Source organism: Micromonospora sp. DH14 (assembly GCF_029809455.1).
Lineage (GTDB): Bacteria > Actinomycetota > Actinomycetes > Mycobacteriales > Micromonosporaceae > Micromonospora > Micromonospora parva.
The window spans coordinates 56,513-113,616 of sequence record NZ_JARVKT010000002.1; the positions used below are offsets into that span (position 1 = coordinate 56,513).

The following is a 57,104-nucleotide window of genomic DNA, read 5'->3' on the forward strand; positions in this document are numbered from 1 at the left end:
CGGTGAGCTCGCTCAACTGCTCCACCGCGTTGCCGCCGTCACTCGGCGGCGGGGTGGCCGGCTCATCCGGCGGGACGCAACCGGCCACGCCGAGCGCCAGCGCCGCGGCAAGCGCAGCCACCGCCGCTCGCGGTCCTGATCTGGTACGCACAGACGACACCTCTCCAGCTTGGGGGCTCCCGGCGATTGCGCACAGTACCCGGGAACGGTTTCGGCGTTTCGTGGCGTCTCCCACATGATGCAAGGCAGATTGGTGGGATGACCGCACCCGTGCCGGCCGCAGCCCTCCGGATGGGCACCACCGCCGGCCGGGGCACGCTGCTCGCCGCCGTACTCGCCTCTGGCATGGTCTTCCTCGACAGCACCGTCGTCAACGTGGCGCTGCCGAGGCTCGGGCAGGATCTCGGCGCGAACGTCGCCGATCTCCAGTGGACCGTCAACGGCTATCTGCTGATGCTGGCGGCGTTCGTGTTGCTCGGTGGTGCGCTGGGGGACCGCTTCGGCCGGCGACGCATCTTCCTCATCGGCGTGGTCTGGTTCACCGCCGCCTCCGTGCTCTGTGGGCTCGCCCAGGACACCGGTTGGCTGATCGGAGCGCGGTTCCTCCAGGGCGCCGGCGGCGCGCTGCTCACGCCCGGGTCGCTGTCGGTGCTCCAGGCGAGCTTCCACCCCGACGACCGGGGCCGCGCGATCGGCGCCTGGGCCGGACTGTCCGGCGTGTCCACCGCGCTGGGCCCGTTCATCGGCGGCTGGCTTATCGACGCGCTCTCCTGGCGCTGGATCTTCTTCCTCAACCTGCCGATCGCCGTGCTGGTGCTGCTGGCCGCGCTGCGCTGGGTGCCGGAGAGCCGGGACGAGAGCGCCTCCCGGACCGAGGGACGGGACCGGACCCGGCGTCGGTTCGACGTCGCCGGAGCCGTCCTCGGAGCGCTCGCGCTCGCCGGCGTCACCTACGCCCTGATCGACGCGCCGGCTCGCGGGTTCGACTCCGCCGAGGTGCTGATCGCGGCGGCGGTCGGTGTGCTCGCCGCGGTGGCCTTCGTGCTGCTCGAGCGGCGGCGTGGCGACGCCGCGATGCTGCCCACCGGGCTGTTCAGCAGCCGACTCTTCTCGGTGCTGAACCTCTTCACGGTGGTCGTCTACGCGGCGCTCGGCGGCTTCACCTTCTTCTTCGCCGTCTACCTGCAGAACGTCGTCGAGTGGTCGGCCTTCCGCACCGGCATCGCGTTGCTGCCGATGACGCTGCTGCTGTTGGTCGGGTCGGCGCGGGCCGGCGCACTGTCGGCGCGGATCGGCCCGCGCCTGCCACTCGCCGTCGGACCGGTGATCGCCGCGGTCGGTCTGCTGCTGCTGCGCGGCGTCGGACCGGGCGCGTCGTACTGGCGCGACGTGCTGCCCGGCGTGCTGCTCTTCGGCATCGGGCTGACCCTGGTGGTGGCACCGCTGACCGCGTCGGTGCTGGCGGCCGTGCAGGACCGGTTCTCCGGGGTCGCCAGCGGCTTCAACAACGCCGCGTCCCGTGCCGGCGGCCTGCTCGCGGTGGCGGCGCTGCCGCTGCTGGTCGGTCTCTCCGGCGCCGGCTACGAGCAGAAGGCCGACCTGACCGACGCGTACCGCGCGGCGTTGGCCTGGTGCGCGGGGCTGCTGCTGGCCGGCGCGGTGCTGGCCCTCGTGCTGGTCCACCGACCGCCCCGGGAAGCCCCGCCGTCGCAGCCCTGCCACTCGCTGCCCGCCGCCACGCCCCCGAGGTAGCGGACCACCTCGGGGACGCGACGCCTGGGATCAGCGACGGGCGCGGTTGACGGCGCTGGTGACCGCCTTGATCGACGCGGTGACGATGTTGGCGTCGGTGCCGACACCCCAGACCGTCTTCCCGTCCACCTCACACTCCACGTACGCGGCCGCCTGCGCGTCACCGCCGGAGGAGAGCGCGTGCTCGTGGTAGTCGAGCACCCGCACGCCCACGTCGACCGACTGCAGCGCGTTGACGTACGCGTCGATCGGGCCGTTGCCGACCGCGGCGAGGGACCGCTGCTCGCCGCCCACCCCGACCTGGGCCTCGATCTCGACCTTGCCGTCCGCCGTGCCGATCGTGTAGCCGGCCAGCCGGACGGCCGGGTCGGGCTGGTGGTCGAGCAGGTAGTGCGTCGCGAAGATCTCCCACATGGCGGCCGGGTCGACCTCGCCGCCGTCGTGATCGGTGACCTGCTGCACCACCCCGGAGAACTCGATCTGGAGCCGGCGCGGCAGGTCCAGCTGGTGCTCGCTCTTCATGATGTACGCGACGCCGCCCTTGCCGGACTGCGAGTTGACCCGGATCACCGCCTCGTAGGTGCGGCCCAGGTCCTTCGGGTCGATCGGCAGGTACGGCACCGCCCAGGTGTGCTCGTCCACCGGTACGCCGGCCGCCTTCGCGTCGGCGGCGAGGGCGTCGAAGCCCTTCTTGATGGCGTCCTGGTGGGAGCCGGAGAAGGCGGTGTAGACCAGGTCGCCCGCGTACGGGTGGCGCTCGTGCACCGGCAGCTGGTTGCAGTACTCGACCGCGCGCCGGATCTCGTCGATGTTCGAGAAGTCGATCATCGGGTCGATGCCCTGGGAGAAGATGTTGAGCCCCAGGGTCACCAGGTCGACGTTGCCGGTGCGCTCACCGTTGCCGAACAGGCAGCCCTCGATGCGGTCCGCGCCGGCCAGCAGGCCCAGCTCGGCGGCGGCCACGCCGGTGCCCCGGTCGTTGTGCGGGTGCAGGCTCAGCACCACGCTGTCGCGGCGCGGCAGGTGCCGGTGCATCCACTCGATCGAGTCGGCGTACACGTTGGGGGTGGCCATCTCGACGGTGGCCGGCAGGTTGATGATCAGCGGCCGGTCGGGGGTCGGGTCGATCACGTCGATCACCCGGGAGCAGACCTCCAGCGCGTACTCCAGCTCGGTGCCCGTGTACGACTCCGGCGAGTACTCGTAGAAGATCTCGGTGTCCGGGGTGTGGATCTCCGCGTACTTCTGGCAGAGCCGCGCACCGGTGGTGGCGATGTCGGCGATGCCGTCCTTGTCCAGGCCGAAGACCACCCGCCGCTGCAGGGTGGAGGTCGAGTTGTAGAAGTGCACGATGGCCCGCCTGGCGCCGCGCAGCGACTCGAACGTCCGGTCGATCAGGTGCTCCCGGCACTGGGTGAGCACCTGGATGGTGACGTCCTCGGGGATCATGTCCTGTTCGATGAGCTGCCGGACGAAGTCGAAGTCGGTCTGGCTGGCCGACGGGAAGCCGACCTCGATCTCCTTGTAGCCCATCTGGACCAGCAGCTGGAACATCCGGCGCTTGCGCTCCGGCGACATCGGGTCGATCAGGGCCTGGTTGCCGTCGCGGAGATCCACCGCGCACCACCGGGGGGCGGCGTCGACGGTGCGGGTGGGCCAGGTGCGGTCCGGCAGTTCAACCCGGAACTGCTCCTGGTAGGGCTGGTAGCGGTGGTACGGCATCCGGCTGGGGCGTTGCCGGGCGAACGGATTGGACTCGGCGTCGGTGACAGGTTGAGCCATCTCAGAGTGCTCCCTGGAACATGTGGCGTCAGCAGATCGGAAGGTGTCGGCGGATGCCGGGCGACGATGCGCGGCGGTGCCGAGAGGAAACTCAGATGTGCTGGACGGCGCGATGCGACTCCGCGACGAGGTGCCGGCCGGTCAGGCCTCGTCGCGGCGGCTAAGGAGGAGAAGCGCCTGCCACATGACCAGGTCACCCTACGTGATGAAACGGGGGGTGGAAAGGTAGGTCCGGACTATGGGACCGAGGTCATCGCCGGCACCGGGGCCTGGGCACCCAGCCTCGGCGTCCGTTCGGCCCAGGCCACGGCGGGCACGATCGCCGCTGCGACCAGCACGAAGATCGCTGCCGTCGGTAACCAACCCCAGCCGCCGGTGCTCACCCCGAGCGCGGTCAACCCGGCCGGGGCGATCAGGTACTGCACCTGTCTGCCGAGCTCGAACGCCCCCACGTACGCGCCACGCTGGTCGTCCGGTGGGAGGGTGGCAGTGAGCCCCCAGGCGCCCGCCGACTGGATCAGTTCGGCCAGGATCAGCAGCGTCGCGGCCGCCACCAGCACCACGACGGTGAGCATGCCCCGGGTGAGTCCGGAGATCGGCAGGACCAGGCAGGACACGGCGATGAGCAGGCCACCGCGAAGGGAGGCCCGCGCCGCGCCCGTCGCGGTGTCGGCACCCCGGCTGACGCGTACCTGGAGCAGCACGATCAGGACCGTGTTGAGCAGCACCAGCCCGGCGATCACGGTCTTCGGGGCGTCGGTGTGGGTGAGGATCCAGAGCGGCATGACCGTCAGGTAGAGGACCCCGTGCGCGGTGAGCAACCCGGAGAGCAGGGACACCGCCATGAACGGCCGGTCCCGCAGCACGGCGAGCCGACCCATCGGCTCCGCCGGCCGGCTCACCTGCGGCAGCCGGGGCAGTCGCCGCACGAACAGGGCCGTCACCAGGATCACCGCCGCGATGAACCAGACCATTGCCCGGTACGCCTCGATCGTGTCCACTGCCAGCACCAGGCCGCTGATCACCGCGCCGAGCCCGAAGCCGACATTCAACGACGACCGCTGGTACGCCATCGCCGTGACCCGTTCGGCAGGCGGGAGCGCGTTGATCGAGTAGACCTGCCGGGCCACGCCGGTCGACGCGTACGCCGCCGCCAGCGCCACCACCACAGCGAGGAAACCCGCGAAGCCGCCCACGAACGGGTACGACGCGAAGAGCGCCGCCTCCAGCACCAGCCCGACGACCCAGACCCGCTGCGGCCCGAAGCGGTCGGTGAGTCCGCCCAGCGGCACGGTGCCCAGCAGCGACACCCCCGCCGAGATGGACAGGCCCAGCCCGACCTGAGCGGCGTTGAGCCCCAACGCCCGGGTGAAGAAGACGGCGCTGCCGGCGTGGAACAGGCCGCTGCCGACGGCGTAGACCATGGCCTGCACGGCCAACGCGCGGGTCAACCCGGCCGGCGGTACGACGTTTGCCACGGCGGTACGGATGGTGTCTCTGGTCCCCATGGGCGGTGAGTGAACCGTGCCCCCATGACGGCGGTCGAGTCTTTTAGGCTCAACCGAATCCTGCTCCGGGGGTGCGTGTGTCCGAGTTGCGCTTCAGCCTGGCTGACGTGGCGGGCGTGCGGCTCGCCGTGTCGCCGGTCAACGAGACGGTCATGAGCATGTGGGCGTTGGCGAGCCCGGTCTACCACGCGGTGCACCTGCCCTGGATCGACCGCGCCCGGGTGACGATGCGTCGTCCCGACGTGGCCGGCCGGGTCCGACCGCTGGTGGAGCTGGCCCGACCCCGGACCTGGCTGCCCGACTTCCTCACCCCGGCCGCCCGGCCGAACGTGGAGATGGCCGAGCAACTCGAACAGATCGCCGCCACCCCGCCGGCCGTGGTGGTCCAGGACCTGCTGGCGACCACCCCGCGCCGGCCGCTGGGTGCGTTCGGGCAGGCGCTGCTCGCCGACCCCGGTGGGCTGCTGCCGCAGCTCGTCGACGCGGTGCGGGTCTGGTACGACGAGGCGATCGCCCCGGACTGGCCACGGATGCAGGCCCTGCTCGACGCCGACGTGACGTACCGGGCGGCCCAACTCGCCGAGAACGGTGCCGGCCGGTTCTTCGAGCAGCTGCACCCGAGCCTGCGCTGGCTCGGCGACCGGGTGGTCAGCGACGACCCGTTCGAGCGGGACTTCGACCTGCGGGGTCGTGGGCTGGCGCTGAACCCGACGGTGTTCACCGAACGGCGGGTGCTGTGGAACCTGCTGGAGGATTCGCTGCCGGCCGGCGCGTACCCGGTCCGAGCGGTCGGGACGCTCTGGGAGGCGACAGCGCCGCCGCCGGGCGACCCGCTGGCGCGGGTGGTCGGTCCCGGCCGGGCCGTGCTGCTGCACCGGCTCGACACGGCGGCCACCACCACCGATCTGGCCCGACTCACCGGGATGTCCGCCGGGAACGTCTCCCAGCACCTGGCCGCGCTGCACGCCGCCGGCCTGGTCAACCGGTCCCGACAGGGCCGGCACGTGCTGTATCGCAACACCGAGGCCGCGGCGGTCCTGCTGCGCGCCAGCCGCGGCGGGTAGCCGGCGGACCGGTCAGCCGAGCAGCAGGTCGGCCAGCGGTCGGCGGCGGCGCAGGCCGGTCTCCTCGGCGACGAGGTCCGCCGGCAGGCTGAGCGGGTCGCCGAGCTGCCCGACGACGAGCACCGCGTACGGCCGCACGTCGGCGGGGAGGTGCAGGTCGGCGGCGAGCCCGCCGCGGTCCACTGTCAGCACCTGCCGGACGTGCAACCCCAGCGCGGTGGCCTGCACGGTGAGGTGGGCGACCGACTGACCGAGGTCGTACGCGATCCCGTCGGCCGGCGCGGCGTCCGGGTCGACGTGCGCGGCGAGCAGCAGCGCGGCGGCCCGGTGCGCCCAGCGTTGGTCGCGTTCGGTCAGGTTGACCAGGATGCGCTTCCAGGTGTCGTCGTTGCGGTAGCCCACCGTGAACCGCCAGGGCTGACGGTTGCCCAGGGAGGGTGCCCAGCGGGCCGCCTCCAGCAGGGAGGACGCGTCGGCCGCGCTCAGCTCCGCGGTGGGGTGGAACGCCAGCGGACTCCAGCGGTAGGCGAGCAGCGGGGTGAGATCGGCCATAAGACGGATCGTCCCGTATGGGTGATTCGTCGCTCAGGACGGGGTGGCCAAATGTGGGCAAGAGCACCCGTAACGGGACGAAGATCAGGGCGTTCCCGCGCTCGGGCTCTCCGACGGGTCCGGAGTCGGCGGCGCCGCGGTGTCGAGCGGCTCCCGGTCGATCACCACCGGGCCGGCCAGTTGCACGGTGGCCGGCGCCGGGGCGGGGGGAGCGGCCAGCCGCAGCGTCCCGGCCCCGGTCCGGACACCGGTCGGCGTGCCGTCCCGGTCGTAGCAGTAGATGCCCACGTCCAGCGGGGCGTTGAGCGACGCCGAGGTGGATTCCACCGAGTAGCAGGTGCCGGCGACGCCCTCGGGCGCGGTGGCCGGGGCGACCGCCAGCGGGGCACGTCGGTCGGTGAGCACATCCAGCCAGTCGGTGAGCGGGTGCTGCACCCGGGGGTCCAACCGGCGCGGGATCGTGTCGTCGCGGTCACCCAGGCGTACGCAGCTCGCCGACCCGGCGTGACCGGCCGACGGCAGGGCGCACTGGAACAGCCCGTCGGCCGTGCTGGCCATCGAGACATCGGCGGTGCCGCCCAACGCGCCCCCCGGCACGTCGACTCGCCAACTGCCGTCGTTCGCGCTGGTGAAGACGATGGTCCGGTCCGGTTGGCCGGTCCGGCTGTACACGTACTGCGCCACCAGGTGGCGGTCCTGAGCAGCCGCGGCCAGCGCGGCCAACTCGTCCCACGCGGCATCCACCTCGACCGGCGCGGCATCGGCGGGTGGTGGAGCCGGTGGCTGCTCACTGGTGCAGGCGGCCAGGAGCGTCGGTAGGGCGAGGACGAGCGGCCCGAGCACGCGGCCGGCCGAGCGGAGGAGGACGGGCACCGGCCCATTCTGGTGGGTGCGGGCGGTCGGTGGGCGCCGACGCGTACCGCGCTCGTCCCGGCGTGTCGGGCGGGCCGTTCCCGCGTACCGCCCGACCTGGTGGGACCGGCCCGGCCGGCGGCCGGCGGGCCGGATGGTGGGATCACCTGACCCGGCGTCGTTACCCGCCGGATACCCTCAAGGGGTCTGACACGCGCCGCCGGCCCCGGTTCCGGCGGCGTCGGCACGCTCAGGGTCGCTGGGAGGGAGTGCACCGTCGTGGCACTCGTGGTGCAGAAGTACGGCGGGTCCTCCGTCGCCAACGCCGAGCGGATCAAGCGGGTGGCTGAGCGCATCGTCGCCGCCCGCAAGGCCGGCGACGACGTGGTGGTGGTGGTGTCCGCGATGGGCGACACCACCGACGAGCTGCTCGACCTGGCCAACCAGGTCAGTCCGCTGCCGCCGGGCCGCGAACTGGACATGCTGCTCACCGCCGGGGAGCGGATCTCCATGGCCCTGCTGGCCATGGCCATCCACAACCTGGGGTACGAAGCCCGCTCGTTCACCGGTTCGCAGGCCGGCGTGATCACCACCTCGGTGCACGGCCGCGCCCGGATCATCGACGTCACCCCCGGGCGGCTCAAGGGCGCGCTCGACGAGGGGTCGGTGGTCATCGTGGCCGGCTTCCAGGGCGTCTCGCAGGACACCAAGGACGTCACCACGCTGGGCCGTGGTGGTTCGGACACCACCGCGGTGGCGCTCGCCGCCGCCCTGCACGCCGACGTCTGCGAGATCTACACCGACGTGGACGGCATCTTCACCGCCGACCCGCGGATCGTGCCCAACGCCCGGCACATCAAGGACATCACCTACGAGGAGATGCTGGAGCTGGCCGCCTGCGGCGCGAAGGTGCTGCACCTGCGTAGCGTGGAGTACGCCCGCCGGGCGGGGTTGCCGATCCACGTCCGTTCGTCATACTCGACCAACACCGGCACGATGGTCACCGGATCGATGGAGGACCTTTCCGTGGAGCAGGCACTGATCACCGGGGTCGCACACGACCGCAGCGAGGCCAAGATCACGATCGTCGGGGTGCCCGACGAGCCCGGTGCCGCCGCGCGGATCTTCGACACCGTCGCCGGTGCCGAGATCAACATCGACATGATCGTGCAGAACGTCTCCACCGAGGGCACCGGCCGGACGGACATCTCGTTCACCCTGCCCAAGGCCGACGGGCCCACCGCGATGGCGGCGCTCAGCAAGATCCAGGAGCCGGTCAAGTTCAAGGGCCTGCTCTACGACGACCACGTCGGCAAGGTCTCGCTGATCGGCGCCGGCATGCGCTCGCACCCCGGTGTGGCAGCCGGCTTCTTCGCGGCGCTCGGCGCGGCCGGAGTCAACATCGAAATGATCTCCACCTCCGAGATCCGGGTCTCCGTCGTCTGCCGGGACACCGACCTCGACGCCGCCGTCCGCGCCATCCACGACGCGTTCGAGCTGGGCGGCGACACCGAAGCCGTGGTCTACGCGGGGACGGGTAGGTAGCGCCGATGACGGCGCTGCCCACCCTCGCCGTGGTCGGAGCGACAGGTGCCGTCGGCACCGTGATGTGTGAGCTGCTCACCGGGCGGCGCAACGTCTGGGGTGAGATCCGCCTGCTCGCCTCCGAGCGCTCCGTCGGGCGTCGGGTGCGCTGCCGGGGCGAGGAACTCGTCGTCCAGGCGTTGACCCCCGAAGCGTTCGACGGTGTCGACGTGGCGATGTTCGACGTGCCCGACGAGGTCTCCGCCGAGTGGGCGCCGATCGCCGTCGCCCGGGGCGCGATCGCCGTCGACAACTCCGGCGCATTCCGGATGGACCGTGACGTCCCGCTCGTCGTTCCCGAGATCAACCCCGAGCAGGTCCGCAACCGGCCCCGGGGCATCATCGCCAACGCCAACTGCACCACCCTCGCGATGATCGTCGCGGTCGCGCCGCTGCACCGCGAGTACGGCCTGCGAGAGCTGGTGCTCGCCTCCTACCAGGCGGTCTCCGGAGCCGGTCAGTCCGGCGTCGACATCCTGCACGACCAGCTCACCAAGGTCGCCGGCGACCGGACGCTCGGCTCGCGCACCGGCGACGTACGCCAGGCGGTCGGCGACGACCTGGGCCCGTTCCCGGCGCCCATGGCGCTCAACGTGGTCCCCTGGGCCGGTTCCCCGGCGGACAGCGGCTGGTCGTCGGAAGAGGTGAAGATCCGCAACGAGTCGCGGAAGATCCTCGGCCTGCCCGACCTCAAGGTCTCCGCCACCTGCGTCCGGGTGCCGGTGGTCACCGCGCACTCGGTGGCCGTGCACGCGGTCTTCGCCAGCGAGGTGGACGCCGAGGGTGCCCGCGAGGCGCTGCGCAACGCACCCGGCGTGATCCTGGTCGACGACCCCGCAGCCGGGGAGTTCCCGATGCCGATCGACGCCGTCGGCACCGACCCGTCCTGGGTCGGGCGGATCCGCCGCGCCCTGGACGACCCGCGCGCCCTCGACTTCTTCGTCACCGGCGACAACCTCCGCAAGGGCGCGGCCCTCAACACCGCCCAGATCGCGGAACTCCTGGCCAAGGAACTCCACACCCCCTGACCCCGGCCCGGCCTGCCTGGCCCGGCCGCGTTCGGCCTGCCCGACCTGGCCTGCCTGGCCTGCCCGACTGCGCTCGCCGATCGTGCATATTGGGGCTTTTGGGTCTGTTTCATCATGGCGATCAGGTGACTGAAGGCTCCCGTTCTGTAGATCTTGGACAGTTCCGTCAGGACGGAACGGAAACTGTCCCAGATCTCCCCTGAAAGGTCCCGCGACCCCTGCGCTCGGGTCTCTGGGGTGGTCGGCCTGGCAAGCATTGGCGCCCTGACCGACCGTTTCTCCGGCAGGCTCGGACAGAGCGGACGTGCGCAGCGGACGATCAGGCGGCGGACAGGCTCACGCCGTCTCGGCCCTGGCGTTTCACCGCGTAGAGGGCCTGGTCGGCCCTTTTCAGGGTGCGCTCGGGAGTTTCGCCGGGGTGGGGGAGGGCGACACCCACGCTGATCGTGCGGCCGATCCGTCGGGCGGCCTCGGTCAGCCGTTCGGCGATCCGGACCGCCTCCTCCGGACGGCTCACCTCGATCACCGCGACGAACTCGTCGCCGCCGATCCGGTACAACTCGTCGCCGTGCCGCAACGCCGCCTCCAACGCCCGGGCCAACCCGACCAGCACCCGGTCGCCGGCCTGGTGGCCGTACGTGTCGTTCACGGTCTTGAAGCCGTCCACGTCGATCGCCAGCAGGGCCGTACGGCCGGGGGTGGCCGCCGCGATCCGCTGCCCGAACGGGCCGGTGTGCCGCAACCCGGTCAGCGGGTCGGAGCTGGCCTGTTCGCGCAACCGGGCCAGCGTGCGCAGCCGGTCCACGTTCGTCCAGGCCTGCCCGGCGAGCAACTCCATCAGGCTGACGGTGGTCGGGTCCGGGCGCAGCGGGCGTTCGTCGGCGACCAGCAACACCCCACCGGCGTCCGCCGGCCCGAGCGGCACGGCGACCAGCGTGCGTACCCCCGCGCGGGTCAGCGGGCGGTAGTCCTCGGTCGGCGGGTGCCCGGCCTCGCCCAGCGTGTAACCAGCGCCGTACCGGTGAGCCCGGTCGACCATCCGGTCCAGGGCGACCGGACCCGCCCCGGCCAGCTCGGCGCGGATCCGGGTCTCCAGATCGCTCGGCGTCGCCGGGGCCGGGCCGAGCTGACCGCCGATCAGCAGCAGCGCGGTGGAGAGCGTGGAGACCTCCCGGGCGGCGCGGGCCGCCGCCCCCATCACCTCCCCCTCGGTCGGGGCGGAGGAGAGCGCTGCGGCGTGCCGGAGCAGCGTCTCGCTGCGGCTCTCCGCCGGTGGGCCGCCGAGGGCGGCGATCCGCGCGCCGAGCCCGTCGGCCAGCCGCTGCGCGGTCCCCCGCCACGGCTCCAGGTCGGTCGGCTCGCTCCACTGCAGGTCCAGTACGCCGATCGCCCGGCCCGTCGGGTCCAGCACCGGCACGCACAGCTCGGCCGTCACGTCCGGGCGCACCGGCAGGTAGTCCGGGTCGACGCTGACGTCCGGGACGACGGCGGGAACGCCTGTCGCGTACACCCGACCGACGATGCCGGTGCGCGCCGGCACGGTGGCGAAGACCTGCCACGCCCCGGTCGCCGCGACGCAGCGCAGGCGGTCGTGGACCGCAAGCAGCACGGAGATGGTCGCCGGGGTGTGGCGGGACAGCGCGGTGACCGTCCATCGACACGCCTCCGGCGTGCTCGACGCCATCGGCAGGCGGACGGTGACGTCACGGATGACTCGCTGATGATCCACTCGCACGTCGTTCCAGGTAGGGGAGGGGCCCGGCTGACGCCGAACCGCTCGATCAAGCGTACTCACGGCGGCGGGGACCAGCCCGTCTTCGTACACACGTGCTATCCACAGGCTGTGGACGCAGCCTGTGGACCCCGCCGCCGCAGCTCCGTCGCCGGTAACCCGGTTCCCGGGATGTCGCGCCCGGCGATAGCGTGAGGCATCCGGCGCCGAGGAGGCGAGCCCATGCTCATCGCCCAGCTCAGTGATCCGCACCTGACCACCGGCCTGCTCGCCGCCGAACCGGCCGCCGGGCTGCACCGAGCGCTCGGTCGGGTGCTGGCGTTACGACCCCGCCCGGACTGCGTGGTGATCAGCGGCGACCTGGTCGACCACGGCCAGCCCGACGAGTACGCGGCGCTGCGCGAGGTCATCGGCCGGTTCCCGCTGCCGGTGCACCTGGCCGCCGGCAACCATGACGACCGGGAGTCCCTGCTCGACGCGTTCGGCGGCACTCAGTGGCTCGGCGGCGGCTTCTCGGCCTACTACCACGTCGACCACGAGGCGGCGACCGTCGTGGTGCTCGACTCGCTCGTCCCCGGCAGCGACGGTGGCCAACTCGGCGAGGAACAGCTCGGCTGGCTCGACGGGGTGCTGGCCGGGCGGCCCGAGGCGCCGGCCGTGATCTTCCTGCACCACCCGCCCGTCGCGGTCGGCATCCCGGTGGCGGACGCCATCCGGCTCGCCGACGGTGACGCGCTCGCCGAGGTGATCGGCCGGCACCGGCACGTCGTACGGGTCGCCGCCGGCCACCTGCACCGCCCGGTCACCACTGCGTACGCGGGCACTGTCCTCACCGTGGCACCCAGCACCTGGAAGCAGAGCACGCTCACCATGAGCGCCGACGAGCAGATCGGTTGGGTCCACGAGCCCACCGCCTTCCTGCTGCACTCCGTTCAGGCCGGCGGCTGCGTGACCCACACCGTGCAGGTGAGCCACTCCGCCGGGCAGACCTGCGGCTTCTGAGGGCGTCGTCGTGCTGATCTGGTACGTCTCGTACGGCTCGAACATGCACGCCGCCCGTTTGGGCTGGTACATCGGTGGTGGCTGCCCACCCGGCGGAAAGCGGACGTACCCCGGCTGCCGCGACCGGCGCCCACCGAGCCGGTCGGCGGCCGTGTCGCTGCCCGGCGGCATCTACTTCGCCGGCGAGTCCGGTGCCTGGACCGGCGGCATGGCCTTCTACGACCCGCACCTGCCGGGCCAGGCCGCGGCCCGCGCCTACCTGGTCACCCTGGAGCAGTTCACCGACATCGCCGCGCAGGAGATGTACCGCCCGCCGGGCGATTCGACCGACCTGATCCCGGCGACCGGCGCGGCCATTGACGCCGCCGTCGCCAACGGACGGGCCACCCTCGGCCCGGGACGGTACGAAACGCTGGTCTGCCCGGGACGCCGTGACGGCGTTCCGCTGCTCACCTTCACCGCCCCCGAGGGGGCGTCAGCCGCGCGGTGCCGGCCGCCAGCGCCGATCTACCTCGGCATGATCGCCAAAGGGCTACGCGAGTCGCACGGCTGGCCGGCCGAGCGGATCGTCACCTACCTGTCGGCCCGGCCCGGCGTGGCGGGCACCTGGCCACCGGACGGCGTGGCGGCACTGGTCGACGAGGCACTGGTCGACGGCTGACCCGCCGGGCTCGTGCCAGGTGGCCCGCCAGTCGTGTCCCCGCCAGTACGCCGGTGTGCTGGCTGGCGGTGTGCTGGCCGGGCGGGGCGCCGGTCTCGTCAGCCGAGCAGGAACTCGCGCAGCACCGGGGCCAACGTCGCCGGCGGCACGTCGTGGTAGCCGCCGTCGAGGCTCACCGACCGGCCGCCCGGCACTGCCTCGGCCGCCGCCCGACTCGCGTCCCGCAACCACTCTGGACTGCCAGTGCTGTCCAGAGCGAGGGTCGGCGCGGTGATGGCCGCCAGCCGCTCGGCGGGGAGTCGCCCTCCGGCGGTGACGATCGCGTCGTACACCAGTGTGTGCGCGAGCGCCGTCAGCCCCGCCCACATCGGCTGCGACCGCATCGCGGTGATCTGCTCGGCCGGCAGCCCCACCGCGGCGCTGAGGAAGGTCGTCACCGCGCCGTCCCGGTCGTCGGCGGCGATCAGTTCGATGAGCTGCGGGGTGATGTCCTTGCTGACGCCCACGTGCGCACCAACCTGAAACGGTGGCTCGAACAGGACCAGCCTGGCCACCGGCAGGCCCTGTGCGGTGGCGAGGGCGGCCAGGACGGCACCGGAGGAGATGCCGTAGAGGGCGGCCGAACCACCTGCCGCGGCGATCACGGCGGCCAGGTCGTCGATCTCACGACCGACCTCGTACGGTGCGGTGTCGCCGCTGTAGCCGCGACCCCGACGGTCATAGCCGAAGGCGGTGAAATCCGTGCTCAACGCCGCAGCCAGGTCACGGGTCGCCTGGCGATCGGCGAACGCGCCGCCGACCAGGATGACCGCCGGCCCGGCACCGGACCGCTCGAACGCGATGGGCGTGCCGTCGCTCGAACGCGATGGGCGTGCCGTCGGCCGATCGCACCTGCTCCGCCACCGGTGTCGTTCCGCTCACGATGCCTCCTGCCCGCGATGACCGTCCCGTCCTTTCTAGACCCTGGCTCCGACACTGTCCGGCAGACCGCGGTAAACGGTGATCGATTCTGGTCCCGGCGTACGCGCTGCTCCGATGTGCTGCCCGGCTCGACCGGTCGGCGTGCGAATGAGAGGCTGTCGGGGCGGGGGCCATGCTCAACCGCCGCCCATCCGCGACCCTTCCGACGGCGTCCGTCGGCGGCCCGGTCGACCCAGAGGCCGGGCACCGTCCGCGCCGATTCTCACGAGGAGATCCATGTTCATACCCGGGATGCGTCGGGCCGCTGTCGGCCTGACCGCGCTCGCGGTGGCCGCTTTCGGCGCGGTCGCCACCAGCCCTGAGCAAGCCGACGCGCGGCCGAAGCCGGTCGACGTCACCCTGCTGGCCCTCAACGACTTCCACGGCAACCTCGAACCGCCGAGCGGGTCCAGCGGCACCATCGCCGGGCAGACCGCGGGTGGCGTCGAGTTCCTGGCCACCCACCTGGCCGAGCTGCGCGCCGCAGCCAAGAAGAAGAACACCATCACGGTCGCCGCCGGTGACCTGATCGGCGCGTCCCCGCTGCTCTCGGCCGCGTTCCACGACGAGCCGACCATCGAGGCGCTGAGCATGGCCGGCCTGGACTACGCCAGCGTCGGCAACCACGAGTTCGACGAGGGCGCCGCCGAGCTGCTGCGGATCCAGAACGGCGGCTGCCACCCGGTGGACGGCTGCGTCGACGGCACCCCGTACCGGGGGGCCGGTTTCCAGTACCTGTCCGCGAACGCCTTCAAGACCGCCACCGGCAAGCCGCTGATGGCCCCGTACGCGATTCACAAGGTGCAGGGCGTCAAGGTCGGCTTCATCGGCATGACCCTGGAGGGCACCCCGCAGATCGTCAGCCAGCAGGGCGTCGCCGGCCTCAGCTTCGCCGACGAGGCGGACACCGCCAACCGGTACGCCCGCGAGCTGCGCCGCAAGGGCGTGGAGGCGATCGTCGTGCTGCTGCACGAGGGCGGCACCCAGGCGGCGACCGGCGGGATCAACGACTGCGTCGGCATGACCGGCCCCATCGTGGACATCACCAACCGGATGGACCCGTCGATCGACGTGGTGGTCAGCGGGCACACCCACCAGGCGTACAACTGCGACATCAACGGCAAGCTGGTCACCAGCGCCAGCTCGTTCGGTCGCCTGGTCACCGACATCGATCTCAAGATCGACCGGCACAGCGGTGACGTGGTCTCCGCCGCCGCGAACAACGTCGTGGTCACCCGTGACGTCGCCAAGGACCCGCGGCAGACCGCTCTGATCAACAGGTACAAGACGGTGCTCGGCCCGGTCGCCGGACGCCAGGTCGGCGTGACCAGCCAGGCGATCACCCGGAGCCAGGAAACCCTCTTCGGTACCAGCCTGGGCGAGTCCCCACTGGGCAACCTGATCGCCGACGCGCAGCTCGCCGCCACCGACGACGAGCAGAACGCGGTCGCCGCCTTCATGAACCCGGGCGGGGTCCGGGCCGACCTGGACGCCGGTCCGGTCACCTACGAGGAGGCGTTCACGGTGCAGCCGTTCGCCAACAACCTGGTGACGCTGGACCTGACCGGCGCGCAGCTCTACTGCGTCCTGGAGCAGCAGTTCGTCACCGGTCGGACCCTGTACCCGTCGGCCACGGTGGGCTACGTGGTCGACCCGAACGGCACCACCGGCACGGTCGCCGAGCCGTGCGCCGGCACCCGCGTGGTCCGGGGCAGCCTCACCCTCGGCGGCACCGCCGTCGACACCGCCGCCACCTACCGGGTGACGGTGAACAACTTCCTGGCCGGCGGCGGCGACGGGTTCAGCGCCCTCACCGCCGGGACGAACCTGGTCACCGGCCAGATTGACCTGGACGCGTTCGTGGACTACCTGACCGCCCAGTCGCCGGTCTCCGCACCGACGCTGGACCGGATCCGCACCACCGCCGAGGTCCCCGCCGCCTGACGGCCGACCCCGCGAGACCGGGCCCCGGAGCACCAGCTCCGGGGCCCGACCCGTCCCAAACCCGCCGCGCGCACCCGTCCGCGCCCGCCGTGCGTCCGGGCGGCGTGATCAATGCGGAGGGGTGTTCGAGGTCAGGCGGGGGTGGGCGCGACGGTGCGGGACGCCGGGGCGGTCGTCGCTACGCCGTCCTGCTCGGCGGTGAGCAGTCGGCGCAGGGAGAGGGCGACCAGCGAGGCGACCATGCAACCGCCGACCACTGTCGCCACCCAGACGCTGCCGTGGGCGGCGCCGAGGAGCGGGCCGGCGGTCACCGGTCCGATCACCCCGCTGATTCCGAAGATCATTGAACTCATGGCGTTGTACCGGCCGCGCAGCGCGTCGGTGGCCAGCGCGTTCGTCAGCGCGGGCATCACCGGCGACAGCATCGTCTCGCCGAAGCCGAAGATCGCCGAGCAGGCCACCACGCACAGCGCGGCAAAGACGGCGTTCTCGGCGCTGACCAGGCCGCCGGCACCGAGGACCAACCAGGCGGCGGCGAACACCGCCCCGACCAGGGCGAGTGCACCGGTACGGCTACGCCCCTCGATCCGGCGGAGCACCAGGAGCTGGGCCAGCACGATCATTACCGTGTTGGCCGCGAGCGCCCAGGCGACCACCTGGGGCGTCACCTCGACGACCCGCACCGCGTACGCGGCGAAGCCCACCTCGATCTGGGCGTACCCGCAGGTGGTGAGGATGAGACCGAAGATCACCAGTCGGCGGAACGGGCGGTCGCGGAGCACTGTCAGGTAGCCACCGGCGGACGGCTCGCCGCCGGTCCTGGGGCGGACGAGTCGGTGACCGACGCCCGGCAGGGTCAGCAGGATCAGCGCCGGCATCAGGTAGCTGACCGCGTCGAGCAGGTAGATGATCTGGAAGGTGCCCGGCCGGGCGGTGTCGACGATCGCGCCGGACGTCATGCCACCAATGCCGATACCGAGGTTGAGCAGGGCGAAGTTCAACCCGAAGACCCGCTGTCGTTCGTCGTCGCCGGTCAACGAGGCGAGGATCGTGTTCTGCCCGGACCAGATCGCCGAGCTGCCGACGGCGATCACCGTCATCACCAGCACTGCCGAGCCGGTCGAGTTCACCAGCGCCAGCGAGCCGGTGCCGATGGCCTCGATCAGCAGGCAGGGCACCACCACCCGACGGGCGCCGAACCGGTCGATGAGCGTCCCGCCCAGCGGTGACAGCGCCAGGGTGACCGCGCCGTACCAGCCGATCACCAGACCCGCCCGGGTGTCGGTGAGTCCGCGTACATCGGTGAAGTAGATGAACAGGAACGGCAAGGTCAGACCGCGCCCGATCGCCGACAACAGGGTGCCGATCAGGAGTCGGCGAGCTTCGAAACGGCGGGGTAGGGCACGACGCAGCATGTCCGGCATTCTGTTCGGCGGGTGCGACACCGCGCGAACACTTTTGGACGGCGCCCCGCTGGCCGCAGGCCGCCGGGTGACCAATCCCACGATGATCCACTTGGCTGACGGCGGTCCGGCGTTGTCCGCCGGGTCTGCGATGCTGACCCGATGACCGGCACCTGGCGACACCTGCCCGCTACCGCCCGCGCCATCGCGGTCACCGCCACGACAGCCGTCGCCGCCGCCCAGGCACGCGACGGTCAGGCGTACGACGAGGCAGTCGGCGGTCTCGCCGCGGACGAGCGGTCCGGGCTGGTGCTCGGCGGGGTGGTCCGACTGCTGCTGGAGGAGAGCCATCCGGACGGGTTGACCGGCGACGACATCCGCCAGGTGTTGACCCGCTGCGTGCAGCAGTCGACGCGGTGGCGTTCCGATGTCGACCCGCACGTGGTGCTCGTCCTGCTGGCTGGCGCGCTCGGGGTGTACGACCCCGACGGCGACGAGGCACCGCCGGACGCGTCGGCGCTGGCCCGGCACGCCCCGCTACTGGTGGCCGACCTGTTGGCGACGACCAGCGTGCCGCTGGGCGACTACCTGGCCGCCGCGTTCGCGGAAATCGAACGCACCGAACGACAGGACTGACAGCCACGCGAACGCCGCTGAGAAGGCGCCGAACCCGCTGCGTACGAAGGAACGGCCCGGTCGCAGCGACCGGGCCGTTCCTCGTGCTCACTGGTGGTTGCAGGCAAGGCCCACCCGGGCCCGGGAAGCGGGCCCGTCACCATCCTCGCTCAGGCCCGACCCACCTGGACCTTCGGTGACGTCGCCGCCGACGTGGCTGCGGGCCGCTGCGGTACGACCACCAGACCGTAGTTGTAGTTGGCCATCAGCAGGTCCTTCAGGCCGTCGTTGTTGATGTCGGCCACCGCGAGGCCACGCGGGGTGAAGGAGCTGGCGGGCGGCAACTGGGAGACCCGGAACTCGTTGCCCAGCCAGCCGTCCGGCCGCTGCAACAGGACACTCGCCGCGCTCCAACCACCGTGGGTGATGGCGACGTCGTCCCGACCGTCGTTGTTGACGTCCGCGATCGCGATGGCGTCCGGCATCTCGTACACCGGGTAGCGGATCCACCGTCCGAGCACACCTGCGCTGTCGTGCGTGAGCACCTGCACCTGGGCGTTCGGCGCGTTGCCGGACACGGTGACGACGACGTCCTTCCTGCCGTCGCCGGTCACGTCGCCGACTGCCATGGACGCCACCGTCTGCTGGTGCCCGGCGGGCGCCTGATACCCCACGGGGGCGGCGAACGACCGGGGCTGCACCTGGGCGCTGATCTGGATCAGCTGCCCGAGCTGCACCACCAGGTCCGACCGGCCGTCCCCGGTCATGTCGACCACGTCCAGGACGAAGCCGCGGTGCGCAGAGACGAGAGCCGCGGGCGCGAAGCTGCCGTTGTCGTCGCCGTACCGCACCAGGACGCCGTTGTCGCTCACCGCGACGATGTCCGTCCGGCCGTCACCATCGAGGTCGCGGAGCCTGAGGTCGATGAGGTCGTCGGCGAACGACAGGTGCTCCGCCGCCGAAAGCCCCGATCCGGTACGGCGGAACACGTCGACACCGTCGCCGGTGGCGACGACCAGTTCGTTCGCGCCGTCGCCGTCCAGGTCGCCGATCACCGGATACATACTGCCGCCGGTGGAGGTGGACATCGCCACCTGCTGCTTCATCACGAGCTGGTTGTCCGCCTCCTGCACGAACAGGAAAGCGGAATGGTCGTTGGCATCGTCGAAGTACTCGGTCGTCGTGATCACCACGTCGGAGCGGCCATCGCCGGTCAGGTCCCCGGCGGCGACCGCCTCCTCCCAGGAACCGAGCTTCAGCCACGAGGGGCCGTTGAAGGCCACCGCGCCGTAGGGCTGGGTGACCACCGGCACCGCGTCGCCGGACACGCTCGCCCCGGCCGCCGGCCAGTCGTAGCCCTGGAACTGGGCGTAGACCGAGGTCGGAGTCCAGCCGGTGCCGTTGACCATGGCGATCGCCGTGCCGTCGGTGCCGTTGACATTGGCGAACGCGACAGCTCCGGCGGCGGACATGAACGCGACCTCACCGCCGGGGATCCGGCCGTCGGCGTACCGCACGTTCGCGATGAGCAGGATCCGCTGTCCCTGCTCCACCGAGCCCGGTGACACCGTGACAGTCGTCGTGGTAGCCGGTCCGGTGTAGACCCGCACGGCGTCGGACGTGGCCGTGGCGCCGCCCGTGGCGACCGCCCGGATCCAGTAGACGTAGCGGGTGGCGACAGTGAGGCCGGTGTCCACGTACTCGGTCGACGTCGTGGTGCCGACGACCGTCTCCACCGGGGCGTCGTTACTCAGGCGGACGATCTCGTACCGCGCGGTGCCGGCGACGGCCTTCCACCGCAGGGTCATGCTCGTCTCCGCCGCGGTCGCCCGTACGTTCACGGGCTTCGCCAGCGAGGTCTGCACCGACACCTCGGACGAGTCAGCCGACGCCCGCTTGCCGGATCGGGACCGCACCACGTAGTAGTACGTGGTCTCGGCGGCGACGGCTCCGTCCAGGTACGACGTCCCGGTGACGGTTCCCACCGTCGTGTACGGGCCACCCGAGACGGTCCCACGCCGTACCTCGTAGCTGCTGGCGCCCGCCACCGCCGGCCAGCTCACCTCGACCTGGGTCTCGGACACCAGTTTCGCGCTGACCGGAGCGGGTGGCGGCAGGGCCGCCGCGAACGCCGGCGTGCCGGACGCCGCCAACACCAGCAGGGCCGTCAGTAAGGCCAGCACGCCACGATTCAGCAACCGCAGTTGCGACAACATACGCATCTCCAGATCCCCCGAGGGCTTGTACGGGCAGCCGCTCGTACAGCGCCGGCACATTCGGGATCATCACGCGGGACGAGACGGCGGGCAGATCGACGAACGTGCCCAATCGTTGGGACCGGGCCACATCCTCGTGCCTAATCCTGGTTCCAGGCGTCCGTCTCCGGTGTCCCCTGCGCACCCTCGTCAGACACCTGCGCGCCGGCGAGTGTCCTGCCGGAGCCGTCGAGCGCCATCACGACGAGACCCGCGGTGGGTCGGGGCACCGTCAACGCCGCCCCGGAACCGCTGGCCGGAGCCCTCGCCACCTCCTGCCCGTCGCGCAGGACGCGCACCGTGGTGGCCGCAGCGGGCGTCACCACCAGCAGGAACTGCTGGTCCTCGCCACCGGCGGCGTCGCCGTCGATCGGCACGGCCAGCACGCCTGCGGGATCGGTCGGATCCGTCGACACGGTGAACGAGGTGCCGGTGCTGATCACGCTGTCGGACCGTGGTTGATCGGGCTCGATCGTCACCTCGCCGACCCAGTTGCCGTCGACTGTGGGAGCGGCCAGGACGGTCACCTGGCCGTTCGTCACCGACGGCTCGCCGGCGGTCGGTGATCCGCCGGTCGGGACGCCGGCAACGTGCCCGCCCCACACCACGCTCGGCAGGGCGGTCAGGCGGTAGCCCGCCGACTGGGCCGACTGGTACACCAGCTCCCGGGCCCGCTGTGCCGTGACATTTCCCCGTACCCGGGACATCGCGGTCGCGAGCTGCGCGTCGGTGATCGGCTTGGCTGCCAGCGAGCCCCGTCCGGGAGTTATCTTGCGCGTCACCTCGCCGCAGTTGACCCGCCACCACTCGGGTCGCTGGGTCTGCGGCGTGCGGATCAGGTAGGAACCGGTCGGCTCCGAGGCCCACTGGAACGCGTTGCCGTTGAGCGCCGGTGCGGTGAGGAAGACGCAGCCGGCGGGTGCGATCGCCACGTGTATCGCCTTTCCCGGACCGGACGGGTCGTCCACGGCGAGGCTTTCGTACGGTTCCAGAGCGTCGCTCGTACCCCGGACAGAGCCGGTGCTGGCCAGCTTCCCGGCGCTGGCGCCCTTCTCGGCGACGAGCCACACTGCGGCGCTGGGCCAGCCGGTGACCGGATCGGGCCGGTCACGGACGAAGGCGGCGAGCGCGATCCGTTGGTCGTTGACGTCGTCGATGAAGAGGACCCTCACCGCGTTCACCGGCACCGTCAGGTTGGGAAAGTCCCCCCGGCGCTGGGCGTCCAACAGAAGGTCGGAAAGCTGGCGGACGTAGCCGGTGTCCCGGGCGACGGCACCGCGTGGCGGTGACTGAAGCAGTTTGTCCGACCAGGCCAGTACGGGTGCGATGGACTCGTTCGGGTTCGCTGGTGGTGGCTGCGTGGTCCGGGCCGGGCCGGCCACGGCGAAGGCGGTGCCACCCACCGAGACCACGAGGGCCAGGGCCAGCCCGCCGAGGCGTCGCTGCCGCCTCCGTCGATAACGCGCCAGGACTCGACCGTACGGATCCGGCTGCGGGGTCAGCGTGCTGCTCAGCTCGGCCAGGGCCCGGCCCAGCTCCTCGTCGACCCTCATGGCGTTGCCCCCGTCATCCTCGTTGTCCCGTCCGGTGCTGGCCGAGCTGCCGCTGATGTCGGCGTCGACGGTGGTGTCGACGGCGGCGCGTCCGCTGCCAGCGCCAGCCGCAGGCGAGCCAGGCCCCTCGACGCACGGCTCTTGACTGACCCGACCGAGCAGCTCAGGGTGGCGGCGACCTCCGCCTCCGGCAGATCGACCACGTACCGCAGCACGATCACGGCCCGGGTGCGCGGCGACAGTGCCCGCATCGCCGCGTACAGGGCGTGCCGCTCCGCCACCGCATCCGTCATGTCCCGGGTGGACCGCTCCGGCAGAATCGCCGTCACCAACTCGTGCACGCGGTAGCGGCGCCAACTACTGATGTGGTGATTGATCATGACGCGCCGCAGGTAGGCCATCGGATCTTCGACCCGCCGCCACCGACGTATCACCTTCACCAGCGCCGCCTGCACCAGATCCTCCGCATCCTGTGCCGATCCGGTGAGGTGGTACGCCACGCGTAAGAGATCCATGTAGCGCGTGTCGACGAACTCTCGGAAATGCTCGTCGTCAGCTGCCATAAGCCCCCGCCTCGATTGGTTACCTGTCAGACCCCGCCGAGGGTCAAAAGGTTGAAGGCGGCGGCGGGCGGGTTCAACGTGCCCCGGATGGCCGCAGCCGGGCGGCATCGCCACAGTGCTGGGCCGTGCATGGTCAACAAACGCCAGAGGGCACATCCGTGATCGGATGTGCCCTCTTACCTCTGGTCGGGGTGGCCGGATTCGAACCGACGACCTCTTCGTCCCGAACGAAGCGCGCTACCAAGCTGCGCCACACCCCGAGGCGTGCCGACAAATAGTAGCCCACCCGCCCCGATGGTCAAACTCGGTACCCCCGCCGACCGGACCCGCCAGCGCGATCGCCGGCCGGGCTGGTTCGTTGATCGACTCGGGTTCCAGGAAGCCGGGCTGTTGACGTGACCAGGACACCCCAACTCTCAGGAACCCGAGTCGATCAACGACAGCTGCCTGGTCCCGCCGCGACGGCTGGCGCGAGAGGGTCAGCGGGGGATGAGGGTGAGGATGCTGGCCTCCGGGGGGCAGGCGAAGCGGACCGGGGCGGTCGGGTGGGTGCCGAGGCCGGCGGAGACGTGCAGCCAGGAGTCCGAGCCGGGCCACCGGTGCAGCCCCTGCGCCATCGAGCGCGGCAGGCCGCAGTTGGTCACCAGGGCCCCGAAGCCCGGTACGCAGACCTGCCCGCCGTGGGTGTGCCCGGCCAGCAGGAGGCCGAAGCCGTCGGCGGCCATCTGGTCGAGCACCCGTGGCTCGGGGGAGTGCGTCACGGCGATGGACAGGTCGGCGGAGGACGCCACCCGACCCGACACGGACGGGTAGTCGTCCCGGTCGATGTGGGGGTCGTCGACGCCGACGAGGTCCAGCTCCCGGCCGCCGGCCTTGAGGCTCGTCCGCGCGTTGTTCAGGTCCACCCAGCCGGCGCCGGTGAAGACCTGCCGCAGCTCCTCGTAGGGAAGCTCCACGCCCTCGGTGTACTCCCGGTCGGGCAGGAAGTAGGTGAAGGGGTTCTTCAACACCGGCCCGGTGTAGTCGTTGGAGCCGAACACGAACGCGCCCGGGTAGTCCAGCAGCGGTTGCAGGGCCCGCAGCACCCCGGGCACCGCGCCCGGGTGCGCCATGTTGTCGCCGGTCACCACCACCAGGTCGGGGTCGAGGGCGGCCAGCGACGCCACCCAGCGCTGCTTGCGCGCCTGGTCGGGCATCATGTGCAGGTCCGACAGGTGCAGCACACGCAGCGGCTCCGCGTCGGTCGGGAGCACCGGCACGTCGTACCGCCGCAGGGTGAACATGTTGCGCTCGACGAGCGACGCGTACGCCAGGGTGACCGCGCCGATCGTGGCGGTTCCGGCGGCGAGCCGGAATAGTGTGCGCTTTCGCATGGCGTTCAGGGTAGTTTGACCGTCCATGAGCACGCTGAAGGACCGCCTCACCGCCGACATGCGTTCCGCGCTCAAGGCGCGCGACGAGCTGACCACCTCCACGCTGCGGATGGCCCTGGCCGCCGTCGGCACCGCCGAGGTCGCCGGCAAGGCCAAGCGCGAGCTCACCGATGACGAGGTGCTCGCGGTGCTGACCAAGGAAGCCAAGAAGCGTCGGGAGGCGGCCACCGCCTTCGCCGACGCCGGCCGCGCCGAGCAGGCCGCGAAGGAGAGCGCCGAGGGTGAGGTGTTGGACCGCTACCTGCCCAAGCAGCTCTCGGACGCCGAGTTGACCGAGCTGGTCTCGGGGGCGCTCGCGGCGGGCGGCTTCACCGGCAAGGCCCAGATGGGCCCGGCGATGAAGGCGGCCCAGGCCGCGGTGGCGGGCCAGGCCGAGGGTGGCCGGGTGGCCGCCGAGGTACGCCGACAGCTCGGTCTCTGACTCACCGGGTCGGTGGCGCGGCACGACCGTGGTCGTAGCCGCCAGCTGGTCCGGTCAGACGAAACGGGCGGGCAGACGAAACGGGCGGGCACCCGAGGAGGGTGCCCGCCCGTCGTGTCCTACCCGTCGGCTCAGCCGTTGGGGCGGCCGTTGCCGGGTCTACCTGGCTGGTTGCCGGGCGGGTTGCCCGGCGTGCCGTCGGTGTTGCCCGGCGTGCCGCCGCCGCTGCTGACCTGGATGGTGACCACACCACCCTTGATCGTGCGTCCGTCCGGGCTGGTGCCGGCCGCGTCGCCCGCCTTGCAGGAGGACGGCACCTTCGCGCTGGAGACGACCGGTTCGAAGCCGGCACCCTTGAGCCGGGACTTCGCCTGCTCCACCGACACGCACTTCACGTCGGGGATGCTGCGCTGGTCACCCTCGGAGATCTTCTGGCCCGGCGCCTCGAACTTGATCCGGTCCTTGCCCTTCATGGCATCGCGCAGGGTCTCGTAGACCGGTGGGTTGATGCCGTCCTTCTCGGCGTGCTTCATCTTGACGTTCGTCTGCGGCCAGTCCGGGTCGGCCATGATGCCGGCCACCGAGTACTGCTTGGTCATGGCGACCAGGGCGGCCGTCTTCTCCGAGTCGGTGGTGCCGGACTTGCCGGCCACCGGCGCGTCGACGATGCCCTTCACCACGCGGGCCGTACGGCTGCCACCGCACTTGCTGGTGCTGGAGTTGTCACCGACCGGGCAGCGGGCGGCGTCCACGGCGGCCCGGGCCACCTCGGTGCTGAACCGCTTCTCGCAGCGAGGGTTGGCGATGTCCAGCTTGTTGCCCTCCGGGTCGCGGATTTCCTGCACCGGGATCGGCTCGCAGTACTTCCCGTCCGCCGCGAGGGTGGCGTACGCGTTGGCCAGGTCGAGCGGCGTGGTGGAGGAGACACCGAGGGTGAACGCGCCCCACTGGTGGGCGGCATCCTTGGTCGCGGCGAACTTGGCGTCGTTGCTCGCCCGGAACTGGATGCCGGCCCGCCGGGCGGCGTCGACCACGTTCTCCGCACCGACCTGCTGTTGCAGCGGGACGAAGTACGTGTTGATCGACGCGCTGAAGGCGCTCCACATGTTCTGCACGCCGCCGGCCTTCAGGCCGGAGTTGGTCGGGCAGTAGAAGTGGGTGCCCTTGCAGGCGGCCGGGCTGCTGCTGTCGATGATGTATTCCGACTTGAACTGCTGCGGCGCGTTGATCGTGTAGCTGAGCGGGATGCCCTTCTCCAGCGCGGCGAGGATGCTGAAGATCTTGAAGGTTGAGCCGGCCTGGTAACCGGTGATGCCGTTGCCACCGGTGAGCAGCGGGTTCACTGTCGCCGGGTAGTTGCCCCGGATGCCCTTCTTGCTCTTGGCCGGGTCGCTGGAGAGCTTGTTCTTCGGGTTCTTCGGGTCGTCGAGCTTGAACTGCCGGTTGACCGCGAGGGCCCGCACCCGGCCGCTGCCCGGCTCGACCACCGCGACCATTGCCGCTTCCTTGCTGTTCACGCTCTTGGCCTTACGGACGGCCTTGTCCGCACCGCGCTGCGCCTGGACGTCGAGCGAGGTCACGATGGTGTAGCCGCCGCTCTTGAGCCGACGCTCCCGGTCGTACGTGGTCGAGCCGAACGTCTCCTGATCCATCCACCAGCGGTAGAAGTAGTCGCAGAAGAAGCCCCACTCGTTGACGTTGGCGGCGACGCAGCCGTTCGGGGTGCGCTTGTCCTTCACCTTCAGCTCGACGGCCTTGGCGGCGTCGGCCTCCTGCTGGGTGATGGCCTTGATGTCGGCCATGTTCTGGATGACGTAGTCGCGACGGTCCTTGGCGAGCGGGTAACCCGCCTCGGTGGTCGGGTCGTTCGTCGTCGGCGCCTTGACCATGCCGGCCAGCAGGGCCGCTTCCTCGATCTTCAGCTTGCTCGGTGGCTTACCGAAGTAGACCTGGCTGGCGGCGAAGATGCCGTACGCGCCGTTGCCGAACGAGGCGAGGTTGAGGTAGCGGGTGAGGATCTCGTCCTTGGAGAACTCCTTGTCGACCTGGAGAGCCAGCCGCATCTCCCGGAGCTTGCGGGCGCTGGTGTCCTCGGTCGCCGCGACCACGTCGGCCGGGTGGGTCGCCGAGTAGGCGATGGCCAGCCGGACGTACTGCATGGTCAGCGTCGAAGCGCCCTGCCGACCGGAGCCCTCGCTCTGGTTGTTGACGAACGCGCGGGCGACACCGTTGATGTCGACGCCGTTGTGCTTGTAGAAGTCGTGGTCCTCGGCCGCGATGATGGCCGTCCGCATGTACGGCGAGATGTCGTCGAACTTGACGTCGCGCCGGTTCTCGTCGTACATCGTCGCGAGCGGGGTCTTGCCGTCGGAGGCCACCAGGTAGCTGATCTGTGGCGCGCGGGCCACCGTCAGCTCCGTGGGCAGGGCACCGAATGTCTCGGCGCCGGCCTTCGCGGCCAGGCCGGACATCGCTACCGCGGGGAAGGCCGCCGCGGCGACCACCACGCCGGCCAGCAGGCCACACACGAGTAGCGATGCGGCGTTGGTCAGCACATTGTGGTCACGTTTCCGCATCCAGGTCACCTCGACAGGGTACGCGAGTAGGGAACGAGGGGCGCTGGGGCGTTCTTTCCCCATTTCCTGCGCGCGCTGCCCTCGTTGTGCTAAACGCACGACCCCCGGTGCTTGGTTGCGTGTGACCTGGCGTGAGTCTCCTCCGATTCAGTGAGGCGGCGCAGCGTTATCGCTGACCTCGGCGGGGTAACCGGCGGTCGAAGGCCCGGGAAGCCGGGAGTGTCCGGAATGATGGATTTCGTCGACAACGTTGCGTAATCGGTCGACTACAGAGCATGATGGGGGCGGCGACAGCGCCACATGTCGTCCGCGCCGCCTTGGGGAAGGCGTGCCGGGCGATCGGGGGGAATTGCCGGCTGACGTGCATCGACGAGGTCGGTAGGTACTGCAAGGGGGGACGTGTACACATGGGCATGATCACTGACTGGCCGTCGCTGGCGGCATGTCAGAACGGGGACCCGGACGCGTTGTTCGTACAGGGCGCCGAACAGAACGTGGCGAAGCGGATCTGCCGGAGCTGCCCAGTTCGGTACGAGTGCCTGGCCGACGCGTTGGACAACCGGATCGAGTTCGGTGTGTGGGGCGGCATGACCGAACGCGAACGGCGGGCGCTGCTGCGTCGTCACCCGCAGGTGACGAGCTGGCGCAAGATGTTCGAGGCCGCGATGAAGAAGAACAGCAAGGACAAGGCCGGCAAGGACAAGATTCTCGTCAGCGCGGCCAACTGACGCCGGTCACGGCCGGCTGATCGCCGCGCCGATCGTCCGTAGCCCGTCGACGTCGTGCACGTCGGCGGGCTGCGCCGTAACCGAAACCGCCGGCACGGCCGGGAACGCCTCGGTGAAGCGTGCGGCGACCTGCTGCTCGCGTACCGCCTGGCGCGCCAGCGCCGCGTGCGCCCGCAGCACGTCGGCGGTGGCCTCGTGCCCACCCAGCTCGGTCAGCCGCTCGGCGGCGACCCGGCTCTGCTCGGCGTCCAGCTCCGGGACCGCCGGGCGGTGCACCCGGTTGAGCACCAGGCCGGCCAGTGGCATCTGCTCCTCGCGCAGCCGGCCCGCGAAGTAGGCGGCCTCCCGAACCGCGTCCGGCTCCGGCGTCGCGACCAGGAGAAAGGCCGTCTCCCGCGCCTGCAGGATGCGGTACGTCTGCTCGGCCCGCTGCCGGAAACCGCCGAACATCGAATCCAGCGCCGCCACGAAGCCGGACAGGTCGGTGAGCAGCTGCGCGCCGAGCACCTTCTGCACCACCTTCGAGAACATCCCGAACGAGGCGGTCACCAGGCTGAACATGCTCCGGCCGCCGCTGCGCGCCGGGGCCAGCAGCAGTCGCAGCATCCGGCCGTCGAGGAAACGGGAGAGTCGGGCCGGCGCGTCCAGGAAGTCAAGGGCCGAGCGGGACGGTGGCGTGTCCACCACGATCAGGTCCCATTCGCCCCGGGCGTGCAGCTGACCCAGCTTCTCCATCGCCATGTATTCCTGAGTGCCGGCGAAGGTCGAACTCATCGCCTGGTAGAACGGGTTCGCGAAGATCTCCGCGGCCTTCGCCGGGTCGGTGTGCTGCAACACCACGTCGTCGAAGGTGCGCTTCATGTCCAGCATCATGGCGTGCAGCTCGCCGCCGCTGCCCTCGACGTCGATCCCCTTGACCTGGCGAGGGGTGTTGTCCAGCTCGGTCAGGCCCAGCGACTGGGCCAGCCGGCGGGCCGGGTCGATGGTGAGCACCACGGTGCGTCGGCCGTGGTGTTCGGCGGCCCGCAGCGCCAGCGCCGCGGCCGTGGTCGTCTTTCCCACTCCGCCGGCACCGCAGCACACGACGATCCGCACGCCCGGATCGGCGAGGATCTGGTCGACGTCCAGCTGCGGCGCCGCGTCTTCGGAAGGCACCAATCGAGCGTATCGGGCCGGTGGGTCCGCGCGCCCGTGCTGCGCTCAGGTGTGAGTCATTCGGCGCGGACGAGCGCCTGGGCCAGCGTCGCCAGCCCCGCCCGGTCCACCCCGTCGGGCAGCAACGGCAGCTCGATCATCGGCAGCCCCAACTCCACCAGGTCGGCGCGGAGCGAATCCTCCAGTTCGCGCCGAATGACCTGGTCACGTGCCTCGTCGTGCAGCCCGGCCACGATGTCCCGATCGGCCGGCAGCCCGGCGGCGACCAGCCCGCGCCTCAACTCCGCGGCGGTGACCGCCTGCCCGGCGGGCAGCGGGGGTCGGACGCCGTTGACGAGCACCTTCCCGACGCCGAAGCCGAGCGCGGTCAGGTCGGCGATCGCGTCGACGGTCTCCTGGATCGGCATCTCCTCCAGCAGCGTGACCACGTGCACAGCGGTCATCGGGGACCGCAGCAACGCGGCCACCCCCTCGCTCTGGGTCTTGATCGGGCCCACCTTGGCCAGCCGGGCGGTCTCCGCCGTCACGTTGAGGAACCGGCCGATCCGCCCGGTCGGCGGGGCGTCCAGCACCACCGCGTCGTACGCGCGCCGCTGCCCGTTGGTGCGGGTGGTGGCCTCCTTCACCTTGCCGGTGAGCAGGACGTCGCGCAGGCCGGGCGCGATGGTGGTGGCGAAGTCGATGGCACCGAGCTTGCGCAGTGCCCGGCCGGCCGCCCCCAGCTTGTAGAACATGTCCAGGTACTCGAGCAGCGCCTCCTCGGCGTCCACCGCGAGCGCCCGCACCTCACCGCCGTCCGGCGCGTCGGCGAGGTGCCGCTCCTCGTAGGGCAGCGGGTCGATGCCGAACAGCTGCGCGATGCCCTGCCGCCCCTCGACCTCGACCAGCAGGGTGCGCCGACCCCCGGCGGCGAGCGCGAGGGCCAGCGCCGCCGCCACGCTGGTCTTGCCGGTGCCGCCCTTGCCGGTCACCACGTGGAGACGGGCAGGCCATCCGGCACCGGCCGGGTCGATCGGGCGCTCAGCTGCACACACCCGTCGAGCCTATCCAGGCATCGGGGTCACGCGACCTCGCAGACCCACCAACCCGTCTTCTGCACCACAGTGAAGCGCAGCTCCTGGTCGGCCACCTTCTCGTCGGCGGTGGTCATGGTGAGCCGGGTGGAGACGGTGGCCCGTTCCCCGGTCTGGTTGTCCACCTTCGGGGTGGTCCACCGGAAGCGCGGGTTCTGGTAGGCGGAGGCGTACTTGTCCACCTCGGCGACCTTCGCGGCGATCTTGTCGTCGTCGCGGGCCGCGGCGCAGACGCGACTGGCGGCCTTCGTCGCGTCGCGGTCCTTGTAGATCGCGGTGAGGAACTCGTCGACGGCGACCGCCGGCTCCTTGGCGCCCTCGCCGGTCTCGGCATTGCGCAGGGTCAGGAAGGCCACCACGCCGCCGCCCACGCACAGCACCATGATCACAACGAGTGCGATGGCCGCGATCAGCAGGCCGCGCTTCTTCTTCGGCTCGGCCGTGCCCGGGTAGGGCGGGTAGGCCGGCGGGGCCGGGGGGATCGGCGGGGGGGTCGGGGTGCCCGACGTCGGCGCGGCGGCCGAGGTGGGGGCGGCGGGCAGCGCCGCCCGGGCGGGGGGCGCGGGGAGAGTGGGCTGCACCGGCGGCGGCGTGGGGGTGGACTGGCTGGGGACACCCGGCGGGCCGGGCTGACCGGCGGGATCCGGGTGCGCCGGCGGGTGGACGGGTGGGCCGGCCTGGTCGCCGCTGGGCGGGTGGGTCATGTCTTTCCCCCAGGGGTGCGGCGCCCGCCGCCACCCCTGGCGCCGAGCGTGATCGAGCGGGCGTCCGGGCGCTGCGCGACCGTCCGACCGGAAGGGTAGCGGTCGATGACCCCCTCGGTGTCGCCCCTGCCTGCCCGGGAGGTCCAGCGATCCGGTGAGCGGTACCCGCGTCGGTTCCGGTGTCGGGCCCCCGACCTGCGGTGTGTCGCATATGTGACTGTTGGTGACCTCTTGTGCGCGTCCTGTTGGCGGGACTGGGGCCACAGACCTACCTTCGTCCCCGGTGCGGGGGCCGGAACGGACGAATGGGGCCGGGCCGGAAGCATGGTCCGAGAGGTACGACCGGAGGCAGTGCATGCGCGACGCGGACAACGTTCCTCGTACCCACTTCCCGACGAACGACCGGCCCCGCCGGCCGGGGACGGTGGTCGAGGCCGGCGGGCAGGTCAGCAACCAGCCGATCAACGAACGGTCGTACCGCCGGACGCCGGAGCAGGCGGAGGCGGCCCGGGTGCCGAGCCAGCCCGTCGAGCGGATCCGCGACGACGACGAGCCGGGCTTCGTCATCCACCTGCCGATCCGGGTGCCGAACCTGGCGGCGGCGACCGTGCTGGCCGGCCGGGTCGCGGTGTCCCTGGGGTTCCTGCCGGAGCTGGACGCCGGCGAGACCACCGTGTCCAACGCCGACGATCAGAACAACCGGCACCGGGTCTTCTGCGACCTGCTGCTGCCCGACCGGTCGCGCTGCCCTCAGGGATACGAGCACGAGGGTCGCTGCGGGGAACTGCCGGCCCCGTCGGAGCAGCGTCCCGTACCTCGTCCCGCCAGCGGACCGTAGGCTGTCCCTCGAACAATTCCGCACCGAGAGGGAGCCCTTCAGCGATGCAGAAGTGGGAATACTCCACGGTCCCGCTGCTGGTCCACGCGACCAAGCAGATCCTCGACAACTGGGGCGAGGACGGGTGGGAGCTCGTCGCCGTGGTCCCCGGACCGAACCCGGACCAGCTGGTCGCCTACCTGAAGCGGCCGAAGGCATGAGCAACGGTCCGCACGCGAAGCTCGCCGAGCTCGGCCTCGAACTGCCCGAGGTCGTGCCGCCGGTGGCCAGCTACGTCCCGGCGGTGCAGTCCGGGCAGCACGTGTACGTTTCCGGCCAGTTGCCGATGGCCGAGGGCAAGCTGCTCGGGACCGGCAAGGTCGGCGCCGGGATCTCCGCCGAGCAGGCGAAGGACCTGGCCCAGCGGTGCGCGCTCAACGCGCTGGCCGCTGTCGACTCGCTGGTCGGCCTGGAGAACGTGGTCAAGGTGGTGAAGGTGACCGGGTTCGTGGCCTCCGCGCCCGGCTTCACCGGTCAGCCCGCCGTGGTCAACGGCGCCTCCGACCTCCTCGGCACCGTCTTCGGGGAGGCCGGCCGCCACGCGCGTAGCGCGGTTGGTGTGGCCGAGCTGCCCCTCGACGCCCCGGTGGAGATCGAACTGATCGTCGAGGTCGCCTGACCCAACCGCGATCTTGCACTTGCTGTCGCGACGAAAGCCGTGAAGAGGCATGAAACAGCAGCAGCAAGTGCAAGATCGCGGGGTGTGGCGGGCGGGGTCGTACGATCGCAGCCATGAGCGGGCACGTGACGGGGGCGGTGGCGGCGCTTGCCGACGAGTTGCCCCGCTGGGTTTCGCTGCTGCGTGCCCCCAACCCGGGGCCGATGACCCTCGACGGCACCAACACCTGGGTGCTGCGCGCCCCGACGGCCGAGTACGCCACCGTGGTCGACCCGGGGCCGGCGGACGAGGGGCACCTGACCCGGATCGTCGAGCACGGCCCGGTCGGGCTGATCCTGATCACCCACGGCCATCCCGACCACACCGAGGGCGCCGCCCGCCTGAGCGAGCTGCTCGGCGGGGTGCCCGTCCTCGCCGTCGACCCGGTGCACACCATCGGCGTGGAGCCGCTGACCAGGTCGGGCGGGAGCTTCGGTGACTTCGGTCTGCGCATCCGCCCGCTGCCGACGCCGGGGCACACCGCCGACTCGGTCTGCTTCCTGGTCGAGCACGACGACGAGCGGGTGGTGCTCACCGGCGACACCATCCTCGGCCGGGGCACCACCGTTGTCGCCCACCCCGACGGGCACCTCGGTGACTACCTGACCAGCCTGGAGCTGCTGTCCGCGTACCGGGGGATTCCGGCGTTGCCGGGACACGGCCCGGCGCTGGCCGACTGCGCCGCCGCCGCCGATTTCTACCTCGCCCACCGTCGGGCCCGGCTCGACCAGGTCCGGGCGGCGGTCGTCGCCGGTGCCCACACTCCCGCCGACGTGGTCGCGACGGTCTACGCGGACGTGGACCGCTCGCTCTGGTGGGCAGCCGAATGGTCGGTCCGTGCCCAGCTGGAGTATCTGGGCGTCGACACCGGGGAATCCCCGCCCGGGGTCAGTGGGTTGGAGCACATGTGACCTGCCCCGTGTGTGGAACCGTTGCCGTTCCCGGTGCGCGGTTCTGCCACAACTGCGGTGCCGCGCTGCCGGCCGCCGCCACGTTGCCGGCGGCCGAGCGTCGGGTGGTCACCGTGCTCTTCGGCGACCTCTCCGAGTTCACCTCCTGGTCGGAGGACCTCGACCCGGAACGCGTCGGCGCGGTCACCGACCGGGTGCTCGCCGCCCTCGCCGGTGCGGTGAAGACCTTCGGCGGGCACGTCGACAAGCTGACCGGTGACGGCATCATGGCGGTCTTCGGCGCTCCGGTGGCGCACGAGGACGACGCCGAACGCGCCGTGCGGGCCGCCCTGTCCATGCAGCGGGCCGTCCGCCGGGTGCTCGACGACGAGCGGGGCGGCGGCGCGCCGCTCGGGCTGCGGGTCGGGTTGAACACCGGCGACGTCATCGCGGGCATCCAGGCCGCCATCGAGTACACGGTCATCGGGGACACGGTGAACACCGCGGCCCGGCTCGCCGACGCCGCCGCAGTCGGAGCCGTCTACGCCGGCGGGCGGACCGCCGCCGCGACGAGGCACGTCTCCTCCTGGCGGGCGTTGCGCCCGTTGCGGCTCAAGGGCAAGCGGGAACCGGTCGAGGCGTACGAGCTGCTGGGTCTGCTGGACGCGCCGGGCACCCGCTCGGGGCTCGGCGACGAGGCGCCGTACGTCGGCCGGGAGACGGAGATCGGTCGGGTCGCCGGCCGGCTGGCCGAGGTGATCGACCAGGGCGACCCACGGGTGCTGCTGATGACCGCCGAGGCGGGTATCGGCAAGTCCCGGTTCGCCGCCGAGGTGGAGCGCCTCGCCGCCGGGTACGACGTCGGTGCCGGCCGGTACGCGGCGCACACCGGGGCCCGGGTGCTCTCGGTGCGCTGTGCCGCGTTCGGCGAACGGCGTCGGCTCGCGCCCCTCGCCGACCTGGTGCGGGCCGCTGTCGGCCTGCCCAGCGACGCGTCCACCGCACTGACCCGCCCGGCGGTGGAGGAGCGGCTGCGTCGGCTCGGGCAGCGGCTCGCCCGATCCGGTGCGGAGACCGCGCCGATCGCCACCGAGCAGCTGCTCGCCCTGCTCGGCTATGCCGAACTCCCGGCGCACGGCGGCACCGACAGCGGCGAGTGGGGCGGGTCGGGTACCCCGGCTGCGGACGCCGAGGTGGTGCCGAACGCGGTCGCCGACCTGCTCAGTGGGCTCGCCTCGGAGGCCCCGCTGGTGATCGTGGTGGACGACCTGCACGATGCCACCGCAGAGACGATCAGCGCCCTCGGGTTGACCCTGTCCAGGATCACCGGCCCGGTGCTGGTGCTGCTGCTCGGCCGCCCGGAGCTGGTGCGTACCGCCGGCGCGCTGACCCGGGTCGCGGACGCCGAGGTGCACTCGTTGCCGCCGCTGCGCGGCGCCGACGCGGCGCGGCTGCTGACGAGTTACCTCGGCGGCGGCAAGCTGCCCCAGGCCGACGCCGACCGGTTGCTCGCCACCGCCCAGGGCAACCCGTTCTACCTGGCCGAACTGGTGACCCTGCTGATCGAGCGGGGTGCGCTCACCACCGAGTCGGTGCGCGGTGCCGGTGCCGCGTCCGTCCGCGGCGTCGCCGTGGAGCGGTCCGGTTCCGGCGATCGGGAGTCGAGCGGGTCGGCCAGCTGGCGGTTGGTGCCGGGTTCGCTGGGCAGCCGGCTGCTCTCCCGCGACCTCGCCGCCGTGCTGGCGGCCCGGATCGACGCGCTGCCGCCGGACGCCCGGTCGGTGCTGCGCGACGCGGCGGTCACCGGTGACACGGTGCCGACCGGCGCGCTGGAGGCGATGCGCGAGCAGCGGGCCGGTCGCGACGGCCGGCCGTCGGCAGTGGTCGCCGTCGAACTCGACCGGGCGATCGAGGAGTTGCTGCAACGCCGGATGCTGCACCGCTCGCGTGCCGGCTACTCGTTCGCGACGCCGCTCATGCGGGAGGCCGCGTACGCCGGGGTGAGCAAGGCCGAGTTGGCCGAGCGGCACGCCGCGTTGGCCCGCTGGGCGGCACCGGTGGACGAGGCCACGCCGAGCACGGTGGGCGGGTTCACCGACGAGGCCCGGGACGACTTCGTGGCGATGCACGTCGAGCGGGCCGCCACGCTCGCCGACGCGGTGAAGCTGCGTCCGGACGCGTCGGCCCGCGCGGTGGTTCCGCTCGGCGTCGCCGCGCTCGGCCGGGCCGCCCGCCGGTCGCTGTCCGCCGGTGAGCCGGCGATGGCCGTCGAGTACGCCGAGCGCGCGACCGAACTGGCCCGCGACGGGGTGCCGGCCGCCGACCAGGTGGTGCACGCCCGGGCGTTGCTCCAGGTCGGCCGGGTCTCCGATGCGTTGGCGTACGCCGAGAAGATCGCCGCGAACGCGCGGGACGAGGCCACCCGGGTCAGCGCCCTGCTGCTGGCGGGGCAGGCCCAGGAGACTCTCGGGGACCAGGGTCGGGCGGTGACCGCCTGGCAGGAGGCGTTGCAGGTGGCCACGGAGGGTCAGCTGCCCACCCAGCGCGCCACGGCCATGCGCCGGCTCGGCATGGCCGACTTCGTGGCCGGGCGGTTGAGCCAGGCGAGCAGCCGGTTGGCGGCGGCGTACCAGGTGAGCCTGGGCGTTCAGGACCGGCGCGGGCAGGCGTGGTCCCTGCAGAACCTGGCCTGGGTGACCACCACCCGGGGTGACTTCGCCGGCACCGACGCGGTGCTCGGCCGGGCGGCCCGGCTCTTCGCCGAGCTGAAGGATCCGTACGGGCGGGCCTGGTTGCGCGGCACCACGGCGTTCGCCCGGCTGCTCGCCGGTCGACTGCGCGAGGCGTGTCGGATGGCGCAGGTGTTCCTGCCGTTCGGTGAGCGGGTCGGCGAGGCGTGGGCGGTGGGGACGTTGCGCGCGGTGGCGGCGTTCGCGACCGCCGAGCTGGGCGATCTGGCCGAGGCGGACCGGGAGGCCCGGCGGGCGTACCGGGAGTTCGCTGCCGCCTCCGACGACTGGGGCCGAGGTTTCGCCCTGGTGGTGCGGGCGGTGGTGGCGCGCGGCCTGGGCGAGCCGGAGCACGCGGCCGACCTGCTCACCGACGCCCTGGCGTACGCGGAGCGCACCTCGCACCCGCTGCTCACCGGGATGGCCGGGACACTGCGTGGGTTCGTCGCGTTGGACATGGGCGACTGCGAGACGGCCGAGCAGGTGGCCCGGGCGGTGCTGACCGCCGTGGAGCCGCACAACCCGCAGGCCCCGGCGCAGGTGGCGCCCCGGGTGCTGCTGGCGACGGCCCGACTCGCCGCCGGCGACTCGGCGACCGCTGTGGGACTGCTTGCTCCGGTGGCCACGGCCGCCGCCAACGCACCCTCGCTGCTCTTCTCCCGCCGCCAGACGATGGCCCAGTACGCTGCGGCGTTGCTCGCGCACGGTCAGCGGGAGCAGGCGTTGGACTGGGCCCGCCGAGCGGTCGGCGCACCCGCCGAGGACGTGCGCAGCCAGGTGATCGCGGCGAGTGTGCTGGCCGAGGCGTTGGCCGCCTGCGGACGTCCGGCGGAGGCGCTGTCCTGTGCGCAGGAGGCGGTCCGCCTGGCGTACGCGACCGAGCAGCGCAGCGAGCGGGCCGCGGCGGACGCCCTCCACGCCCGCCTGGCCGCCCTGGTCTGAACCGCCCCGGGGGAGGGTGCAGGTTCTGCCGGTTCTGGGGATGTGGTGCCCGGGGTGAGCGGCTAGCGTGTCACCACCGCGTACGGGTCCACAGTGGTGACCGTCGCCGTGCCTGGGGAGGCCCTTCATGAAGCTGCCGCGATCCATCGCGGGCTGGACCATCGCGGTCTTCGGCGTGCTGGCGCTGGTGATGGGAGCGGTCGGGCTGCTCTGGCCGGAGGCGCAGCTGCGCATGCTCGGGTTCGAGGTGCCGGCGACGCGGGCCGTCGGTGACCACACCGGGACGTTCCTGCTGGCGTCCTCGATGGCGGCGTTCAACATGGGCGTCTACTACCTGCTCGCCACGGTGACCGAGTGGCGGGCGTTCTTCCGCTTCACGGTGGTCTTCCGGCTGGTCACGTTCACCGTGTTCACCATCGCGGTGCTGGCCGACATCGCTCCCGACCGGTTCTTCGGGGTGGCGGCGTGGGAAGGGCTGGGAGCGGTGGCCACCGCCATCGGTCTGCGTCTGGATGCCCGACGGGGCATCCCGGCCGGTGGGTCCGGAACGTCCGACGGTGCCGAGACGACCGCGGTCGCCGAGGAGGGTACCGGTCCCACCGGTGCGACTCCGGCGGACGCGGCGCGCTGAGCCATCGGTCGGGTTGGGTATTTTCGAGCGGTGACCGACTCCCCGACCGGCGGCGTGCGCGTGCCGATCGTGCCCGGCCTGACTGATTTGCGGGTCTTTGCCCGGGGCGGGTACGCGACCGTCTACCAAGCCACCCAGATCTCCGTGGATCGCGAGGTCGCCGTCAAGGTCGAGAACCGGACGCTGGACAGCGAGCGGGACCAGGCCCGCTTCCTGCGCGAGGCGCGGGCCGCCGGCCGGATGTCGTCGCACCCGCACGTGGTGGACCTCTTCGACGTGGGGGTCACCATCGATCAGCACCCCTACCTGATCATGGAACTCTGCGACGGCTCGTACGCCGAACGGATGCGCACCTCGCCGCTGGGCCCGGTGGAGGCCCGCGACCTGGGCATCAAGATCGCGGACGCGCTGGCCCACTCGCACGCCGCCGGGGTGCTGCACCGGGACGTGAAACCGGCCAACATCCTCTACTCGGGCTTCAACTCGGCGGTGCTCGCCGACTTCGGGCTCGCCGTCCTCGCCGAGCACCGGGACGCCTCGGTCACCCTCGAGGTGCTCACCCCGGCGTACGCGCCGCCGGAGATGTTCAGCCACAGCCCGCCATCGCCGGCCGTCGACGTGTACGCGCTCTGCGCCACCCTCTACGCGGTGATGCACGGCCGACCGCCGCGCTGGCAGTCCGAGCGCAACCCGAGCCTGGTCACCGTGCTGGAGATGTTCAACCAGCCGCTCCCCGCCCTGCCGGGGGTGCCGGACGAGCTGATCGACGTGCTGCGCGCGGGCATGGCCAACGACCCGGGCGAGCGCCCATCCGCCCTGGAGTTGCACGACCTGCTCAGCAACCTGCCGCTCGGCTCGCCGGCGGCACCGGTCAGCGGCGCTCCGATCAGCGGTGGCGCGACGCTGTCCGGCCCGTACGCGGCCAGCCAGCCGGTGCCCCGCCCACCCGTTGAGGACACCCAGCCGACTCTCTCCACCGGCCGGCGTTGGCGGCGATGGCTCTTCGGCGGCGTCGGGGTGCTCGCCCTGGCCGCCTCCGCGACCGCCGGGGCCTGGGTCGCGGACCGGGCGCCACCACCCACCCCGTACCCGTCCGCCACCCAGATCGCGGCGCCGGCGACCGGACCGTTGCCCGGCTGTGCGACCGGCACCGGCGCGCCCACCGCCCTGCCCGAGGGCGCCCGGTGCCTGCCCGAGCTGGAGTGCTTCGGCCCGATGCGGATCCGCGGCAGCCGCGCCGAGGCGGCCCGGCTGTCCTGCGCCGGCCGACACACCTGGGAGACGTACGCCGAGGGCATCCTGCCGGTGTCGCTGGTCGGCGCCACCTACGACGAGGTGGCCGCCGCTGAACCCGTGCGGCAGGTGTGCAGCGCCACCACGTTCCGGCTGACCACCGGGATCGCCGAGGTGACCGGCTGGCACCTGGAGGTGCTACCGCCGGTCGACGGCAGCATCGACCGGACCTACCGGTGTCTGGCGGGGCGCGGCGTGGACGCGCTCACCGCGCCCACGCTCACCGGCCGCTGAGGCCGTTCGACCCGCGTCGGCGGTCACGCACCGCACGCAACGCGTCCCGACTGTCCAACGCGTCGAGGGTGTCCGCGTCGATGCCGTACGGCATCAGCTCGGGCGGCCCGACGGCTGCCGACCGGTCCACCGGCTCGGGATCGTCGCCCTGACGAGCGGCGGAGACGGCCACCCCGGCGACCATGGTCATCAGCACGCAGAGCAGCGCGAGGACCACGCCGAGCAGATCCTGCCGGCGCCACACGACCAGCATGACCAGCGGCGCAAGGGCTCCGAGCGCCGCGAGCACCGCCACTGTGCGCGCATCGGGTCTGGGCAATCGGCTCACCCGTCCAGCATGTCGTGACGAGGCCGGCTGTCAACCGCAGAGCCGACTGTCGTGCCGATCGGCGTCGATCCCGGGCGACCCGGCCGACATGGCCGACGGCACCCACACGGACTGGACAAGAACCGCTACTCTCAGTGTCCCGCAGGCTCTTCCGGCAGCGAGGTCGCCCATGAGCTCAGGCAGTTCGCAATCCCGGCTCCGCTCGATCGCGTCGACGCTGGCGGTCGCCCTGACTCTCACCCTGGCCGCTGCCGCCGGTTGCGACAGCCGCAAGGAACCGGAGTTGCTGTCGGTGCAGGAGAAGATGCGCGAGACCCACATCTACGGCCAGTCGAAGCTGCGCATCGGCGTCGCCACGAACGAGCCGCTCATGGGTGAGCTGCGCAACGGTCAGCACGTCGGGTTCGACGTCGAGATCGCCCGGTACGTCGCGGCCTCCCTCGGCTACGAGGGGGAGCAGCGGCTGGAGTTCGTGTCGGTCGCCACCGAGGACCGCATCCCGTCGCTCCAGGGCGGCACCGTCGACCTGGTGGTGTCCAGCTTCTCCATGACCGAGGACCGTAAGAAGCTGGTCAGCTTCGCCGGGCCGTACTTCGTCACCACGCAGGAGGTGATGGTGCCGGTCCGACTCAAAGACAAGATCCGCACCATTGAGGACCTGCGCGACCCGGCCTACAAGGTCTGCACCAGCGGCGGCTCCACCACCGAGGCCGAGTTGGAGAAGCACCAGGTCAAGACGTTCGTGGTCAAGGACGTCGGCGACTGCGTCGACGGCATCCGGAAGGGCCGCTACGACGCGGTCAGCTCCGACGAGTCGATCCTCGCCGGTTTCCTGGCCAGCTTCCCCAAGGAGTTCGAGATCGTCGACATGCCGTTCGGCACCAGCGAGTTGCTGGGCATCGGCGTGCCGATCGGTGATCCCGCGCTGCGCGACCTGGTCGCGTACTTCCTGCAGAAGAGCTACGAGCAGGGTCGCGACGGGGACGCCAGCCCCTGGCAGACCGCGTACAACCGCACCCTCGGCCCGTGGCTGAAGGCCGAGAAGCGCCAGCCGCAGCCGCTGGAGGTGCCGAAGCTCGTCGACTTCGACGACAAGGCGCCCGCGAAGTGAGCGCGGCACCGACCGCCACCGGCGGAGACGGGCCGGTGCCGCCGCCCCGCAGCTCCGTGCCCGGCGGCGCTGACGAGGCGCCGAGAGTCGACGGTACGGCCACCGCAGCACCGGTCGTCGACCCTCCACCGGCCGGACCGGACGGTGAGGTTGCCTGGCCGGCCGCCGTGCCGGTCGCCGAACCGGCCGAACCGGTCGTCGCCGAGGTGCAGCCCGGGCGGGTCCGCTGGGATCCGGCGGAGCGGCGGGCCCGAGCCAGCCAGTCGTTCTGGACCGCGGTGGTGGGCGTACCCGCGATCTTCTCGGTGCTCCGCCTCGGCGTGGAGGCCGGCGGCGAGCTTCAGACCACGCTGCTGCTGGTGGCCAACGTCGGGCCGGTCAACCTGCTCGCCGGCTTCCTGACCACGGCGGCCCGGCTGCTCTCCACCGGCCTGGTCGCGGTGTTCGCGCTCGGCGCGGTGCTGGCCGTCAGCGCGGACCGACTCCCGCCGGGCACCCGGCGTCGCCCGCTCTTCGCCCGCTGGGCCGACATCACGCCGGCCTGGGTGGTGCTGGCCAGCTTCCTGCTCGCCCTGATCACCTGGCCGCTGCTCTACCTTCCGCTGCTGTTGCCGGCGTTCGTGGCCGCGTTCCAGCTGCGCCCCGGGCGGCTGCACGAGCGGGTCGTGCCTCGGCTGCTGCTGATCGGCGCGCTGCTCGCCGGTTACGGCTGGCTGATGCTGCCGACTCTGCGTGCGGCGGTGCAGCAGGGTGGCGAGTTGCTGGTGATCGCGCTCATCGTGGTGCCTCCGCTGCTGGCCCTGTTCATCGCGGGGCCGCTGCCGGGCATGGTGATCCGGCCGCTGGCGTCGGTGACCGAGGTGGCGGTGCTCGCCACACTGGTCTGGGCAGCGGTGCCGGTGATCAGCACACCGGTGCTGCCGCTGACCGTCACCACCGTGGGCCCGGAGAGTGGGCCCACCGAGGACGTCCGCGGGCACGTGGTCACCACCGACGACGTCAACATGGTGATCCTCCAGGAACGGGGTGGGGTCCGGTACGTCCCTGTCGATCTGGTCCGCGCCCAGGTGCTCTGCCCGAGCGAGGAGGAGTTGCCCCGCCACCAACTGCGCATTCACGACTTCCATGTCGAGGATTCACTGTTGGAGGGCATGGGTCGTCGGGTCCGCCCGGTCCACCGCATCGACGCCGCCTGCCGCACCCCGGCCTGACCGCCGACGTCGCATCGCCGGCGTGACCGCTGCCGGCTGCATCGCCGGCGTGATCGACTCGGCTTTCAGGAAGTCGGGGCGTTGTTGACGCCTGGACACCCCAGGTTCAAGAAAACCGAGTCGATCACGCACTGTGGTCGCGAGCGGGCGTCCGGCCAGGGCCGGACGCCCACGCGTGTGCCGTCAGTACGACTTGTCCTGGCCGAGGACATGTTGGGCCACGAAGTTGAGGATCATCTCGCGGCTGACCGGGGCGATCCGGCCGGCCCGGACCGCGCCGAGCAGGGTCGCCACCCCGTACTCGGTGGTCATGCCGGCCCCGCCGAGCACCTGGACGGCGGTGTCCACGGCGAGCGCGGCGGCCTCACCGGCCGCGTACTTGGCCATGTTGCCGGACACCCCGGCCTCCAGGTCGCGGCCGGCGTCGTACAGCGTGGCCGCCTTCTGGATCATGAGTCGGGCCAGCTCCACCTGCACCGCCGCGTGGGCCAGCGGGTGCGACACGCCCTGGTGGGTGCCGATGGTCCGACCACCCCAGACCTTGCGGGTGGCGGTGTACTCGCTGGCCCGCTCGATGGCGTACCGGCCGGTGCCGGCGCCCATCGCGGCCACCGTGATCCGCTCCGGGTTGAGCCCGGCGAAGAGTGCCGGCAGCCCCGCGTCCACCGACTCACCGAGCAGCGCGTCGGCGGGCACCCGCACGTCGTCCAGGTAAAGCAGGAACTGGTTCTCCGGAGACACGATCTCCATGTCCAGCTTGGACCGGGTCAGCCCGGCCGCGTCGGTCGGCACCAGGAACAGCGCCGGCTTGAGCCTCTGCGGAGGCGTATCCCCTGAGCCGGCTGGGCCGTCATCAACGGCGACGCGGGCCACCACCAGCACGTGCCCGGCCTCGTCGACCCCGGAGATGTAGCACTTGCGACCGTTGAGCACCCAGTCGTCGCCGTCGCGCCGGGCCACCGTGCCGAGCCGGTGGAAGTTGGAACCGGCCTCCGGCTCGGTGATCGCGAAGACGATCTTCTGGGAGCCGTCGGCCAGGCCCGGCAGGTGCCGTTTGCGCTGCTCCTCGGTGCCGTGCCGGTTGATCACGGTCGCCGCGATGGCCGGCGACACCACCAGCAGCAGCAACGGGCAACCGGCCGCCGCCAACTCCTCGCAGACGATGGCCAGTTCGGTGATGCCGCCGCCCCCACCGCCGTACTCGGTGGGGATGTTGACCCCCAGGTAGCCGAGCCGTCCCGCCTCGGCCCACAACTCGGTGGTGTGCTCACCGGCCTTCGCCTTCTCGACGAAGTAGCCGTGGCCGTAGCGGCGGCCCAGGGCCCGCACGGCGTCGCGCAACTGGTCCTGCTCGGGGGTGAGGTCGAAGGTCATCGGGGGTCCTCCTCGGGATTCGACGGCTCCGGATCGGCGGGTGCGGGGGAGCTGTCGATGACGGCCAGCACTGCGCCCGCCTGCACCTGACCACCGGTCGGCACCGGCAACTCGGCGACCACACCGTCGATCGGGGCGAGCACGGGATGTTCCAGCTTCATCGCTTCCAACGTGAGCAGCGGGTCGCCGGCCGTGACCCGCTGACCGACCTGGACGTGCACCCGGGTCACCGCGCCGGGCAGCGGCGCGAGCAGCGACCCCGCACCCACTTCCGTCGTGGGCAGGGGAAGACGCGGCAGCTCGGTCAGGCTCGCCGCCCCGTCCGGGCCGTCCACGAAGACCGCCGACCCCACCCGGTGTACGCGGTACCCGCGCCGAACCCCGTCGACGTCGAGCACCACCCGGTCCGCTGTGGCCTGAACCAGCGCCACTGTCGGCGGGCCCGCTGACCCGGCGGCGTCGGAGCCCGGCGCTGTGCTGCCCCAGTCCGCGAGCCGGCCGGTCCGGTCCAGGCGGTAGCGCACCTCGATCTCGTGGCCGTCCGACTGGACGAGGCGGGTGACCTGCGGGACGGCGGGCACGTTGCGCCACCCGGAGGGGAGCCCGGACAGCACCGGCGCGGTCGCCCGACGGTGCGCCGCGCCCGCCAGCGCGGCGGCGAGGGCGGTGAGCGGCACCTGGTCGGTGGGGAGCAGCGGGTCGAAGACCTCCGGGTGCCGGTCCAGGAAACCCGTGTCGATCTCCACGGCGGCGAACGCGGGGCTGCGCAGCACCCGGACCAGCAGGTCCCGGTTGGTGGTCACCCCGTGCAGCTCGGCCCGGGCCAGCGCGCCGGCCAGCAGCCGGGTCGCCTCCGCCCGGGTGCGACCCCAGGCGACCAGCTTCGCGAGCATCGAGTCGTAGTGCACCCCGACCACCGAGCCGGCCACCACACCCGAGTCGAGCCGCAGACCCGGCCCGACCAGCCCACCGAACTCGGTCGCCACCGCGCCGACGCTGAACCGGTGCAGCGTCCCGGTGTCCGGCCGCCACCCCGCCGCCGCGTCCTCGGCGCACAGGCGCACCTCGATCGCGTGCCCGGTGCTCCCCGGAAGGTCCGCCGGCAGCGGCTCACCCTCGGCGACGAGCAGTTGCAAACCCACCAGGTCCAGGCCGGTGCACAGCTCGGTGACCGGGTGCTCCACCTGGAGCCGGGTGTTCATCTCCAGGAAGAAGAACTCACCACCCGGGGCGAGCAGGAACTCCACAGTGCCCGCGCCCAGATAGTCCACCGCACGCCCGGCCGCCACCGCCGCCTCGTGCAACGCCGTCCGCACCCGCTCCGGTACGACCGCCGGTGCCTCCTCGACGATCTTCTGGTGTCGCCGCTGGATCGAGCACTCCCGGTCGCCGAGCGCCACCACCCGACCGTGGGTGTCGCCGAAGATCTGCACCTCGACGTGCCGGCCGCGCTCGACGTACCGCTCGATGAAGACAGTGCCGTCGCCGAACGCGGCAGCCGCCTCGCGGCGCGCGGAGGCGACCGCCTCGGCCAACTCGTCGGCGGTCCGGACGATCCGCATCCCCCGGCCGCCACCGCCGGCCGACGCCTTCACCAGCACCGGGAAGTCCGTGATCTTGTCCGGGTCGGTCCAACTGGGCAGCATCGGCACGCCCGCCTCGGCGAGCAGCGCCTTCGCCGCCAGCTTGTCGCCCATCGCGGCGATCACCTTGGCTGGCGGCCCGACCCAGGTCAGGCCCGCATCGGTCACCGCCGCCGCGAACTCGGCGTTCTCGGCGAGAAACCCGTAACCCGGGTGGACCGCGTCCGCGCCGGTGCGCCGGGCCGCGTCCAGGATCAGATCCACCCGCAGGTACGTCTCGGCCGGCGTGTTCCCGGGCAGCCGGACCGCCTGGTCGGCCTCGGCGACGAACGGCGCGTCGGCGTCCGCGTCCGAGTGCACGGCGACGGTCTGCACGCCCATCGCACGGCAGGTGGCGAAGATCCGACGGGCGATCTCACCCCGGTTGGCCACGAGCAAGCGTTCGATCATCGATTGACCCCTCACATCCGGAAGATGCCGTAGCCGTCGGCACCCTTGACGGGTCCGTTGTGGATCGCCGAGAGGCAGAGCCCGAGGACGGTCCGGGTGTCCCGAGGATCGATCACCCCGTCGTCGTAGAGCCGGCCGGAGAGGAAGAGCGCCCCGGACTGCGACTCGATCTGCTGCTCGACCATCATCCGCATCGCCGCGTCCGACTCCTCGTCGTAGTCGCGCCCCCGGGCGGCAGCCGCCTGCCGGGCCACGATGGACAGCACACCCGCCAGTTGAGCCGGGCCCATCACCGCCGACTTCGCGTTCGGCCAGGTGAACAGGAACCTCGGCTCGTACGCCCGGCCGCACATGCCGTAGTTGCCGGCCCCGTACGAGGCACCCAGGTTCACCGTCAGGTGCGGCACCGTCGAGTTCGACACCGCGTTGATCATCAGGGCGCCGTGCTTGATGATGCCGCGCTGCTCGTACTCGGTGCCGACCATGTAGCCGGTGGTGTTCTGCAAGAAGATCAACGGGGTGTCCGAGGCGTTCGCGAGCTGGATGAACTGGGCCGCCTTCTGCGCCTCCGCGCTGAACAGCACCCCTCGGGCATTCGCCAGCACCCCCACCGGGTACCCGTGCAGCTCGCCCCAACCGGTGACCAGCGCGTCCCCGTACGCCGGCTTGAACTCGTCGAAGTCGCTGCCATCAAGGATCCGGGCCAGCACCTCCCGGGGGTCGAACGGCACCTTCAGGTCGGCGCTGGTGATGCCGAGCAACTCCTCCGGGTCGTACTTCGGCTGCTGCGGCACCGCCGTACGCGGCGACGGGCCCTGCTTACGCCAGTTCAGCCGGCGGACACACTGCCGGGCCAGCCGGATGCCGTCGCGCTCGTCGGCGGCCAGGTAGTCGGCGAGCCCGGACGTGCCGGCGTGCATCGCCGCGCCACCCAACGACTCGTCGTCGGTGACCTCGCCGGTCGCCATCTTCACCAGCGGCGGACCGGCCAGGTAGACCTGCGACCGGTCCCGAATCATGATCACGTGATCGGACATCCCCGGCACGTACGCGCCACCGGCCGTCGCGTTGCCGAAAACCACGCTGACAGTGGGGATGCCCGCCGCCGAGAGCCGGGTGAGGTCACGGAACACCCGACCACCGGGGATGAAGATCTCCGCCTGGGTGGGCAGATCCGCCCCGGCCGACTCGACCAGGTTGACCATGGGCAGCCGGTTGGCAAGCGCGATCTCGCCGGCCCGCCGGGTCTTCGCCAACGACCACGGATTGACAGCGCCGCCGCGTACCGTCGGATCGTTCGCGACGATCAGGCACTCCACACCCTCGACCACCCCGATACCGGTGACCACACTGGCCCCGACCGGGAAGTCCGAGCCGTACGCGGCGACCGGCGACAACTCCAGGAACGGGCTGTCGGCGTCCACCAGGAGCTCGATCCGCTCCCGGGGGAGCAGCTTGCCTCGGGCGTGGTGCCGGGGCACGTACTTCTCGCCGCCACCGGCCCGCGCCTGGTCCAGCGCGGCGTCCAACTCGGCCAGCCGCTCCAGCAACGCCGCCCGGTTCGCCACATACGAGGGCGCGGACGGGTCAACCGAGCTGTCCAGGATCGTCACCGTGCCTCCTTGGTTCGCGACTGCGGGGCTCGCAAGATCGGCTCACTCCTCGCGCTCACAGCGCCCCCTTCGTTCGCGACTGCGGGGCTCGCAAGATCGGCTCACTCCTCGCGCTCACAGCCCCATGCCCTTCGCGATGATCTCGTTCATGATCTCGGTGGTGCCGCCGCCGATGCCGAGGATCCGCGCGTCGCGGTAGTGCCGCTCCACCTCGGCGTCGCGCAGGTAGCCGAAGCCGCCGTGCAGCTGCAACGCCTCGTCGACGACGTGGTCGCAGGCGGCCACCGCCATGTTCTTGGCCATCGCCACCTCGGTCACCACCGGCTCGCCGGCAGCGACCCGAGCGGCGACGTCGTGCACGTACGACCGGGCGGCCTCAGCGCGGGTGTGCATCTCGGCCAACCGGTGCCTGATCAGCTGCCGGCTGGCCAGCGGACGCCCGAAGGTCTCCCGGTCCCGGCACCAGCGCACCGCCAGCTCGACGCAGCGCTGCGCTGTCGCGTACGCCTGGGTCGCCAGCGACAGCCGTTCCGCAGCGAAGTGCTCCATGATCGCCAGGAAGCCGGTGTTCTCCGCGCCGATCCGGTTGGCGACCGGCACCCGCACGTCGGCGAAGGACAGCTCGGCGGTGTCCGAACAGTGCCAGCCCAGCTTCTCCAACCGGCGTCCCACGGTGAACCCGGGTGACCCCTTGTCGATGACCAGCAGGGTGAGTTCACCGCTGCCGGGGAAGTCGGTACACACCGCGGTGGTCACGAAGTCGGCCCGCTGGCCGCTGGTGATGTAGGTCTTCGACCCGTTCACCACGTAGTGGTCGCCGTCGCGGCGGGCGGTCGTGCGGATGCCGGCCACGTCTGAACCGCCGTCCGGCTCGGTGATGGCCAGCGCGCCGATCATCGTGCCGGACAGGGTGGGCCGGACGTACCGTTCGATCAGGCTGTCATCGGCCGGGGACGAGACGCCGCCGAGCCGACCGCCCAGCGAACCACCGGTGCGGGCACCGGCCGCCGCGACCATGTGCGGCAACGCGATCCCGTGCGTGAACAGGGCTGCCACCAGCCCGGACGAGCCGCCGGAGCGGATCAGCTCCTCGGTCACGATGATCGAGTCGAGCAGGTCACCGCCGCTGCCGCCGACCGACTCCGGGAAGCCGATACCGAGCAGGCCGAGCTTCGCGGCAGTCGCGTGCAACGCCCGGGGCACCTCGCCGGCCCGCTCCCAGTCGTCCAGGTGCGGCAACACCTCCCGGGTCACGAACGCCCGGGTCAGCTCGCGCAGTTGCCGGCGCTCCGGGGTGTCCACGATGCTCACGGCGTTCCCTTCGGGAGGTCGACGATCCGGGCGCGCAGCAGCTCGCCGAGCGCCTTGGCCTGTGGGTCGAACCGGGTGGACGCGGCCACCCCCGCGCCGAGCAGGCCCTCGATCACGAAGTTGACGGCGCGCAGGTTCGGCAACTCATAGCGCCGCACCGACAGCGAGGCGGTCTCCGGCAGCAGCTCGGCCAACCGGTCGACGGACAGCCAGGTCCGCAGCCACGCGTACCCGGTGTCGGAACGCGCCCAGACACCGAGGTTGGCGTCTCCGCCCTTGTCCCCGGAGCGCGCACCGACCACCTCGCCGAGCGCCCCGCGCCGGGTCGGGCCGTCGACCGCGACCTCGCTACCCGAGGCGGGTTCGTCCTGCACCGTTGGGGCGGTGCGGATCGGCGGGGCGATCGGCACCCGCTCGCCGCCGGGCAGCACCGCGATGTGCGCCACCGCGTCCTGCGGCACCGTGTCGGCGGTGAAGACGCCGTACGGTGTCGCGTCGCCGGGCACCGTGGTCAGGGTGCACCCCGGGTACGAGGCCAGGGCCAGCTCCACCGCGGCGGCCGAGAAGGCCCGCCCGGCCCGCGTCTTGTCGCCGTCACGCAGGTGTACGTGCAGCAGCGCGCTGGCCGCCTCCGTGTCGGCGGCGTCCTCGTGGTCGGTGCGCGCCAGCGTGAACTCCAGCCCGTCAGCGCCCACCGCCTCCTCGATCTGCCCCCGGACCAGCGCCGCCTTCGCCTCGATGTGCAGACCGCAGAGGACGAACGTCATCGAGTTGCGGAAGCCGCCGAGGTTGTTGACGCCCACCTTGAGGGTTGGCGGTGGAGGCGTGCCCCGTACGCCGGAGACCCGGACCCGGTCCGGCCCGTCGGGGTGCAGCGCCACGGTGTCCAGTCGGGTGACCACGTCCGGCCCGAGATAGGACGGCCCGCCGATCTCGTAGAGCAGTTGGGCGGTGACCGTCTCCACGGTGACCGCGCCACCGGTGCCCGGATGCTTGGTGACCACCGACGAGCCGTCGGAGTGCACCTCGACGATCGGGAACCCGGGCCGGTGACCGCCGTCGGGCAGTTCGGTGAAGAAGCTGAAGTTGCCGCCGGTGACCTGTGCGCCGCACTCGACGAGGTGCCCCGCGACGGTGGCCCCGGCCAGCTCGTCGAGGTCGTCGCGGCCCCACCCGTACCGGGCGATGGCCGGGCCGACCACCAGCGACGCGTCGGTGACCCGGCCGGTGACCACCACGTCGGCAGCGGCGTCCAGGCAGGCGGCGATCCCGAACGCGCCGAGGTAGGCGTTGGCGCTCAACGCGTCCGGCCGCTGGATCGTGTCGCCTTCGACGTACCCGATCCGGGCCGGCAGGCCCAGCCGGTTGGCGAGCTTCTCGATGGCCGTGGCCAGGCCGGCCGGGTTCAGCCCGCCGGCGTTGGTCACGATCCGCACCCCTCGGTCGAGCGCGGTGCCGAGGCAGGTCTCCAGTTGCCGCAGGAACGTCTTCGCGTAGCCCAGGTCGCTGTCGCGGAGACGGTCCCGGGCCAGGATCAGCATGGTCAACTCGGCCAGGTAGTCGCCGGTCAGCACGTCCAGCTCACCGCCGTCGAGCATCTCCCGCCAGGCGGTGAACCGGTCGCCGTAGAAGCCGGAGGCGTTGCCGATGCGGATCACGCCCGTACCCCGTTCCCGCCGGCCGGCTTGCGGCCGTCACCCGGCGGCCCGGCGAAGGCCTGTGCCACGTCGAGCCACTCGTCGGCGACCGGCCCGGTGGCCACCAGGTCGAGGTCCGCGCGGTGCCGGCGCTGGGTGACCAGCTGGCAGAAGTCCCGGGCCGGGCCGGTGACCCGGTCGGCGGCGTCCGCCGGCCCCCAGCTCCACGTGTCGCCGCCGGGCCCGACCAGCTCGACCCGGACCGGCGCCGTCGGCGCCTCCCGGCCGTGCGCGATGAAACCGTGCCCGAGGGTACGCACGCCCAGGTGCGCCACGTGCCGAAGCCGGTCGCTGTCGGGGCGGACCACGCCGAGGGCGTCGGCGACGTCCGCGCCGTGTGCCCAGGTCTCCATGAGCCGGGCGGTGGCCATCGAGGTGGCCGACATCCGGGTGCCGTACCAGGGCAGTTTGTCACCGGCCGGAACGGCGGCCAGCGCGTCGACGAGCGCGGTTCGCCCGGCCCGCCAGCGGGCGAGCAGCTCGGCCGGCGGTGCCAGGAACTCCTCGGCTCCCACGTCGACCATCCGCGTCACGTCCGGCGCGGAGGTCACCGTCGCGTAGAACGCCTCCGCGTCGGTGGCGGCCAACAGTGCCACGTGGTCGGTCCAGGCGAGGTGCGCGATCTGATGCCCGATGCTCCAGCCCGGCGCGGGGGTCGGCCTCGCCCAGTCGGCTGCGGGCAGTGTGGCCACCAGGGCGTCCAGCTGGGCGGACTCGTCGGCCAGGTCCGTGAGCAGGTCGCTGAGGTCGACCATGGTGCCTCCGGTCGGTGGGGGCCGGTGCGGCCGGCGGTCAGGGGGTGAGCAGGGTGGTGAGCTGGCGCTTCCAGGTGGTCAGCAGGGCGGCCCGGCGGGCCGAGTCGTCGCTGAGCAGGTTGGCCACCCCGAGCCCGCGGAGCAGGTCGAGGGTGGCCTGCACCGCTTCGCGGACGCCGGGTCGACGCTCGTCGACGCCGAGCAGGGAGACGGTGAGCCGGTGCATCTCCCGCCCGACCGTCGCCTCCAGCGGCACCAGGGCGTCGCGGAGTTCCCGGTCGGTGCGGGCGGCGACCCAGAGCTCAAGCGCGGCCACGAAAAGCGGACCGGTGAACGCCACGGCGAGCAGGTCGACGACCCGGTCCAACCGTTGTGGGCCAGCCGGCAACGCCTCGGCCTCGGTGCGCAACTCGTCGGCCCGACGCTCGGCCAGGTGGGCCACGGCGGCCGTGACCAGCGCGGCCTTCGTCGGGTAGTGGTGCAGCTGAGCCCCACGGGAAACACCGGCCCGCGCCGCGACGACGGTGGTCGTGGTGCCGGACCAACCGTGCTCGATCAGGCAGTCGACGGTCGCCTCCAGCAGCCGGGCCTGGGTGGCGCGGCTGCGTTCCTGCTGGGGGACACGGGTCGATGCGGGGGACACGCGAACAGCCTGGGGCCTGAGAAACAAACAGTCAAGACTGACTTTTTTAGACCCGTGTCGCTCGGGTGCGAGCCGGGCGGGCTCGGGCTCGCGCAGGCGCGGCGGATTCGTGACGGGACGGCGGGTGGTGACGGCGCGGCGTGGCGGTGGCGCCGCCCAGGAGACGGCATGGGGGCAGTGGCCTCGCTTTGGAGCTGATGTCACAAACGAATCACCGGTCGGCCTCACCGGTCGGCCTCACCCGTTGCCTGTTGCCTGTTGCCTTGCCTTGGATCTGCTTGCCGAATGCCGACCACTGATGCCGCAAACGATTCAGCTCCAAAGGGCCCGTGACCCGTACCGAAGTGCTGCCGGCGTGGCCGTCGGGTGCCTGCTCGGCGACCGCCGGATGCCGCGTTAGCGGCTGTCGAACAGCCTTCCCAGCGGCGGGCCGCCAGCTCTGCGCCGTCTCGCGCCGCCAGCTTTGCGCCGTCTCGCGCCGCCAGCTTTGCGCCGTCTCGCGCCGTCGGCTGTGCGCCGTCGGGCTGCCAGTTCTGCGCCGTCAGGCTGCCGGCTCAGCGGCCGTCTCGGGGGCCGAAGACGGTCAGCGCGTCGGCGTCGCTGTGTTGGGAGCGGAGGTACTCGTCGGCCCAGGCGGCGGCGTCGGGGAAGGTCGACTCCGCTGCCACCCGGGCGCAGGCGGCGTCCACGTCGAACGCGGTGCGGCGCAGTTGGACGCCCGGCCCGAGCAGCGCCCACCACGCCCCCGCGCCCCCGTACGGCATGCCGATGCTGCCCGGGTTCACCACCAGCCGCCGGTCGACCAGCCGGGTGAAGGGCATGTGGGTGTGGCCGCAGACCACCGTGGAAACCTCGGCGGGAAGACCGTCGAACACCTCCGCCCAGCGGGCCAACCGGGAGTCGACGAGCACTACCTCCTCGTCGTCGCGGGGCGTCGCGTGGCAGAACAGCGTCGGCCCGAGGCCGTCGACCTCCATCGTCACCGTCGCCGGCAGCGCGCCCAGCCGGGCCACCTGATCGTCACGCAGTTGCCCGGCGGCCCAGTTCGACACCTCGATCGACGCGGGATGCCCGGCCCGGGCCTCGACCAGCTCGCGATCGGCGTTGCCGCCGACCCAGCACACCCGGTCGCCCAGGTCGGCGAGCACGTCCAGCACCTCGACCGGTTGCGGGCCCGCGGCGATGTCACCGGTGAGCACGATCAGATCGGCGGCGGCGACGTCCGGCTCAGCCAGGACGGCCTCCAGCGCCGGCAGAACACCATGGATGTCGGAGAGCACGGCAACACGGTTCACCATGGCCCCACCCTCACCGCTGGCACCGCCCCGGGGCCAGCGATTCTGCGCCAGGCAGATGGCAAACGTCCCCGTCTGCGGCCGGCGCCGGCCGCAGACGGGGACGTGCTGTGCCGCTCAGACGCGGGCGCGACGGGCCAGGCGCTCCGGGTCCAGAATGATGATGCTCTTGCCGTCCAGGCGCAGCCAGCCGCGCGAGGCGAAGTCGGCCAGCGCCTTGTTGACGGTCTCCCGGGAGGCGCCGACGAGTTGGGCGATCTCCTCCTGGGTGAGGTCGTGGGTCACCCGCAGAACGCCACCGTCGCGGGTGCCGAAGCGCCCCGCCATCTGGAGCAGGTTCTTGGCGACCCGGCCCGGCACGTCCGTGAAGATCAGGTCGGCGAGCGAGTCGTTGGTCCGGCGCAGTCGACGGGCCAACACCCGGAGCAACTGCTCGGCGATCTCCGGGCGGTTGTTGAGCCACGGCCGCAGCGCCTGCTTACGCAGCCGCACCAGCCGGGTGTCGGTCACCGCGGTGGCGGTCGCCGTACGCGGACCCGGGTCGAAGAGCGACAGCTCACCGACCATGTCCGACGGCCCCATCACCGCGATCAGGTTCTGCCGGCCGTCCGCCGCGCGGCGACCAACCTTGATCTTCCCGGACAGCAGGATGTAGAGGCTGTCACCGGGCTCGCCCTCATTGAAGACGATCTCGCCCTTGCGGACCTCGATCGTCTCCATCTCCTTGGCAAGCGCCTCGGCAGCTTCCGGGTCAACACCCTGGAAGATCCCGCTGCGGGCCAGTACCTCGTCCATTGCGCACCTCCGGTTGCGCGTGCCGTCCGTCGGCCGGGGCCGCCGTCCGCTGATCCCCTCGCGCGCCGCCAAGTCTAGGCGCACGTGAGCATGAATCAGAGGTCGCCCCTGGAATCTTGATCGGTGGGCGTAACCTGCCCGACGTGCTGAGCGAGCCGATTCTGACCAGCCGCGCCGAGGACGGGCGGCACGTCCCGCTGCTCGTCTGGCGCGCGGACGTGCCGCTGCGGGCGGTGAGCAGTGGCCCGCTGGGCGGTGGCATCGGGGTCCGGCGGTGGGTGCTGAACGCGACAGTGCCGATGTCGTACGACCGGGAGGACCCCGCGGCGCACCTGGCCTCGCTCGCCGCTGAGCTGGCCCTGGACGGCGCCGGGGTCGGTCTGCTGACCGGCGTCGATGTGGCCGAGGTGGTGGCGCGGACCGACACCGGGGTGCGGGCCTGGGCGACGGTCGGGCTCGGCACGCCGGTGCCCGCGGCCGCGCCGACGCCGGCCGCGCTCGCCGAGCGCGTCGGCACAGTCAACATCGTGGTGTACGTGCCGGCCCGGCTCGCCGACTCGGCACTCGTCAACGCGGTGGCCACCGCGACCGAGGCGAAGACCCAGGCGATCACCGACCTGAGGGTGCCGGGGACCGGCACGCCCACCGACGCGGTCACCGTGCTCTGCCCGGTGGACGGGCCGGAGGCCGCGTACGGCGGGCCGCGCTCCACCTGGGGCGCCCCGCTCGCCCGAGCGGTGCACGCGGCGGTCCTGGCCGGCGGCGCCCGGCCGGTCGTGCCGTGGTCTGAGCAGCTCAAGGGTGCAAAGTCCAACCGATCGGCCATCGTCGGCGGGTTTAACGACCGGTAGGGTCGCGGGCGATGTACGCTCCCGCCCCCCTCGCGTCCCGCCCGCGTCGCCGCGTCGCCCTCGGCCTCGCCGCGCTGCTGGCCGCCCTCCTCGTGGCCGGCTGTGCCGACCCCGGTGGTGAGGCACCCGTCTGGCAGCCCGGCGCGGGAGGTGGTGGCACCGGCGCACCGGTCTCCACCGCCGGCCCGAAGGCCACCGGGCCCGCCTCCTCCGGTACGGGTGGCGCGATCTCGCTCTCCGCCACCGGCGACATCATCATGGGCAACGCGCCCAGTCGCCTGCCCGCCGCCGGCGGTAAGGGCTTCTTCAACTCGGTCACCGAGGCGCTCAAGGCCGACCTGGTGATGGGCAACCTGGAGGAGCCGCTGACCGTCGACACCGGCACCGGCAAGTGCGGGGCCAACTCCACCCGCTGCTTCCAGTTCCGCGCCCCGCCCGAGTACGCCGGGCACCTGCGCGACGCCGGCTTCGACGTGCTCAACCAGGCCAACAACCACGGCTACGACTACGGCCCGAAGGGCTACGAGAACACCCAGAAGGCGCTGCAGAAGTACGAGCTGGAGCACACCGGCGCGCCGAACGAGATCACCGTGGTCGACGTCAAGGGCGTCAAGGTCGCTGTCGCCGGCTTCTCGTCGTACGTCTGGTCCAACAGTCTCGTCGACATCGCCAAGGCGAAGACAGTGGTTGCCAAGGCCGCCACCATGGCCGACCTGGTCGTGGTGCAGGTGCACATGGGCGGCGAGGGCGCCGACAAGACCCGGGTGAAGCCGGGCACCGAGATGTTCCTGGGCGAGAACCGGGGCGACCCGGTGAAGTTCTCGCACGCGATGATCGACGCCGGCGCCGACCTGATCGTCGGGCACGGCCCGCACGTGTTGCGCGGGATGGAGTTCTACCAGGGCCGGCTGATCGCGTACAGCCTGGGCAACTTCGCCGGCGGCGGCAACTCGCTGAGCAACGCCGGCCGCCTCGGCTGGGGCGGGGTGCTGAAGGTGTCGCTCAAGCCGGACGGTAGCTGGGCGGGTGGTTCGTTCACCTCCACGTACATGAACTCCGCCGGCAAGCCGACGATGGACCCGGACGACCGGGGCCTGGGTCTGGTCACCGAGTTGAGCCGCGCCGACTTCCCGAAGGCCGGCGCCCGGTTCGACGGGCAGGGGAAGATCTCGCCGCCAACCGCCGGCTGACCCGAGGAGGACGTCCGGGGTGCGACGTAGGCTGACCGTCGTGACCAGTAGCCCTCCCGGTGCCAGCGAGACCGACCTCGGGCGCAAACGCCGTGCCCGCAAGATCGGCCGGGTGCTGGCCGAGACGCACCCCGACGCGCATTGTGAGCTGGACCACTCCAACGCTCTGGAGCTGGCCGTCGCCACGATCCTGTCCGCGCAGTGCACGGACAAGAAAGTCAACGAGGTCACCCCGAAGCTCTTCGCCCGCTATCCCGACGCTGCCGCGTACGCCGGCGCCGACCGGGGCGAGATGGAGGAGCTGATCCGGCCCACCGGCTTCTACCGCAACAAGACCGACTCGCTGCTCAAGCTCGGTCAGGCACTCCTCGACCGGTACGACGGCAACGTCCCCGGCCGGCTCGTCGACCTGGTGACGCTCCCCGGCATCGGCCGCAAGACCGCCAACGTGATCCTCGGCAACGCCTTCGACGTCCCGGGCATCACCGTCGACACGCACTTCCAGCGGCTGGTCCACCGGTGGGGGCTGACCACCGAGACCGACCCGGTCAAGATCGAGCACGCGATCGGCGCGCTGTACGACAAGCGCGACTGGACCATGCTCTCGCACCGGATCATCTTCCACGGGCGACGGGTCTGTCACGCCCGTAAACCGGCCTGCGGGGCGTGCACGCTCGCCAAGCTCTGCCCCTCGTACGGCACCGGCCCGACCGAGCCGGCGGCCGCCGCCAAGCTGCTCAAGGGCCCTCGGGCGCGCGACCTCGCGGTGGCCGCCGGGGTCGACCCGGAGTTGGTGCCCGCGCAGGCGGTCACGGCGGAGGTGCCGTGAACCGCCGCCTCGCCCTCGCCGTCCTGCCACTGCTGCTGGCCGTCACCGCCTGCACCAGCGGCACTGCCGACGACGAGCCGGCGCCCCGTCCGGCCGCCGCCGAGCGACCATCCCCGTTCCGGGACTGCGCCACGTTGAGCACCGCGCCCACGGCCGCGACCCCCGGCTCCGGCGCGTCGACCCCCGCGTCTCCCAGCTCCGGCGCTTCGACGCCCGCGGCCCCCGGCTCCGGCACGACAGCGCCCGCCGCTGGTGGGCCGGCGCTGCCGGCGCTGACCCTCTCCTGCTTCACCGGCGGTGCTCCTGTCGCGCTGGGGGCGGTGGCCGGACCGGCGGTGATCAACGTGTGGGCGTCGTGGTGCCCGCCGTGCCGCAAGGAGTTGCCCGCGTTCCAACGCCTCAGCGAGCGGACCGCCGGTCAGCTCCAGGTGATCGGGGTCAACAGCCGGGACAGCCGCAGCGGCGCCCGGTCCATTGGCGAGGACTTCGGCGTCCGGTTCCCGATGCTGGTGGACCAGGGTGAGGCGTTGCAGCGGGAGTTGAGGCGCAACGCCATTCCGCTGACCCTCTTCGTCGCCGCCGACGGTCAGATCCGGCACATCGACGCCACCGGCGCTCTCGACGACGCCACGCTCGCCACGCTGGTCCGCCAGCACCTCGGCCTGGCGGTGCCGGCGTGACCCGTCGGCCACCCGGGTGGATCGAACCGTTGCTGACCCGGCTGGGCACCGCCCGCGCCGAGGACTTCACCCGGCTCACCACGCCGGCCGAGGGCGGTCGGGAGAGCGCTGTGCTGGTGCTGCTCGGCGAGCAGCCCGGCGTGGGCCCCGACGTGCTGGTCCTGCAACGCGCCGCCAACCTGCGCAACCACGCCGGTCAGCCGGCCTTCCCCGGCGGTGCGGCCGACCCGGAGG

50 protein-coding genes and 1 tRNA gene (2 of these 51 running past the window's edge) are annotated in these 57,104 nt (G+C 72.0%); 24 read left to right on the forward strand and 27 right to left on the reverse strand.

The window, feature by feature from the left end; genetic code table 11:
• Window positions 1-151 carry the beginning of an HNH endonuclease family protein gene (locus QCZ28_RS04435; RefSeq protein WP_210859005.1) on the reverse strand. 488 nt of this gene lie to the left of the window's left edge, so the window shows 151 of its 639 coding nt (coding positions 1-151); it begins with the start codon at window positions 149-151; its stop codon lies beyond the left edge, outside the window.
• A 107-nt stretch (window positions 152-258) separates the two neighbouring features.
• Between QCZ28_RS04435 and QCZ28_RS04440 the strand changes: the two genes are divergently transcribed.
• Window positions 259-1,752 carry an MFS transporter gene (locus QCZ28_RS04440; RefSeq protein ID WP_279515345.1) on the forward strand — a complete coding sequence of 498 codons (1,494 nt, stop codon included), beginning with the start codon at window positions 259-261 and terminating at the stop codon, window positions 1,750-1,752.
• A 30-nt stretch (window positions 1,753-1,782) separates the two neighbouring features.
• Here the strand turns inward: QCZ28_RS04440 and leuA are convergent, their stop codons facing one another.
• Window positions 1,783-3,534: a 2-isopropylmalate synthase gene (leuA, locus tag QCZ28_RS04445; RefSeq protein ID WP_279515346.1), complete on the reverse strand. Its 1,752-nt coding sequence runs from the start codon at window positions 3,532-3,534 to the stop codon at window positions 1,783-1,785.
• A 236-nt stretch (window positions 3,535-3,770) separates the two neighbouring features.
• Window positions 3,771-5,042, reverse strand: a complete 1,272-nt coding sequence (locus QCZ28_RS04450) for an MFS transporter (protein ID WP_279515347.1) — start codon at window positions 5,040-5,042, stop codon at window positions 3,771-3,773.
• Between the two features lie 71 nt (window positions 5,043-5,113).
• On the opposite strand from QCZ28_RS04450, the gene QCZ28_RS04455 reads away from it, so the two are divergent.
• Window positions 5,114-6,106: an ArsR family transcriptional regulator gene (locus QCZ28_RS04455; RefSeq protein ID WP_279515348.1), complete on the forward strand. Its 993-nt coding sequence runs from the start codon at window positions 5,114-5,116 to the stop codon at window positions 6,104-6,106.
• Between the two features lie 12 nt (window positions 6,107-6,118).
• On the opposite strand, the gene QCZ28_RS04460 is transcribed toward QCZ28_RS04455, so the two are convergent.
• Together QCZ28_RS04460 and QCZ28_RS04465 are read right to left on the reverse strand one after the other, a co-directional pair.
• A complete protein-coding gene (locus QCZ28_RS04460) occupies window positions 6,119-6,658 on the reverse strand; it encodes a nitroreductase family protein (protein ID WP_279515349.1) in 540 nt (179 codons plus the stop codon).
• 84 nt (window positions 6,659-6,742) lie between these two features.
• On the reverse strand, window positions 6,743-7,531 hold the full coding sequence (locus tag QCZ28_RS04465) for a hypothetical protein (RefSeq protein WP_279515350.1): 789 nt from the start codon (window positions 7,529-7,531) through the stop codon (window positions 6,743-6,745).
• 258 nt (window positions 7,532-7,789) lie between these two features.
• Here QCZ28_RS04465 and QCZ28_RS04470 point away from each other — a divergent pair, with 258 nt between their 5' ends.
• On the forward strand, window positions 7,790-9,055 hold the full coding sequence (locus QCZ28_RS04470; protein ID WP_279515351.1) for an aspartate kinase: 1,266 nt from the start codon (window positions 7,790-7,792) through the stop codon (window positions 9,053-9,055).
• A gap of 5 nt (window positions 9,056-9,060) precedes the next feature.
• On the forward strand, window positions 9,061-10,122 hold the full coding sequence (locus tag QCZ28_RS04475) for an aspartate-semialdehyde dehydrogenase (protein ID WP_210857585.1): 1,062 nt from the start codon (window positions 9,061-9,063) through the stop codon (window positions 10,120-10,122).
• 319 nt (window positions 10,123-10,441) lie between these two features.
• Here QCZ28_RS04475 and QCZ28_RS04480 read toward each other — a convergent pair whose 3' ends face one another.
• On the reverse strand, window positions 10,442-11,851 hold the full coding sequence (locus tag QCZ28_RS04480; RefSeq protein WP_279515352.1) for a sensor domain-containing diguanylate cyclase: 1,410 nt from the start codon (window positions 11,849-11,851) through the stop codon (window positions 10,442-10,444).
• A 225-nt stretch (window positions 11,852-12,076) separates the two neighbouring features.
• Between QCZ28_RS04480 and QCZ28_RS04485 the strand changes: the two genes are divergently transcribed.
• Complete coding sequence (locus tag QCZ28_RS04485) at window positions 12,077-12,856, forward strand: phosphodiesterase (RefSeq protein WP_279515353.1); 780 nt, start codon at window positions 12,077-12,079, stop codon at window positions 12,854-12,856.
• Between the two features lie 10 nt (window positions 12,857-12,866).
• Window positions 12,867-13,517: a histone deacetylase gene (locus QCZ28_RS04490; RefSeq protein WP_279515354.1), complete on the forward strand. Its 651-nt coding sequence runs from the start codon at window positions 12,867-12,869 to the stop codon at window positions 13,515-13,517.
• Window positions 13,518-13,615: 98 nt separating this feature from the next.
• Here the strand turns inward: QCZ28_RS04490 and QCZ28_RS04495 are convergent, their stop codons facing one another.
• Window positions 13,616-14,359, reverse strand: coding sequence for an alpha/beta fold hydrolase (locus QCZ28_RS04495; RefSeq protein WP_347815087.1), 744 nt, complete (start codon window positions 14,357-14,359; stop codon window positions 13,616-13,618).
• Window positions 14,360-14,714: 355 nt separating this feature from the next.
• Between QCZ28_RS04495 and QCZ28_RS04500 the strand changes: the two genes are divergently transcribed.
• Complete coding sequence (locus QCZ28_RS04500) at window positions 14,715-16,421, forward strand: bifunctional metallophosphatase/5'-nucleotidase (protein ID WP_279515355.1); 1,707 nt, start codon at window positions 14,715-14,717, stop codon at window positions 16,419-16,421.
• Between the two features lie 131 nt (window positions 16,422-16,552).
• On the opposite strand, the gene QCZ28_RS04505 is transcribed toward QCZ28_RS04500, so the two are convergent.
• A complete protein-coding gene (locus QCZ28_RS04505; RefSeq protein ID WP_279515356.1) occupies window positions 16,553-17,836 on the reverse strand; it encodes an MFS transporter in 1,284 nt (427 codons plus the stop codon).
• 150 nt (window positions 17,837-17,986) lie between these two features.
• On the opposite strand from QCZ28_RS04505, the gene QCZ28_RS04510 reads away from it, so the two are divergent.
• On the forward strand, window positions 17,987-18,460 hold the full coding sequence (locus QCZ28_RS04510) for a hypothetical protein (RefSeq protein WP_279515357.1): 474 nt from the start codon (window positions 17,987-17,989) through the stop codon (window positions 18,458-18,460).
• 149 nt (window positions 18,461-18,609) lie between these two features.
• Here the strand turns inward: QCZ28_RS04510 and QCZ28_RS04515 are convergent, their stop codons facing one another.
• The 5 genes from QCZ28_RS04515 to QCZ28_RS04535 form a co-directional block, all read right to left on the reverse strand.
• Entirely contained in the window at window positions 18,610-20,661 is a 2,052-nt protein-coding gene (locus tag QCZ28_RS04515) for an FG-GAP-like repeat-containing protein (protein ID WP_279515358.1), read from the reverse strand.
• 134 nt (window positions 20,662-20,795) lie between these two features.
• A complete protein-coding gene (locus QCZ28_RS04520) occupies window positions 20,796-22,247 on the reverse strand; it encodes a hypothetical protein (protein WP_279515359.1) in 1,452 nt (483 codons plus the stop codon).
• On the reverse strand, window positions 22,244-22,810 hold the full coding sequence (locus QCZ28_RS04525) for a SigE family RNA polymerase sigma factor (RefSeq protein ID WP_279515360.1): 567 nt from the start codon (window positions 22,808-22,810) through the stop codon (window positions 22,244-22,246). The genes QCZ28_RS04520 and QCZ28_RS04525 overlap by 4 nt, the downstream gene beginning before the upstream one ends.
• A 183-nt stretch (window positions 22,811-22,993) precedes the next feature.
• A tRNA-Pro gene (locus tag QCZ28_RS04530) sits at window positions 22,994-23,070 on the reverse strand.
• Between the two features lie 219 nt (window positions 23,071-23,289).
• Window positions 23,290-24,183, reverse strand: coding sequence for a metallophosphoesterase (locus QCZ28_RS04535; protein ID WP_279515361.1), 894 nt, complete (start codon window positions 24,181-24,183; stop codon window positions 23,290-23,292).
• A 25-nt stretch (window positions 24,184-24,208) separates the two neighbouring features.
• Between QCZ28_RS04535 and QCZ28_RS04540 the strand changes: the two genes are divergently transcribed.
• Window positions 24,209-24,664: a GatB/YqeY domain-containing protein gene (locus QCZ28_RS04540; RefSeq protein ID WP_030328082.1), complete on the forward strand. Its 456-nt coding sequence runs from the start codon at window positions 24,209-24,211 to the stop codon at window positions 24,662-24,664.
• Window positions 24,665-24,795: 131 nt separating this feature from the next.
• On the opposite strand, the gene QCZ28_RS04545 is transcribed toward QCZ28_RS04540, so the two are convergent.
• Window positions 24,796-27,240 carry a transglycosylase domain-containing protein gene (locus QCZ28_RS04545; RefSeq protein ID WP_279515362.1) on the reverse strand — a complete coding sequence of 815 codons (2,445 nt, stop codon included), beginning with the start codon at window positions 27,238-27,240 and terminating at the stop codon, window positions 24,796-24,798.
• 407 nt (window positions 27,241-27,647) lie between these two features.
• On the opposite strand from QCZ28_RS04545, the gene QCZ28_RS04550 reads away from it, so the two are divergent.
• On the forward strand, window positions 27,648-27,968 hold the full coding sequence (locus QCZ28_RS04550) for a WhiB family transcriptional regulator (RefSeq protein WP_030328078.1): 321 nt from the start codon (window positions 27,648-27,650) through the stop codon (window positions 27,966-27,968).
• Between the two features lie 6 nt (window positions 27,969-27,974).
• Here the strand turns inward: QCZ28_RS04550 and QCZ28_RS04555 are convergent, their stop codons facing one another.
• From QCZ28_RS04555 to QCZ28_RS04565, 3 genes are read right to left on the reverse strand one after another with little or no spacing between them, the layout of a single operon-like run.
• Window positions 27,975-29,126, reverse strand: coding sequence for an ArsA-related P-loop ATPase (locus QCZ28_RS04555; RefSeq protein WP_030328076.1), 1,152 nt, complete (start codon window positions 29,124-29,126; stop codon window positions 27,975-27,977).
• A 53-nt stretch (window positions 29,127-29,179) separates the two neighbouring features.
• Window positions 29,180-30,157 (reverse strand): ArsA-related P-loop ATPase, encoded by a 978-nt coding sequence (locus QCZ28_RS04560; protein WP_210864893.1) that lies wholly within the window; start codon window positions 30,155-30,157, stop codon window positions 29,180-29,182.
• 26 nt (window positions 30,158-30,183) lie between these two features.
• Window positions 30,184-30,900, reverse strand: a complete 717-nt coding sequence (locus tag QCZ28_RS04565) for a hypothetical protein (protein WP_347815083.1) — start codon at window positions 30,898-30,900, stop codon at window positions 30,184-30,186.
• Window positions 30,901-31,255: 355 nt separating this feature from the next.
• Between QCZ28_RS04565 and QCZ28_RS04570 the strand changes: the two genes are divergently transcribed.
• The 7 genes from QCZ28_RS04570 to QCZ28_RS04600 all read left to right on the forward strand — a co-directional run bounded on the left by QCZ28_RS04570 (window position 31,256) and on the right by QCZ28_RS04600 (window position 39,154).
• Window positions 31,256-31,738 (forward strand): hypothetical protein, encoded by a 483-nt coding sequence (locus QCZ28_RS04570; protein ID WP_279515363.1) that lies wholly within the window; start codon window positions 31,256-31,258, stop codon window positions 31,736-31,738.
• Window positions 31,739-31,782: 44 nt separating this feature from the next.
• A complete protein-coding gene (locus QCZ28_RS04575; RefSeq protein WP_007466198.1) occupies window positions 31,783-31,938 on the forward strand; it encodes a DUF4177 domain-containing protein in 156 nt (51 codons plus the stop codon).
• The gene (locus QCZ28_RS04580) at window positions 31,935-32,396 is read left to right on the forward strand and encodes a RidA family protein (RefSeq protein WP_030328068.1); all 462 of its coding nucleotides are present in this window, start codon (window positions 31,935-31,937) and stop codon (window positions 32,394-32,396) included. The genes QCZ28_RS04575 and QCZ28_RS04580 overlap by 4 nt, the downstream gene beginning before the upstream one ends.
• A gap of 113 nt (window positions 32,397-32,509) precedes the next feature.
• Window positions 32,510-33,346 (forward strand): MBL fold metallo-hydrolase, encoded by an 837-nt coding sequence (locus tag QCZ28_RS04585; RefSeq protein ID WP_279515364.1) that lies wholly within the window; start codon window positions 32,510-32,512, stop codon window positions 33,344-33,346.
• Window positions 33,343-36,996, forward strand: a complete 3,654-nt coding sequence (locus QCZ28_RS04590; RefSeq protein ID WP_279515365.1) for an adenylate/guanylate cyclase domain-containing protein — start codon at window positions 33,343-33,345, stop codon at window positions 36,994-36,996. The genes QCZ28_RS04585 and QCZ28_RS04590 overlap by 4 nt, the downstream gene beginning before the upstream one ends.
• A 127-nt stretch (window positions 36,997-37,123) precedes the next feature.
• Window positions 37,124-37,627: a hypothetical protein gene (locus QCZ28_RS04595; RefSeq protein WP_279515366.1), complete on the forward strand. Its 504-nt coding sequence runs from the start codon at window positions 37,124-37,126 to the stop codon at window positions 37,625-37,627.
• A 30-nt stretch (window positions 37,628-37,657) separates the two neighbouring features.
• Window positions 37,658-39,154, forward strand: coding sequence for a serine/threonine-protein kinase (locus QCZ28_RS04600; RefSeq protein WP_279515367.1), 1,497 nt, complete (start codon window positions 37,658-37,660; stop codon window positions 39,152-39,154).
• On the opposite strand, the gene QCZ28_RS04605 is transcribed toward QCZ28_RS04600, so the two are convergent.
• Window positions 39,141-39,482, reverse strand: a complete 342-nt coding sequence (locus QCZ28_RS04605) for a hypothetical protein (RefSeq protein ID WP_279515368.1) — start codon at window positions 39,480-39,482, stop codon at window positions 39,141-39,143. The two genes, QCZ28_RS04600 and QCZ28_RS04605, sit on opposite strands and share 14 nt — an antisense overlap.
• 169 nt (window positions 39,483-39,651) lie before the next feature.
• Here QCZ28_RS04605 and QCZ28_RS04610 point away from each other — a divergent pair, with 169 nt between their 5' ends.
• Window positions 39,652-40,593, forward strand: coding sequence for a transporter substrate-binding domain-containing protein (locus QCZ28_RS04610; protein WP_279515369.1), 942 nt, complete (start codon window positions 39,652-39,654; stop codon window positions 40,591-40,593).
• Window positions 40,590-41,804: a hypothetical protein gene (locus QCZ28_RS04615; RefSeq protein WP_279515370.1), complete on the forward strand. Its 1,215-nt coding sequence runs from the start codon at window positions 40,590-40,592 to the stop codon at window positions 41,802-41,804. The genes QCZ28_RS04610 and QCZ28_RS04615 overlap by 4 nt, the downstream gene beginning before the upstream one ends.
• A gap of 183 nt (window positions 41,805-41,987) precedes the next feature.
• On the opposite strand, the gene QCZ28_RS04620 is transcribed toward QCZ28_RS04615, so the two are convergent.
• The 9 genes from QCZ28_RS04620 to QCZ28_RS04660 form a co-directional block, all read right to left on the reverse strand.
• Entirely contained in the window at window positions 41,988-43,178 is a 1,191-nt protein-coding gene (locus tag QCZ28_RS04620; RefSeq protein ID WP_279515371.1) for an acyl-CoA dehydrogenase, read from the reverse strand.
• Entirely contained in the window at window positions 43,175-45,211 is a 2,037-nt protein-coding gene (locus QCZ28_RS04625) for a biotin carboxylase N-terminal domain-containing protein (protein ID WP_279515372.1), read from the reverse strand. Before QCZ28_RS04625 ends, QCZ28_RS04620 begins: the two co-directional genes overlap by 4 nt.
• A gap of 11 nt (window positions 45,212-45,222) precedes the next feature.
• Window positions 45,223-46,824: a carboxyl transferase domain-containing protein gene (locus QCZ28_RS04630; protein ID WP_279515373.1), complete on the reverse strand. Its 1,602-nt coding sequence runs from the start codon at window positions 46,822-46,824 to the stop codon at window positions 45,223-45,225.
• 114 nt (window positions 46,825-46,938) lie between these two features.
• The gene (locus QCZ28_RS04635) at window positions 46,939-48,135 is read right to left on the reverse strand and encodes an acyl-CoA dehydrogenase family protein (RefSeq protein WP_279515374.1); all 1,197 of its coding nucleotides are present in this window, start codon (window positions 48,133-48,135) and stop codon (window positions 46,939-46,941) included.
• Window positions 48,132-49,793, reverse strand: a complete 1,662-nt coding sequence (locus QCZ28_RS04640; RefSeq protein WP_279515375.1) for a DUF1446 domain-containing protein — start codon at window positions 49,791-49,793, stop codon at window positions 48,132-48,134. The genes QCZ28_RS04635 and QCZ28_RS04640 overlap by 4 nt, the downstream gene beginning before the upstream one ends.
• Window positions 49,790-50,587 carry a TIGR03084 family metal-binding protein gene (locus tag QCZ28_RS04645; protein ID WP_279515376.1) on the reverse strand — a complete coding sequence of 266 codons (798 nt, stop codon included), beginning with the start codon at window positions 50,585-50,587 and terminating at the stop codon, window positions 49,790-49,792. Before QCZ28_RS04645 ends, QCZ28_RS04640 begins: the two co-directional genes overlap by 4 nt.
• 37 nt (window positions 50,588-50,624) lie before the next feature.
• Window positions 50,625-51,230 (reverse strand): TetR/AcrR family transcriptional regulator, encoded by a 606-nt coding sequence (locus QCZ28_RS04650; protein ID WP_279515377.1) that lies wholly within the window; start codon window positions 51,228-51,230, stop codon window positions 50,625-50,627.
• A 554-nt stretch (window positions 51,231-51,784) separates the two neighbouring features.
• Window positions 51,785-52,528, reverse strand: a complete 744-nt coding sequence (locus QCZ28_RS04655; protein WP_279515378.1) for a metallophosphoesterase family protein — start codon at window positions 52,526-52,528, stop codon at window positions 51,785-51,787.
• Between the two features lie 114 nt (window positions 52,529-52,642).
• On the reverse strand, window positions 52,643-53,320 hold the full coding sequence (locus tag QCZ28_RS04660) for a Crp/Fnr family transcriptional regulator (protein WP_007466162.1): 678 nt from the start codon (window positions 53,318-53,320) through the stop codon (window positions 52,643-52,645).
• Window positions 53,321-53,463: 143 nt separating this feature from the next.
• On the opposite strand from QCZ28_RS04660, the gene QCZ28_RS04665 reads away from it, so the two are divergent.
• The 5 genes in view from QCZ28_RS04665 to QCZ28_RS04685 are tightly spaced (at most 40 nt apart) and all read left to right on the forward strand, a layout consistent with a single transcriptional unit that may run on beyond the window.
• Entirely contained in the window at window positions 53,464-54,171 is a 708-nt protein-coding gene (locus QCZ28_RS04665) for an adenosylcobinamide amidohydrolase (protein ID WP_279515379.1), read from the forward strand.
• An 11-nt stretch (window positions 54,172-54,182) separates the two neighbouring features.
• Window positions 54,183-55,361 carry a CapA family protein gene (locus QCZ28_RS04670; protein WP_279515380.1) on the forward strand — a complete coding sequence of 393 codons (1,179 nt, stop codon included), beginning with the start codon at window positions 54,183-54,185 and terminating at the stop codon, window positions 55,359-55,361.
• A gap of 40 nt (window positions 55,362-55,401) precedes the next feature.
• A complete protein-coding gene (gene nth, locus QCZ28_RS04675) occupies window positions 55,402-56,190 on the forward strand; it encodes an endonuclease III (RefSeq protein ID WP_347815084.1) in 789 nt (262 codons plus the stop codon).
• Window positions 56,187-56,870, forward strand: coding sequence for a redoxin family protein (locus tag QCZ28_RS04680; RefSeq protein ID WP_279515382.1), 684 nt, complete (start codon window positions 56,187-56,189; stop codon window positions 56,868-56,870). Before nth ends, QCZ28_RS04680 begins: the two co-directional genes overlap by 4 nt.
• Window positions 56,867-57,104, forward strand: partial view of a CoA pyrophosphatase gene (locus QCZ28_RS04685; RefSeq protein ID WP_279515383.1) — the 5' end (the start) only. The gene runs 455 nt beyond the window's last position; only the first 238 of its 693 coding nucleotides appear in the window; the start codon lies at window positions 56,867-56,869; its stop codon lies beyond the right edge, outside the window. Before QCZ28_RS04680 ends, QCZ28_RS04685 begins: the two co-directional genes overlap by 4 nt.

Bases quoted from the DNA above. Each gene is read 5' to 3' on its own strand.
- QCZ28_RS04625 (WP_279515372.1), bottom strand. From the start codon at position 45,211: ATGATCGAACGCTTGCTCGTGGCCAACCGGGGTGAGATCGCCCGTCGG.
- QCZ28_RS04450 (WP_279515347.1), bottom strand. From the start codon at position 5,042: ATGGGGACCAGAGACACCATCCGTACCGCCGTGGCAAACGTCGTACCG.
- QCZ28_RS04535 (WP_279515361.1), bottom strand. From the start codon at position 24,183: ATGCGAAAGCGCACACTATTCCGGCTCGCCGCCGGAACCGCCACGATC.
- QCZ28_RS04670 (WP_279515380.1), top strand. From the start codon at position 54,183: ATGTACGCTCCCGCCCCCCTCGCGTCCCGCCCGCGTCGCCGCGTCGCC.
- QCZ28_RS04550 (WP_030328078.1), top strand. From the start codon at position 27,648: ATGGGCATGATCACTGACTGGCCGTCGCTGGCGGCATGTCAGAACGGG.
- QCZ28_RS04545 (WP_279515362.1), bottom strand. From the start codon at position 27,240: ATGCGGAAACGTGACCACAATGTGCTGACCAACGCCGCATCGCTACTC.
- QCZ28_RS04570 (WP_279515363.1), top strand. From the start codon at position 31,256: ATGCGCGACGCGGACAACGTTCCTCGTACCCACTTCCCGACGAACGAC.
- QCZ28_RS04580 (WP_030328068.1), top strand. From the start codon at position 31,935: ATGAGCAACGGTCCGCACGCGAAGCTCGCCGAGCTCGGCCTCGAACTG.
- QCZ28_RS04655 (WP_279515378.1), bottom strand. From the start codon at position 52,528: ATGGTGAACCGTGTTGCCGTGCTCTCCGACATCCATGGTGTTCTGCCG.
- QCZ28_RS04595 (WP_279515366.1), top strand. From the start codon at position 37,124: ATGAAGCTGCCGCGATCCATCGCGGGCTGGACCATCGCGGTCTTCGGC.
- QCZ28_RS04505 (WP_279515356.1), bottom strand. From the start codon at position 17,836: ATGCTGCGTCGTGCCCTACCCCGCCGTTTCGAAGCTCGCCGACTCCTG.
- QCZ28_RS04475 (WP_210857585.1), top strand. From the start codon at position 9,061: ATGACGGCGCTGCCCACCCTCGCCGTGGTCGGAGCGACAGGTGCCGTC.
- leuA (WP_279515346.1), bottom strand. From the start codon at position 3,534: ATGGCTCAACCTGTCACCGACGCCGAGTCCAATCCGTTCGCCCGGCAA.
- QCZ28_RS04520 (WP_279515359.1), bottom strand. From the start codon at position 22,247: ATGAGGGTCGACGAGGAGCTGGGCCGGGCCCTGGCCGAGCTGAGCAGC.
- QCZ28_RS04575 (WP_007466198.1), top strand. From the start codon at position 31,783: ATGCAGAAGTGGGAATACTCCACGGTCCCGCTGCTGGTCCACGCGACC.
- QCZ28_RS04585 (WP_279515364.1), top strand. From the start codon at position 32,510: ATGAGCGGGCACGTGACGGGGGCGGTGGCGGCGCTTGCCGACGAGTTG.
- QCZ28_RS04620 (WP_279515371.1), bottom strand. From the start codon at position 43,178: ATGACCTTCGACCTCACCCCCGAGCAGGACCAGTTGCGCGACGCCGTG.
- QCZ28_RS04525 (WP_279515360.1), bottom strand. From the start codon at position 22,810: ATGGCAGCTGACGACGAGCATTTCCGAGAGTTCGTCGACACGCGCTAC.
- QCZ28_RS04510 (WP_279515357.1), top strand. From the start codon at position 17,987: ATGACCGGCACCTGGCGACACCTGCCCGCTACCGCCCGCGCCATCGCG.
- QCZ28_RS04440 (WP_279515345.1), top strand. From the start codon at position 259: ATGACCGCACCCGTGCCGGCCGCAGCCCTCCGGATGGGCACCACCGCC.
- QCZ28_RS04540 (WP_030328082.1), top strand. From the start codon at position 24,209: ATGAGCACGCTGAAGGACCGCCTCACCGCCGACATGCGTTCCGCGCTC.
- QCZ28_RS04565 (WP_347815083.1), bottom strand. From the start codon at position 30,900: ATGACCCACCCGCCCAGCGGCGACCAGGCCGGCCCACCCGTCCACCCG.
- QCZ28_RS04610 (WP_279515369.1), top strand. From the start codon at position 39,652: ATGAGCTCAGGCAGTTCGCAATCCCGGCTCCGCTCGATCGCGTCGACG.
- QCZ28_RS04500 (WP_279515355.1), top strand. From the start codon at position 14,715: ATGTTCATACCCGGGATGCGTCGGGCCGCTGTCGGCCTGACCGCGCTC.
- QCZ28_RS04460 (WP_279515349.1), bottom strand. From the start codon at position 6,658: ATGGCCGATCTCACCCCGCTGCTCGCCTACCGCTGGAGTCCGCTGGCG.
- QCZ28_RS04645 (WP_279515376.1), bottom strand. From the start codon at position 50,587: ATGGTCGACCTCAGCGACCTGCTCACGGACCTGGCCGACGAGTCCGCC.
- QCZ28_RS04515 (WP_279515358.1), bottom strand. From the start codon at position 20,661: ATGCGTATGTTGTCGCAACTGCGGTTGCTGAATCGTGGCGTGCTGGCC.
- QCZ28_RS04485 (WP_279515353.1), top strand. From the start codon at position 12,077: ATGCTCATCGCCCAGCTCAGTGATCCGCACCTGACCACCGGCCTGCTC.
- QCZ28_RS04660 (WP_007466162.1), bottom strand. From the start codon at position 53,320: ATGGACGAGGTACTGGCCCGCAGCGGGATCTTCCAGGGTGTTGACCCG.